This is a genomic window from [Bacillus] enclensis (assembly GCF_001456935.1).
Taxonomy (GTDB): domain Bacteria; phylum Bacillota; class Bacilli; order Bacillales; family Bacillaceae_B; genus Rossellomorea; species Rossellomorea enclensis.
The window spans coordinates 283,957-341,627 of record NZ_KQ758485.1 but is presented as its reverse complement, the minus strand read 5'-3'; the positions used below and the strand labels follow the sequence as shown (position 1 = coordinate 341,627).

The following is a 57,671-nucleotide window of genomic DNA, read 5'->3' as shown; positions in this document are numbered from 1 at the left end:
GCCGAGGAGGCTCACGAGCAACCCGCGGAAAGCGAAGCCTTCCACGGAAATCAACTGCGGTATACAGCGGCCCACACCCATTTTAACCTCCCTGTAACAAAAAACACCAAACCAACATCCTTTTTCAAATAAATAACAATATTAATACATTTTTTTGACAAAGAATACGTACTTTCGACATATTTGTGGTAAAATAATATATTGGGTGAAAGTTTTACCTTATCGTTATAACGTAATTACATACAACAAATTAACTGCACGTATAAATGACTGGAATCGTAGAAGGGAGTAACACGAAATGTTTGCGAAAGATATCGGTATTGACCTTGGGACGGCGAATGTCCTGATTCATGTTAAGGGAAAAGGGATCGTTCTGAATGAGCCATCGGTTGTGGCGCTTGATAAGAATACGAATAAAGTATTGGCGGTAGGAGAAGAGGCACGCCGCATGGTTGGGCGTACTCCGGGGAACATCGTGGCGATTCGTCCGTTGAAGGATGGTGTCATCGCAGATTTCGATGTAACGGAAGCGATGCTGAAGCATTTCATAAACAAACTGAATGTTAAAGGCTTTTTATCAAAGCCCAGGATTCTCATCTGCTGCCCGACGAATATCACAAGTGTTGAGCAGAAGGCGATCAGGGAAGCGGCCGAGAAGAGCGGCGGCAAGAAGATTTATCTTGAAGAAGAGCCTAAGGTGGCTGCGATCGGCGCAGGTATGGATATCTTCAATCCGACAGGTAACATGGTTGTCGATATCGGCGGCGGCACGACGGATGTTGCGGTCCTTTCAATGGGAGACATCGTGACGGCACAGTCGATCAAGATGGCCGGGGATAAATTTGACCATGAAATCCTGAACTACATTAAAAAAGAGTACAAGCTTCTGATCGGTGAGCGTACGGCGGAAGACATTAAAATCAATATTGGAACAGTTTTCTCCGACAATCGCGAGGACGGGGAAGAAGTGCAGAGTGAAATGGACATCCGTGGACGTGATATGGTTTCAGGCCTCCCACGTACGATTACGGTTACTTCCAAGGAGATTGAAGGAGCACTTAAGGAATCAGTCGCTGTCATTGTGCAGGCGGCTAAAAATGTTCTTGAGAAGACTCCGCCTGAGCTTTCTGCGGATATTATCGACCGAGGTGTTATCATCACTGGCGGCGGTGCTTTATTGCACGGTATGGATCAGCTTCTTGCAGAGGAATTGAAGGTACCTGTCTTTAAAGCGGAGAATCCGATGGACTGTGTGGCAGTCGGCACTGGCATGATGCTTGAGAACATTGATAAAATTGCCCGCAGAAAAATCGGCTGACAGGAACTTTTTGGAACTGACAAAATTATAGTTAAAGTCGATCCAGATCATCCGATAACAGGATGGAAGAGTGAAATCGTAAAGAGGTGGAAGTATGTTTCGAGGTTTTTATAGTGCTGCAACCGGTATGCTTGCCCAGCAGCGAAAAACAGAAATGCTGACCAATAATATGGCAAATGCGAATACTCCCGGTTACAAGGCTGACCAGGCATCCTTGCGCGCTTTTCCCGAAATGCTGTTGGAGCGTTTGGACTCGGCTCAGGTTCCTACGGAGAAGGGATTATCAATTCCTTTCAACCAGAGGGTGGGTAAGTTGAATACGGGCGTTTATATGCAGGAGACGACCCCGAACTTTTTGCAGGGTGACCTTCAGGAAACAGGCAGGAATGCTGATATTGCCCTTATAAACGGGACGATGCCGATTGATGGGGATACAGGGGTTCAAGGATCTGTGTTTTTGACTGTGGAAGGCGCAGACGGTCCCCGTTACACACGCAACGGGAATCTGACGGTGAATGGAAACGGCTTTTTGACAACGAACAGCGGCTTTTTTGTGCTCGATGAGAATGGCAACAGGATTCAGCTTCAATCGGATGATTTCAAGATTGGTGATAACGGGGAAATCCTTGTCGACGAAGCAGAGGCCGCTCGATTGGGTATCGGGTTTTCTGAAAATCCGAACACTATGATCAAGCAGGGAGATGGTCTGTTTGCAATGGAAGGCAATGCTGCTCTTCCAAACGCATTTGAAGCAGAAGGCGTCATTTTTTCAACAAAGCAGGGGTTCCTTGAACGCTCGAACGTTGACGCATCCAGGACCATGACCGACATGATGACCGCTTACCGTTCGTTCGAGGCGAACCAGAAAGTCCTTCAGGCTTACGACCGCAGCATGGAAAAAGCAGCAAATGAAATCGGCCGGGTAAACGGATAGTCATCCTTTTGAAATAGAAAATTCACGTGAAATACCTTATAATAAAGGGGAATTGACATGAACCGGACCATGATCACAGCGACGAATACGCTGGGACAATTGCAGAAACAAATGGATATGATCGGTCATAATTTGTCGAACGCAGAGACGAACGGCTACAAACGCCGAGAAGCTTCATTTTCCGAAATGATGGTGCAGAACGTCCGAAACCAGGAAAGAACCAAAGATGAGACAGGCAGGCTCACTCCATTCGGGATCCGGTCAGGCGTCGGTGCAAAGTTGGGACAGGCCCAGCTTATCCTATCACAGGGGTCGCTCAGATCCACTGGACGCTCACTGGATTTTGTGTTGACGAATGAAAGACAGTATTTCAAGGTGCTGGCTCAAGACGGTGACACGAACTCCGTGCGTTATACAAGGGACGGTGCGTTCTTCGTCAGTCCGATGGGGAACGGTGACTCGATGCTGGTGAATGCTGCCGGCCAGCCTGTCTTGGATGAGAACGATAATTACATAACGTTTTCTGAGGATGCTTCACAGTTTGATTTGGGAGACAACGGGGTTCTCACGATTTCCGGGCCGAACGGACAGCAGGAGCAAGTGAATTTAGGAATAGTTTCCATTGAAAAACCTCAGTTTCTCAGTCAATATGGAAGTAACTTAGTAGGTCTTCCCGAGAATATGGCCGGACTCGACGTCGATATGGATGAGGTGCTCACCAATGTGACAGGCGGAGAGAGAGCGGGTATTTCCATGGTTCAGAATTCTCTTGAAGCCTCAAACGTGGATATAGGAAAAGAAATGACCGATATGCTGAATGTTCAACGATCCTATCAGTTCCAGGCGCGTTCAATCTCGCTTGCCGACCAGATGATGGGTCTCGTTAATGGTATACGCTAAAAGGAGTCTTAAGCTATGAGTGAAAAAGAACTGGTACAAGAAGCGAAAACAAGGGAAACAGTAAAAGCCGAGAAAAAGGTGAAGCAAAAGGAAGAAGCAAAACCGCAGCGCTGGGTGCGCGTACGGATGCTTCCGATCTGGCTGCGGATCCTACTCGTCATCGTCCTTCTTGCTGCCAGTCTTGCATTTGGGGCAATGGTCGGTTACGGCGTCATCGGTGACGGCAATCCGGCCGACGTCTTCAAAAAAGAAACCTGGCAGCATATCATTGATATCGTTGTGAAAAAATAAGTAGAAGGCCCGTCCCTCAGCGCTTTAACGCATTGAGGGACGGGCCTTATGTCTTCTATGCGGGCTATTCCATTCTCCCCGCGATTTATGTACAATGAAGGAAGGTTGTATATAACAGGAGGTACATAATCAATGCTCGATATCAATGAAATCAAAGACATCATCCCGCACCGTTATCCATTCTTGCTCGTGGACCGTATCACAGAGGTCGAAGAAGGCAAGAAAGCGGTGGGTATCAAAAATGTAACCGCCAATGAAGAATTCTTCAACGGGCACTTCCCAGATTACCCGGTTATGCCCGGCGTTCTCATCGTTGAGGCCCTTGCACAGGTCGGAGCGGTTGCCATGCTTAAAAAAGAAGAAAACCGCGGCCGCCTCGCATTCTTCACAGGCATCGACAAATGCCGCTTCAAACGCCAGGTCAAACCAGGCGACCAGCTCAAACTCGAAGTAGAAATGATCCGCTTCAAAGGAGCAATAGGCAAAGGGAAAGGCTTAGCCACAGTAGACGGCGAAGTAGCATGCGAACTTGAAATGATGTTCGCACTTGGTGCAAAAGAAGAATAAGTGGATGGAACCAGTTCTGAAGTGATTTTTGGATCACTGAGGGGCTGGTTTTTTGTTTTGTTTCTATAATAACTTCAAGTTGGTTGGTTTGTAACTATCCCAATTTTTAACCGGATCCAGCAGTTGATTGGAGTGCAAGACGAAGACTCCTGCGGGAAAAGCGAGACAGGTGAGACCCCGCAGGAGCGCAGCGACGAGGAGGCTCACCGGCCGCCCGCGGAAAGCGAAGTCTTGCACGGAAATCAACTGCGTTATTGCAGGAGAATTTTTAATAAACAAATCCAAAAATCCATGCAAAAAAACCAAACTTCAGGGAAAGCTAACCACGAAAGACCACATTCCGCGGTCTTACACAAAAACAACCCACAACAGAAAGGAGCCAACATCATGAGCAAAAAATTACTCTCAATCCTAAGCGGATCAGCACTTGCAGCTATGCTGCTTGTAGGATGTAATGCAAACGACCAGGAGCCTCCTCCGGAAGACAATAATGTAGAGGACAACGGAAATGTCGACGAAGATGGCGATATCGATGATAACGACATGAATGACAACGACATGAATGGCGAGCACTACCCAGAGTCAGAAGACAAGAACACACCGAATGACAAGGATCCAGCTAAAGACAACAACACACCTGAAGAAGATGCTGTTGAAGACGATATCGATATGAACGATAAGGATAACAAGGACGAGTAAAAACAAGCGTAGAGGCTGTATGCTTCTACGCTTAGTTTATTCTTCTTGCATTGATGATATATCGATCTTCAGTGCTCGACAGGTATTCGAAGGGGTAGCAGGTTGAAAGGGTCAGGATCTCATCAGGTGAGGTAGGTTGTAATACGGATAGGTCATCTTCTTTGATAACGAAACTTTCAAAGACTTCATATTCGTGGATTCCTGAAGCCATTTTGATACTTAATATATCCCCGTTTTCGATTTCTCCCATGCTTTTGAAAACCGTATCTCTGTGTCCAGCGAGAAAGATGCGATCCCTCTCTCCAGGCAGTTTGGTATCAGAATAATGGCCAACCCCCTTTTCAAGCTCTTCTTCTTCTGTCCCTTCAATAATGGGCAGTTCCTTCTTTAACTTAGGTATTTTCAAAATACCCAGTACCTCCCCTTGAGAATATGAATCCGGCATCTCATTTTGAAGTTCATTGTTAACTTTATCCTGAGCGTTTACTACATTTATTGCCTCTTCCAACGCTTTTTTTTCTTGAAGCTTTATGTCTGTTAAATGGTATCCGGATACTCCTAATAACATTACTCCCGCTGTCAATAAGACCATACTTAATAATTTTATAAAGATCCTCAAATGCGGTTCTCCTTTTTAAATTTGAAGAATTGAATATATTCGAGAAAATCTTTTTTTGTAAGACCTTCTTCCATCGCTTTGTTGACTAAATGCAGCCACTCTTCATCAATTGAGATGCTCTCCGTAGTAAATTCAAGCAACTGACTGAGGGAAATATCCAATGTGTCGGCCAGCCTTTGAAGTACCTTGATGCTGGGGTTTTTTTGCAAGCCTCTTTCAATGGAGCTTATGTATGATTTTGAGATGCCAGCTAAATGGGAGAGCTCATTGATGGTCATCCCCCTTTCTTCCCTATACAATTTTAAAGCTTCACCGACCAATTTGCTCAATCCCTTCTCTGATTTTATATTCATTATATAGAACAAATTGTAATATATAAAAAACGAAATAAAGAGTTACGGGGAGTTAATTCTATATAACGAACGAAAAACATAGAAATGACCGTGAAATTGAAGAAATTCTATCCTTTTAAAAGATTGGTTGGTTTTATATACTGAAAACATAAGTTCTCAAAAGAGAACAAATGGTTATACAGGAGCATAAATCACTTTAAAGGGGAATTTATATGAATAAAATACGATTTGGTATTAGCATTCTAATTATTATAATGGTTTTGTTTGCTCCTGGTACTTTACAAGCTGAAGAAAACAACAATGAACAAAAAGATATAGATATTTCTGTCAGCCCTTCACCGGTTTTGTTTAACCTTACAAATGTTAAGCCGGGAGATTCAATGACAAGAAAGATCACGGTTGAAAATAAAGGTAATCAAGATTTCCAATATCTATTTACCAATACTTTCTTGAGTGGATCGGAAAAATTCTATAATGAGCTACTCCTTGTAATCAGCAAGGGTAAAGAGAGCTTGGTAGAAGGTAAGGTTAAGGATTTCAAAAAGATGGATCTTCGTACTTTGGAGAGCGGTTCATCAGAAATTTTTGAAATAACTGTAGAAATACCGTATGAGCTTGGTAATGAGTTCCAAGGATTATCGACAGAATTTCAGTTCAACTTCCTAGTAGAGGGATCTGATGGTGCAGTTTCACCGGTGGGTGGGGGAAGGGTATTACCAGATACCGGAACTGATTATTACATGTATTTAGTTCTTGGTAGTGTACTATTTATAGCTGGGATTAGCTTATATATAATCACTAGAAGAAAATTTGCATCAAAGGAACTGAAGCTGACTGAATTTCAGCTAAAAGAAAGAAAAGAGGTGTAGTATATGTATAAAAAGATTTGTACAAGATGCACGCGAGCATCATTCAGCAGTTCGGAAACAGGTAAATGGCTCTGTCCCTCGTGCGGAAAAGACTTGTCTGAACACCCTTTTTATGACTCCAAAACCTTCCAGAATGTTAATGACAAAGTCCTTTCGTTAAAGAAGAAACTGGAAAATTATCGAGTTCAATTCAGTAAAGAATATCCGTAGTAAATCGACACAAGTTTCGTTTGTTCTTATAAGAAATCCATCATATTCATGGTGTTGAAAAAACTTATGTCAAAAAAGGAAAGAATCTGTAGGAAAAAAGTGTAAAAATAATTGTCAGAAAAGACAAAAAACAACAGTTTTGAAGGTTATTCATTAGTATAATGGGTATAGTTCCAAGGAGCTAGTCAGACAAAGGCAAACTTATTGAAAAATAGGGACGCAAAGTCACAGATCTAAGGTAGGAAAATGAGTACATCGAATACAGACACGTACATAGGAAAGCAGTACCCATTGGACGACTATGATGGCTGGATTGCCTGAAATACATGCATGTATTTTGGGAGGAATGAAAAGATGAAGCGTGAACTTGATCTTGAATGGATTGAACTAGTGAAACAGGCACTCGATGCAGGAATCTCTAAGAATGAAATCAGGGAGTTTTTACAAAACCACCACAGAAAAGTAGATGAGGGGTTCAAGGTTGTTTAAAATCGAACTTAAAAACATAGAGGTCTTGATAAATGTAAAAAGTCTTGCAGACTCTGCAAGACTTTATTTGTTACCCAGTTTCCATTTATTAAATTCAATAAACTCACGGAATTGTTCCTTCGTAATGCCGGAGTCCATCGCTTCCTCTGCAATTTTGACCCACTCACGGTCAACAGTGTTATTTTCCTGCTGATCATGTAACAACGCGTCCATCGGAATACCTAAAGCGGCAGAGACTTTTTCCAAGAACAGAATGGATGGGTTCTGTTGGATGTTTCGCTCTATGGAGCTCAAATATGACTTGGCAACCCCAGCTTTTTCAGCCAGTTCCGTCATAGACATCCGCTTTTCCTGTCTATATTTTTTGACTCTTTCCCCAATCATGGTGGACACCTGCCTATAAAATCGTTTCGATACTTCTATTATATCAAACAGTAAACAGCTACTCTATAAGAAGTTTACATATTGTCGTAAAAATTAGACGCTTGGTTTTGAAGTAACAGGCAGACGCGGTTTGGATACCATTTTTTCTCGGAATTCCTTCACCAGTTCATCTCCAGTATATCCTTTTTGTAATAGGTCATCCAGTAGTAATTCCGCATATTCATTGCGCTGCTTCTTCAATTTTCCTTCAAATAAAACACTCATCCGGCCGTTCATTTTTTTAATACCGCGTATTGATGTCATGAAAGCAGCAGGGTCGTTTGCCTTGTTTGAAATGACAACCTGGATTTCCAGATCACCCTTTTGCTGTTGAGCCTTCTGGAAAAACTCTAGATAGTTCTGAGACATATACGTTTCCACGAGCCACGTACTTTTCCCATCCTCTTTATTGATGATCAGACCGTCCTCAATATCAAAATCCTGGAGTTCATCATTATCCACTACCTGCAGTGAAATCACTTTAAAGGTTTTCATGAACGAACATCTCCTATGATTAGGGTTTAATTATAAAAATTATATCACAGCGGTAAAAGAATCCCTAATAAGTAAATTGTGCTAAAAAAAGTGGATTTACGATTTTCATACTTATTTTGCTTCAGAAATGGCAAATCTCCCTAGGTGAATTTAGTGAATTTAGCTCTAATTCGGCTATGAATTTATGAAATTCGCGATTTTACACCCGTGGATTGGTGAGTGTATGATGAGATCATTCCAGAAGAGAGGGGGTAGAACAAAAGTGATCAATCAAGTCACCCTGGTGGGCAGGCTGACCAAGGATCCCGAAGCAAGGAAAACGATGGAAGGCCGGTCGGTCCTGAGTGTAACAGTCGCGGTCAACCGCCAGTTTAAAAATCAGCAGGGACAAGTGGAAACGGATTTCGTCATGTGCAAGATATGGAACAAGGCGGCAGATAACACTGAGAAATACTGCCGGAAAGGATCCGTCGTCGGCATCACCGGCCGCATCCAGACGCGTAATTATGAGAATGATCAAGGTAAACGGGTTTATGTTACTGAGGTAGTAGCTGATTCGATCCGGTTCATGGATCCGAGACCTGCGGCTGACCGGGAACAACAGCACTCTGAGAAACAGCCGGAGAAAGAACCGGTCGAACTGCCATTTTAAAAGAAGGGAGGGGACCCATTGGCAACCCTGCAAACGCTGGAACAGCGAATCGATCGACTTGAAAAGTTGAATGAAGAACTGATCAAGAAAGTGGCCCGCACGAATGTCGAAAACTTCTATCTTTCACAACGGGTGACCGCACTGGAACAAGGGTTTGAATATCCGAATCCTGCCCTCAAGACCACATCTTAAGGAACCCCGAATGCATTCCTCATCTTAGAAACCTTCACATAAATTACAACCATTTTTATCCAACCTGTAAGTTTTGTCTCAATGTCCAATTGTCATCATGTCTTCGCGGCATCCCTCTAACATACCTCGTTAGAAATAGAAGATTGTAAGTAGCAGTGAAGTTTTTTGTACGTTCCCCAATATGTCTTCATGTAGGGTCGGTTTCCGTTGGAGCCGGCTATTTTTTTGTGGTTTTAAATAAAATACACCTTGAATCACCGCTGTTGATTTCCGTGGAAGACTTCGCTTTCCGCGGGCGGCCGGTAAGCCTCCTCGTCGCTGCGCTCCTGCGGGGGCTTACCAGTCTCGCTTTTCCCGCAGGAGTCTTCGTCTTCCACTCCAATCAACAGCTGGAACCGACTATATTATCAAAATGGTCGGCTCCCGCTACATAAATTACTATTTCATCCGCATGAAGCAAAACTAAAAACCCCCTCTCTAGGAAAGGGGGCGATTCATATCAAATCAACAAACTAACTACCTACTCCAACACCAACAACGATTCCAAATCCTGATCAGACAATTCAGTAACCCACTGGTCGCTTCGAATGATTTCGTCGTTCAGTGCCTGTTTCTTTTCGAGCATGGCATCGATTTTTTCCTCTAGGGTACCAGAGGAGACCAATTTATGAACATGAACAAATCGTTTCTGTCCAATCCTATAAGCACGGTCTGTGGCTTGGTTTTCTACGGCAGGGTTCCACCAGCGGTCGTAGTGGACGACGTGGTTGGCGGCTGTCAGGTTCAAGCCGGTTCCGCCAGCCTTTAATGATAGAAGGAAGACAGGGAAATCGCCGTTTTGGAAGCGGTCGACGAGGTCGTCGCGCTTGGCTTTTGCCATGCTTCCGTTCAGGAATGGGACGTCGACGCCGAATTCCTTTTTCATGACTTCCTGGATCATCTCACCCATTGAGATATATTGGGTGAAGATCAACGTGCCCTCGCCCGATTCAAGCGCCGCTTCAACGATATCCTTCAGCTTCTGCATTTTCTCGGAACGGGTCAGGATCGACCGTGGATCGGGTTCCTTCAGATATAAAGCGGGGTGATTGCAAAGCTGCTTTAATTGGTTCAGCATCTGCAAAATCAATCCCTTGCGCTCGAACCCGCTCAGCGTTTCGACTTTCGTCAATGTCTCCTGTACGAGCTGTTCATAGAGCGCCGCCTGTTCAGCAGTCAGGCTGCAGTATTCCTTCTGCTCGATTTTCTCGGGAAGGTTAAGCTCGACCTCTGGGTCCTTCTTCGTCCGGCGCAGCAGGAACGGCTTTATTTTTGCCTGAAGCTCACGGACTTTTTCCTGGGATTCATCTTTTTCTATCGGCGCGATATAGTTCTTCTGATACTGCGCAAATCCTCCGAGATAGCCATGGTTCAAGAAATCGAAGATCGACCAAAGTTCGGACAGGCGGTTTTCCATCGGCGTTCCAGTCAGAGCGATATGATGCTTTCCGTTCAGTTTGCGTATCGCACGGGACTGCTTCGTGTTCGCATTCTTGATATTCTGCGCTTCATCCAGTGAAATGGAGCTCCATTCCACATCAGACAGCTCGTCAAAATCAATATGCGACAGCCCGTAGGAGGTCAGTACGATATCCATTCCGGAAATTCGCTCGGAAAAATTCTCATCTTTCGCGCGGGACGATCCGTAATGCAGGTGGACCTTCAAATCGGTGGCGAACTTCTCGATTTCACGCTGCCAGTTTCCGAGCACTGACGTCGGCGCGATTATCAACGAAGGGGTCTCCGGCTTTTCTACAGCCTTCACATGAAGGAGGTACGTGATGAGCTGCACTGTTTTCCCTAGACCCATATCATCGGCAAGGCATGCCCCGAAACCGAACTTCCGCAGGAACAGCATCCAGCTCATACCAAGCTGCTGATAAGGCCGGAGTTCCCCATGAAAGGCATCCGGCGTTTCCACCAGTGGAATCGACGATACATTCGTCAGCTGACTCACCAGTTTTTTCAATGAGCGGTTCAGTTCCAGCTGGATACGTGCGTATTTATACGGATCATACTCGTCATCAGCTTCAAGCCCATCACCGTCTTCTTCATCCCGCGGAACAAGCTCCTGCTCAAGCATATCCTGGATCGAAATGCCTTCCTGCTTCGCCTTGGTCATCATCTGCTGGATGCGGCGAATCATCGCAGGATCGAGCTTCATCCACTGACCGCGGATCTTCACGAGTCTTCTCTGGTCATCTACGAGCTTATTAAAATCATCCTCCGATAGATTGACCCCGTTCATCGACAGACGCCAATCGAAATCGAGCATCGCATTCAAGCCGACAAAAGAAGGGCGGTAGCTCGTATCGGTGTTCTTTAGCTTCGCCTTCACAAGCACCTGCGCATCCTTCATCGCTTCCCACCAGGACGGCAGGAGGATCTCGATATTAAGGTCAATCAACTTTTCACTCAAAACAGATAAGAATTCCCACGCATCGTGTTCGCTGAGTGAATCGGTCAGCGTCCCATCACTCTCACGGAGCATCGGAATCATCTTAAGCCAGCGTTCCTGTTCTTCTTTTACCTGAGGGAGATAGGGCTTCCAACCTGTTGGAACCGTATCTTCCGTCAGCGAAATCACGCGTTTTTCCCTCTTGCGATCGCGAAGAATCGTTTCAAGCTGCCATGTTTCATCTTCATCAAGCGGCTCCGAAATCCGCAGTCCGATGGAAAAGGGCAGTTCTTCATCCTCTTCACCGCGGATCCACTCGCTCCAGCGCTTCTCGTCAAAATAAGCATGCAGTTCCTCGGAGGTGAGCGTACTCTCCTTCAGCTTCTGAATCCTCTTCATCGCTTCCGAACCGCCCGCAGCCATCGCTTCATTCAGCGACCCTTCAAACCACTGCTGCGTTAAAGCGGCGAGGGACGGTCCTTCAGGGAGGTCCTGCTGCCAGAAGTCTTCGTTAAAATTTTCCCACACTTCATCAGGGATATGGAACTGCATGCCCGTTTCCTGCCATTCATCAAAGCGGGGGAGCCAGCGTCCGGCTTCGATCGCTTCATAGAGGACGGGGGCAATCGCGTTGCAGGCCTGGCCGGTTTCATCCCAGTCCCACTCGACCATCCCGCTGAAATGCTCCAGCGCGAGTAAGGTGAGGAGTTCCCACTGAGACACGTCAACCCCGCCATCTGCCATCCGGTCTTGAAGCAGCGTCCCGTAATGGGTATCCTCATGCCAAAGGAACAGCTGACTTTTCCACTGGGAAGGATGAAGCTCTTCACCCTCGCCGTTTTCGGCAGTCAGGAAGAATCGGTCGCCATATTTAGTTGCGTCTACATTGATCTTCACGGAAGACAATTTAAGCATCGATCAACTTACCCTTTCTGCACTCTTCTTGGAACGCACGTAATCTCTTATATTTTTCAAGGATGTAAGGGAGGTAGTCATCCCACTTATCCGTTTGCTTCAGCTTCTTATAGATCGTCCGGATCTTCTTCATATAGCGGACCGCATACTTGTAACTGTCGCGGTTCTTCTGCTCGATCATATCGATGACACCGTTATAGTAGACCGGCAGTGCAAGCTCAGGGGACTCCTTATACACCTGGCTGAGGCCCATATTTTCCATCTCGCCTACGGAGTAGCCCATATACTTCTGCAGCTCCACCCATTCGCGGTGGGATCTTGAACTCAGCAGGAACTCCGAGTAGCTGTAATAGCTGAAAGGCAGCATCGCCAGGAGAAGTTCCCTCAAGAAAACAGGGTCCCGCTCCATCAGCCACTCCGTCGGCAGCTTGCGCACAAACCAGCGCACGAAGCTTGATGCCTCATAATGACTCTTTTCTTCGATATAGGAAGGGAGCCTCACCAAAATTGCCTTCAACAAGAGTAGCAGCCCCTCATATCGTTTGGAAAGAACAAACTTAACCAGCCAGAATTCGGAATAAGCGACGAGCTCCGTCCCGATCCTTTCCACGGTTTCTTCAGCTTTATCCAAATCTTCAAGCAGCAGATATTGATGAAGCAGGGCGATCTTGATGAACGAATCGTCCTGGGAAGGAGAGCTTTCCAAACGCTCTACCTCTTGTCGGCGCCAAGCTTTTTGTTTGAACAAGTAATACCAGATGAATCGGTAAACCTCTGCTTTTATTTCCGTGCTGTGCTCCGGATCCTCACTCATCTCCGCTGATTTTTCTTTCAAGTAGGCAATGAACGGATCGAAGCTGAAAGGCATCGCATGCACCGAAAGCTTCTCGACGGCATCCTCCATCTCATCCAGCAGGAAATCGAACAGGGCATACTGCTCGCGACTCAATTCGATCTCTCTTTCCTGTAAAAAAACATCCACTTCGAGCGTCAGGAAGAAAGTAGCGAAAAGCTGATAGAGAGGCTTCCACTCACGCTCAAATGGTGCTTCTTTATTAAATCGCTTATAGATATTCTGTATGATTACGTCCATCAAATAAGGCTGTCTCTCAAGAAGCTGTAAATCTTCCTTTTTCAGAAGCGACTCAAAAAACTGCCACCACTCATCGGGCGTGTTTCCCCGGGTTTTACGCTCCTCCAACAGCTCACTGGCCTTTCGAAGGGCACCGGAGTTGGTGTGTTTCTTCAATAATTCATCAAGTGATGAGGGTTTATTTTCATCCGTATCGGGAGAGCTTTCCTGGCTGCGCCAATCCTGGATCCATTCGCTGACGCGGGCAACCTTGTTGTAAATCATGAAAAAGGTAGCCATCTGATGGCGGCACCATCCGGAATACGGGCAGGAACATTTGCTTAGAAGCGGGAACTGCAGATCAAGCCGCACCGAAACAGGCGTCACATCCTGAACATCGGCACTCGCCTCTTCATCCCGGACCTTCACATTCGACACCAGGTTCTGGCGAAACAAAAGAAGCCCTTTTGAGACAATATTTCTTCCTTCGTCGGTACCCGGGTTCAACTCACCCTGTATCGCCCGACTCATCGGAATTAATTTATCCTTCAACTCTTCGATCCGAATCGCCATCGAACAATCTCTCCCATCTATAAAATCGCATTCTTTTATTATAACGCATCTGGGGGTGGGAATGGAATAAAAGAGGGAAAACTGCGGGGATTGGAGAAGGATGGGGGAGATATTTCTCGGGAAATGTCGAACGGTGGCGGGTGCTTATTAGATTAGATGCGATAAAGGGAATTTTAAGCAAAGTTTGAGCCGGGCTCAATTCCCCGGGTCTGAGCCAGGCTCAAATCAGCACGTTTGAACCAGGCTCGACATTTTCTATTGTTCCAGGCACAATCGGCCCGATTTGTTCCAGGCACAATATCCCCAAAACGTGCCAGGCACAGATCGCCTATATTGTGCCTGGCACCCTGAGTACACCGGACTCGACTGAAACAACTACCTCTCCCAATGCACATAAAACCTCCCACCACTATAAACATTCACACTCCGCAGCTCAACACGCTCCCCATTCCTCAAATAATAATTCTTATTCTCCGGAAACCGGAGCCCTTCTTCGCCACGCGACACAACTAATTCAGGGTTATCACGATCCCGCTTATCAATTATCACCTTATATCCTTTCTCCTTGAAAAACTTCTCCCCATCCACATACCAATCAGAAAAGCTCTCCAAAGAAAACTCAAGATAGCGGGCAAACACCCTTGGCAATTCAATATTCTCAATCAGCCCGGAAGGCTTCCCCGGACCGAATCCATATAAGAAAACATCTTCACCGGTATGCCCGTGGGTGGAAAACCCCAGATTTGCGCGCTTCGCCATCAGCTTAACCATTTCATCCTCTAGGTCACTAACATCTTTGGCATCTTTCATCACACAATACTCTTTCTTATTCAAATCACCCAACCCGTACGAACTCAACACTTCCTTCAAATTAGAACGGTCATCCTTCAACAAAGAAGTAGCACCCTTAACCGTATATTCAGCTTTCTTCAGCGGCCCTACAAAATGATCCCTCGGCTGATTCTTATAGTTCTTATCAGTATCCACATTTCCAAGCGTCAACCCGCTGTTCCCGTGATCGGTGACAGCCACCACCATCGTATTTCCATCACGTTCGGCAAATTCCAATGCTTCACCAACGGCTTTATCAAAGCTAAGAACCTCGCTGATCATCCCGACCGGATCATTCTTATGTGCGGCCCAGTCCACCTTGCTGCCTTCCACCATCAAAAAGAATCCTTTCTTGCTGGCGGATAATCGTTCAATCGCAGCCTTCGTCATCTCTGCAAGCGTCGGTTCATTCGGCTTCAACGCTTTACGGTCAATATCGTATGCCAGATCTTCTTCCGCAAAGGCTCCCCAAAGCTTCCCATCACCGCGGCTATTTGAAAGGCCCTCCCTCGATGCGGTAAAGGAGTAAAGCGATTTAGATGACTTAATTATTGAGAGAAGATTTTCACCATCTTCACGGGATATTTGCTTCGTCTTTAGCATTCCATCATCATTTTTGACCTTGTTTTTAGACTTGGGCTTCAGCCAGGCCGCACCGCCCCCGAGGATGACGTCGAGGTTCTGGTACACCTGCTGTTCTCCGATATCCCCGAATTCATCTCGGTCAATTACATGGGAAGTGAAGGCGGCGGGGGTGGCATGCTGGACAGGAGAAGTCGACACGATCCCCGTTGCGTAACCGGACAGCTTGGCGGCCTCCAACACTGTCAACACCGGCTTACCCTCCTTAGACATCCCAATATGATCAGCACGGGTTTTCACCCCGGTCGCCATAGCCGTTCCTGCAGCTGCCGAGTCTGTGATGGCAGATTCTCCTGAATAGGTGCGGACCCCTCCGACAAGGATCTTATCGAGGTTAAGCCCGGCACCCTTATACCATCTTGAAAGAGTAACTATGTCTGAATTTGTTCCGTCCATGATCATGAAAATGACATTTTTCTTCGCAGGATTAGCGGCAAACCCGCAGCCCGATGGGAAAGAGAATGCAAGCAGGGATAGAAGGATGAGGATAATGAGTACAGGTTTGATTCTTTTCATAAAAAAATCGTCTCCTTTAAAAAGTTTCAGATACCCTTAGTATCATCACTCCAAAAGAGACTATGTATGAAAAAGACCCGCTCAAATTCAGAGCGGGTCCTCTCAAAACACTATTTTCTTTCCAATATCCCAAGAAGAAGGTTTTCGATTACTGTCGGACGTTTCATCTTCTTCAAGTCTCTCAGCTTGATCTTGTCCCAATCAAGGGCGGTAATGAATGCCGCACCGTTTGACAGTGCAGGAACTTCATCAGGGTTCATGATATAGTATTCCCCGGCTTTCACGCCTGATTTGATCTGGACCTTTCCGTCAACTTCCAGTCCGGTTTCGACGGTTTTCTTTTTCACGGTACCTTTATCAGTGAGTACCCAGATAACTTTTTTCGTCCCTGACTTTTCAACAGCTGTAAAAGGGACCACTAATGCATTCTTGACTTCATCTGTGATCACCGAGACAAACACATGATGGCCGGGAAGCAGCTTATAGTCCTCATCCTGCAGCGTAATCTCAATCGGATACATGCTGTCAGTTTCGATATGCGGATCCCGTTTAGGGAGAGTGGAAACATCCGATACGAGTCCCTTCAGGGTTTTCTTTTCAACCTCTGACTGAACCTTCGCGTCCATGTTTTCTTCCACGTCCATGATTTCCTTTTCCGTCAGGTCTGCCGTCACTACCACAGCTTCAGATGCAATCGTGATTAATGGATTCTGGACAGAGTGGGAGAGTTCTTTAACTGTACCTTCCCCGCTGCTTTCGACTGTCAACGTGGTTTCATATGATTCCAGATCGGAAATTTGACGCTCAAGGCTGTCGATTTGATTTTCCAGGCGGTCTATTTCGAGTTCCCGAGAGGCAATTTCCTTCTTTATATCATATTCTGTCTCAAGGGCACTTGCTTCGAGGGGCATCTCTTCATCATCATAAGAAGAAGGGAGTGAGTTCTCTAAGCGTTCGAGGTCGGATATATTGTCATCGATACTGTCGATTTCATCTTCGAGCTGATCGACTTCAGATTCCAGAACGTCTTTTTGCCCTGTGAAGTCGGTAACTTCATATTCGTACAGCGGCGTGCCTGCTTTCACTTCATCGCCTTCTTTGACAAGAAACTTTTTGAAAGAGCCGAATTCATCGTTAAAATATAGATAAGTTTCTTCAGCGGAAGTGACAACACCGGATTTAGGAAGTTCTTCCTGAAGATCGTCATTATTAAGTGCCTCCCAATGTTCGACCCGGACTTCCCGGTCGACTTTGCTCTTTGCCTTTTCGATCAGGTAACCATTCGTCCCCGCAAACAGGAGAGACAAAGCGAGTACGGTATATAATACCTTCCGTTTATTCATAAATGATCCCAGCCTTTGAACGTTAGATTAATGTTGAAAAATCGATATAGGCTAATAATGCGGTGATGGCCCAGAAAAAGAGATTGGTAAGAAGAATGACCAGCCAGATCAGCCAGTTCTTTTGTTCGGTGAGCCTTTTCAGCCCTTTGTATTGTATGTAAAAAATCCAGACCTTGAATAGGGAGAAACACCCCAGGAAATAGATGACCCAAGATTTCTCGGTTATGTATTGGGCAGCGACTCCGAGAGACAGGGGAGACGAGAACCAATCGAGTGAGAAGAATAAAGATAATGGGATGTAGGTTAATTTCTCGATAAGCAGGACCAATAAAACCAATCCTTGAATGATAACATGCTTACGGTATTCTCCCTTCTCAGAAATCGTCCAGAAAAGGATGCTTGGAATAAACAGAATGATGATAGAATAGAAAATCCCGCTTAAGGTCCTTCCCAAGAAAAACAGGAACTTCTCTAATTCATATGCTGTAGCGGGGAGGTTGTTTAGTTCTTTAGAAAGAGGATCCATTCCTATACCGAAAGAGGCAATCAAACCGAATGTAAAAACAGATAATAAAATTAAACGAAAGATATTTTTCCAGTAACCTTTAATGTCTTCAGTTGTCGAAAGATCGTAGAAAAAGAAAGAAGGGTTTTTAAGTCCCTTGAATAAATTTAATTCTTTTTTCATGGCGGTTTCCTCCAAGTAGTATAGGCTCAACTCATATTCTATCGAAAAACCGAGAACTTTTCCATATATTGTAGAATAATAGAAGAAACCAATAAAAAAAAGCGTCAAAAGACGCCTTTTTTAGAAACCATATGTGAGAAGCGTGGTTCCTGCAACCACGATGCCTGTTGCAGAAAATATCCCAACATACATCATAGTTTTTCTCTTTTGTTTTTTGATCATGATTTCTTCTGGTGTTAAAAACGACAAATCGATCACTCCTTGGTTTTGGTAGCTGGCTGGCGTTGGATAGCCCCTTTAGCTTTGCGTCATCACCTTTCGATGATTTTGCCATTATTCACAACCCTACTGTAATATTGTAACATCTTACCCGTTTCTTATCGGTAATAAACGTAAGAAGAATATAGTAAAAAAGTCACTATTTTTTGAAGTATTTCTTTATGCATGTGTATATTTATGGTAAAATAACAATTAATTAGTGTTTGAACGCTTGATAAATTGTGTAATAAAGTAATATAAATTGTCATTTAGTGTAGGAGGTTGTCTTTTGGGGAAAAAATTGAGCAAGGAGCAACTTGTTCTTTCAGTCATGCAGCAAGCTTTCGATGAAGGTAAAAAAGACAATATGGATGCAATAAAGATGTTAGATTGGCTAAAACAAGAACTTCAAACTGAATACACATTACAAAACGAAAAAGCACTCTGATCAGAGTGCTTTTTCGTTTCCTAATTTAATCTCTACCAGTCCTGCGCAAAATGATAGAGTGAGCTTATCTGGCTTGCGAATTTTTCTTTCCTTTTCTCTGGTTGTTGGGTAAGGGAAGCAAGCGTACGCTTTAATTTTGGGTTGGCGTTCAGCATCTCGATAATGGAAGATGTTTCTTCATCCTCGAATGACTCCCTGAGAACCATAGGGTCAGTTGTATATCCTTCTGATTCTTCACCATAAAGGATACGGTTCATTTCTTGCGTCGGGATTTTATAGACTTCTTTAAATCTTATCAGCATTTCCAGTGAGATCTCTCTTTTACCGCGTTCGTAATTTGATAGACTTCCTGATTTTATCTTTAGCCGTTCCGCAGCTTCAATCTGCGTTAATTCAAGCACTTCTTCACGATACCATTTTAATTCCTCATGCAGCTTAAGTTTCATTTATCTCACCGACTATCCCTTTTCCTTCAAGATAATCCTTTTAATTACTCTAATCGGTTTAATCGACGAATTGAAAAGTCTATTAACTATTCAATTTGATAAAAATAAAATCGCCTATACCAAGTTACGTTAATCAGTAGTATGATAATAAAGTAAAATATTGTCATTTGTTGTTGTAAAAGAATGAAGGGTGGCGGTTAGATTGAATTCAAATAGACAAGAGAATAGAAAGACAGAAAGTGCAAATGAGATCAAGAAGTGGGACAACAACAAAGACTTTTCGTCGATGAAGATCAGTTTTAAAGTAACAAAGAAAAACAGTAGCTACTACAGGGCGGGGAATTATGGCAAAAAGCGGATCCACTTCTTTTCCAACCACAAAGAAAACGACAAAAATCACTACGAATTATATCACTTCCACATCCAGCCCAGCACAACCCACAGCAATAAGCTTACCTGCTTTATAAAAGAGAACGAACGGATTATCTATTCAGGAAAGAACTTTCAATAGAAAACCTTTCTTACAAATATATTTGTAGGAAAAACAAAAATTTTACAGGGAAACGGAAAAACGTGTCGAATGGTAATTTATAGGAAAATATTCCTAGATAGTTTTATCGAAAAACACAGTTCAAAGAGGAGGAAGTAATGAACAAAGAATTCATTTTAGTATTTGAAGGTTTCCACGTATCAAGGAAAATCGAAACAACATCAAAAAAACACCTCGTAGTATTCCAAGGCCAGCAGTATAAAAAAAGACTGGTGGTGGTCAGCAGGCCACCGGGTTTCTCCCACGCATTGGAAGGAATCCTATACTCCGACAAAATCCGAGAAACAGTTGGATTCAGCACGTTGTTTGCCGTGCCGATCGATGCAAAGCATTCGATTCCCTTTAAATTTGTTCGGGTAGATGACAGGGAACAAAAACCCCTGGACTGTAAAATCGTGTTGGAAACTCACAACGGGGAAGAAACACTGAATGTACGTGCCCGTTTTCCCATGAAAGATACGTTGAGAGAAGGAGACAGGGTCGATATTCTCTCTTATCTCAGTCACAACTGCGATGATGGAAGATTCATGCTTTATGAAAAATCTTGAATTTGCAAATGTCAGGAAAAAAACAATATATAAACAATGAGCCACCAAGGCGAACCTGTAAGCTGGGGACGTCTATTTTCTGTGCAGTAAGCCAAAAACCCCTTTACCACGCTACCAAACTACCTCTCTAAGTTTCTAAAATCACGACATTTTCCGTTGACCTATAAGGATGTTCACCATACAATATAAGTAGTTATTAGTATTTTTAGAATTTTCTAGTTAAGGTAGGAATGCCATTTGGAGAAATTGGATCATACCAAAATTGGAAAGAACGCCATGCTGCTCCTGCTTCTGGATAAGGAAGAAGACGAGTGGAACCGGCATTTCAATGAGCTGGACTGGAGCTATTGCACAGGCAGGATCGGCTCCATGGACAGTCAGAAGATCGTTGCTGCCATCGAAACGGCAGCAAAACGAAGTGATCTTGTACGAGAAGATCTTTATCGTGAAATGCATGCGCTGTATCATGCGACCATGGAAGCCCTGACCGGGGTGACCAGGGGACACACCCAGATTGGGGAAGTCCTCCGAACGGTCGGCCTCCGCTTCTCCATCGTAAGGGGAACCCCTTATGAAAGCGAAGAGGAAGGCGAATGGATCGCAGTCGCACTGTATGGAACGATTGGCGCGCCCATCAAAGGATTGGAACACGAAACAATCGGTTTAGGCATCAATCATATCTAAATTATGCTCTTTTCGGATACTATGCTTTATTACACACTAGAAAATACCGAGGTTTTGGTATTTTCGAGAACTCTGCCGTTTACAGGTTTACGCTTGTCGGCGAAAAGAGCACGTGTCAGTACTGTAATTAGCAGTCTAGATGGAATCGAAATGCATGTATTTTTTTAAGAAATCAATTTAATGTAGAAAGAGCCTATAGAAACCAGTCAAAAGGAGGCTCGACCCGAGGCAGAACTCTGTCCTCGGGTCGGGCCTCTTTTTCTGTTTATAAAAAATCTATCTTTAGAGGTGAATATACATGGTCGTTTTAACGGGGTGTTCGTTGAGTCTGGAAGACGCAAGAAAGATCATTTATGAAGGGGAGGAGGTTGTCATCTCTCCAGAGAGTATGGAGCGGGTGAAGAAGAGCCGGGAAGCGGTTGAGAAAATCGTAAAGGAAAAGCGTGTGGTATACGGGATCACGACCGGGTTCGGGAAATTCAGCGACGTCCTGATCGATTCGGATGATGTGGAGGAGCTGCAGCTCAATCTTATCCATTCCCATGCGTGCGGAGTGGGAGATCCATTCCCGGAAACTGTTTCGAGGGCGATGCTTCTCCTTAGGGCCAATGCCCTCCTGAAAGGATATTCCGGTGTCAGACCGGTCATTGTTGAAAGATTGGTAGAGTTCCTGAATAAAGAAATCCACCCGGTGATTCCGCAGCAGGGCTCGCTCGGGGCGAGCGGCGACCTTGCACCGCTTTCCCATCTGGCACTGGCGCTCATGGGCGAAGGAGAGGTTCATTATAAAGGCGAGGTCCATCAGACACTGCCGGTACTCTCAAAAGAAAACATCTTCCCGATCCAGCTTCAGGCAAAAGAAGGGCTGGCCCTCATCAACGGAACGCAGGCGATGACGGCGATGGGTGTCGTCGGCTACCTGGAAGCGGAGGAGCTCGCTTTTCAAAGTGAAATGATCGCCAGTCTGACAATGGAAGGCCTGCAAGGAATTATGGATGCATTTGACGAAGATATACATGTAGTAAGGGGCTATCCTCAGCAGGTCGCAACGGCGAAGCGGATCAGAGAATATCTGCAAGACAGTAAACTGACAACAAAGCAGGGAGACATACGCGTTCAGGACGCCTACTCCCTGAGATGCATCCCGCAGGTACACGGTGCTTCCTGGCAGGCACTAGATTACGTAAAAGAAAAGCTCGAAATCGAAATGAACGCAGCGACGGATAACCCGCTGATCTTTGAAAACGGGGAGAAGGTCATCTCCGGAGGTAACTTCCACGGCCAGCCGATCGCATTTGCCATGGACTTCATGAAAATCGCCGTCGCTGAACTGGCGAACATCTCGGAACGCCGGATCGAGCGGCTCGTCAATCCGCAGCTTAACGATCTGCCGGCATTCCTGAGCCCGCAGCCGGGACTCCAGTCGGGCGCGATGATTATGCAATACTGTGCGGCATCGCTCGTTTCTGAAAATAAAACACTGGCCCATCCGGCAAGTGTCGACTCGATTCCGTCATCAGCGAACCAGGAGGACCACGTAAGCATGGGTACAATCGGTTCCCGCCACGCATATCAAATTTTACAAAACACAAGAAGGGTCCTCGCAGTCGAATTGATCTGCAATCTGCAGGCAGTCGAGCATCGCGGGACGGACCTGCTCGCAAGCACGACCCGTAAATTTTATGAAAAAGCGAGAAAAATCGTCCCTTCGATCACGAAGGACCGGATCTTCTCGAAAGATATAGAAAAAGCAGCAAGCTGGCTGAAACAATTCCAACTAAAATCGATTACGAAAACAAAGGAGGAAACGACGAATGGTTAATGCAAACAAACGAATCGTACAGGTTAAAAAAGGAACGGAAATCGAGTGTAAGGGATGGGAGCAGGAAGCGGTCCTCCGCATGCTGTACAACAACTTGGACCCTGAAGTGGCTGAAATTCCGGAAGAGCTTGTGGTATACGGCGGCATCGGGAAAGCGGCGCGTAACTGGGAGTCGTTTGATGCAATCGTCAACACATTAAGAAACCTGGAAAACGATGAAACGATGCTAGTCCAATCCGGTAAGCCTGTCGGCGTCTTCAAAACGCATAAAGCGGCTCCGAGGGTTCTTCTTTCAAACTCCGTACTCGTACCGAAATGGGCAAATTGGGAGCATTTCCACGAGCTCGATCAGAAGGGCCTCATGATGTACGGCCAGATGACGGCGGGAAGCTGGATCTACATCGGCACCCAGGGCATCCTGCAGGGAACTTATGAGACGTTTGCGGCATTAGCCAAAAAGCATTTCAATAACTCTTTAAAAGGGACCATCACACTAACAGCGGGACTAGGAGGAATGGGCGGTGCGCAGCCATTGGCGGTCACGATGAACGGCGGGGTCGTCATAGCGGTCGATGTCGATGAAGAGCGCATCCAGAAGCGTCTCGATACAAAATATTGTGACGTCAAGACGGACTCGTTGGAAGAAGCAGTTGCAATGGCTTACGAAGCAAGAGACAAGGGGAAAGCATTGTCCATTGCGCTATTAGGCAACGCAGCTGAAGTCCATCACGAGCTGTTAAAAAGAGGCGTGAAAATCGACATCGTAACCGATCAGACGTCGGCGCACGATCCTCTCAACGGCTATGTCCCTGAAGGATACTCTATAGAAGAAGCAGCGCGTCTAAGAAAAGAAAACCCACCCCAATATACACAGCTGTCCCAAAAAAGCATGGCCAAACATGTGGAAGCAATGCTTGAATTCCAAAAGAGCGGCTCAATCGTATTCGACTACGGAAACAATATCCGCCAGGTAGCGAAGGATGAAGGAGTTGAAAATGCCTTTGATTTCCCAGGATTCGTACCTGCTTATATCCGTCCATTGTTCTGTGAAGGGAAGGGGCCTTTCCGCTGGGCAGCACTTTCAGGAGACCCTGAAGACATTTACAGAACAGACCGCCTGATCAAAGAGCTCTTCCCTGAAAATGAAGCACTCAACCGCTGGATCGACATGGCGCAGGAGCAGGTATCGTTCCAGGGACTGCCTTCACGGATCTGCTGGCTTGGCTACGGCGAGCGCGTGAAGATGGGTCTTGCCATCAATGAGCTGGTTAAAAAAGGAGAACTCAAAGCGCCGATCGTCATCGGCCGTGACCACCTCGACTGCGGATCTGTCGCATCGCCGAACCGTGAAACCGAAAGCATGAAGGACGGAAGCGACGCAGTAGGGGATTGGGCGATCCTGAACGCGCTGATCAACACAGCGGCAGGCGGCTCATGGATATCATTCCACCACGGCGGCGGAGTGGGTATGGGTTACTCCCTGCACGCAGGGATGGTAGTCGTAGCGGATGGTACGGACCTCGCTCAGGAGCGCTTGGAACGCGTGCTTACGACAGACCCAGGAATGGGTGTCATCCGCCACGCAGACGCAGGTTATGATATCGCAGAAAAAACAGCCGAAAAACACAACATTCAAATCCCAATGAAAAAAGGAGGAGAATAATCTATGACAAAACAATTCGATACAATCATAGAAAACATCGGACAGCTGCTTACGATGAACCATGGGGACGGACCGCTTAAAGGGAAAGAGATGAGCGAACTCCCTGTTCTGACAAATGCAGCCATCGGAATCAACGAAGGGCTCATCGACTGGATCGGCACACATGAGGAAGCACAGTCACACAAAGCAACCGAGCGCATCGATGCGGAAGGTAAGCTCGTGACGCCTGGTCTCGTCGACCCGCACACCCATCTTGTGTTCGGCGGCTCGCGCGAACATGAAATGGCACTGAAGCAGCAGGGAGTCCCATACTTAGAAATCCTCAAAAGAGGAGGGGGCATCCTGTCGACAGTGGGGGCGACTCGAGAAGCATCAGAGGAAGAGCTTCTTAAAAAAGCCCGCTTCCACCTGGACCGGATGATCTCATACGGTGTCACCACCGTCGAAGCGAAAAGCGGCTACGGCCTCGATAAAGAAACGGAGCTAAAGCAGCTCAGAGTAGCCAAGAAACTTAACGATGAACACGCTGCGGACCTTGTATCGACATTCCTGGGGGCACACGCGATCCCGCCGGGGTACAAAGAACGCTCAGACGAGTTCTTACAAGAAATGCTTGACATGCTCTCAGACATCGAAAAAGAAAACCTCGCCGAATTCGTCGACATCTTCTGTGAAACCGGCGTCTTCACGGTCGAACAGTCACGCAGGTTCCTGAAAGCGGCCAAAGATAAAGGTTTCTCCGTGAAAATCCACGCCGACGAAATCGACCCGCTCGGCGGAACGGAAATGGCCACGGAAATCGGAGCAACAAGCGGAGACCACTTGGTAGGTGCTTCCGATAAAGGCATCCAGGCACTGGGCGAAACAGACACCATCGCCGTCCTCCTGCCCGGTACATCCTTCTACCTGAACAAAGGGAAGTTTGCCAACGCAAGGGGAATGCTCGAAGCAGGAGCGGCCGTCGCACTCTCCACCGACTTCAACCCTGGCAGCTCACCGACAGAGAACCTTCAGTTCATCATGAGCCTGGCATCGCTTCAGCTCAAGATGACACCTGAAGAAATCTGGAATGCGGTCACGGTCAACTCCGCTTATGCGATCAAGAGGGGAGAACAGGCAGGCAAGCTCAAAGAAGGGCGGAAAGCAGACATCATCCTGTGGGATGCACCGAACTATCATTACATTCCGTATCACTACGGAGTGAACCATACAAACACCGTCATGAAAAACGGACGAATCATCTACCGCAAGGAGAAGCTTCATGAGCAACTTTCAACACATTAAGCCGGCAGGGAAAGCACAGTTCAAGGACCGGTACACAACGAAGGCTGCAGAGCTGCTGACACCATATACAGATGGGGCGAAAGGGGACATCGCCATCCTGGGCGCACCCCTTTCCAAGCCGTCCATTTCCCATTCGGGGGCAAGCTTTGCACCGGATGCGATCAGAAGATGCCTGAACTCCTTCACAACATACAATATTGAAGAAGACACGGATATCAGCGGTAAAATCATCATCGATTTCGGCGACATCGCGATGCATCCGACATCAATCGAAGAGTGCCACCAGCGAATCTATCAATCGACCAAAGAAATCGTACAAACCGAAGCGGCACCATTTACGATCATCCTGGGGGGCGATCACTCCATCACCACCTCAACCGTGAAAGCGATCAAAGAAAAGAAGGGAACGATGGGCATCATCCAGCTCGATGCCCACCATGACCTTAGGAACACAGAAGATGGGGGTCCGACCAACGGCACGCCGTTCAGGAGATTGATAGAAGAAGGGCATCTTAAAGGTGAGCATCTTATCCAGATCGGCATCCGGAACTACGCTAACGCCAAAGCGTATCATGATTACGCCATTGAAAACGGTGTGACCATCTACACGATGAAGGATATCAAACAACATCCAATTCAAGAACTGATCCATTCGGCACTGACCCGGCTTGAAGGCAAAGTGGATACCATTTATCTATCTGTCGACATGGACGTACTCGATCAGGCTTATGCTCCAGGCTGCCCGGCAATTGGTCCGGGAGGGATGGATCCCGACACGCTGTCGGAAGCGGTCCAGACAGCGATTCATCATCCTAAAGTTCAAACGATGGATATTGTGGAAATCGACCCGACACTGGATATAAGGGACATGACAAGTCGAATCGCAAGTTTGTTGATTGTTAATTCCTTAATTAAATAATAGAAACCCGTCCCTCATCTTGATAAGCACAGAGGGACGGGCTTTCTATTTTTTTAGGGGGCTGAAAAGGATTTTCAATATTGCTATCGATTATAATAAAAGCCCCAGTTTGTGAATGGGAATGAGGATGGTCAATTCGTATGTTATGTTCTAAAAACGTAGAAAATAAGGTAAAGGCCATCTCTCGCAGCGCAAGGGATGACCTCCAATATACTTATGCTTCTTGATATAAATCGTACCCTGAGTGAATTTCCCTCATGCCGATCACCTGCAGGAAATGGTGGAGTTTATTCATACACAACTTTTCAGTTTCATTGATGACTTCGAACCGGTCGATCACCGCGCATTTTGAAGTCTTTCTGTAGCTGATGCCTTTGTTGTAGGGAGGCATTTCTGAATTGTCCTGGATGGCGTACGTGGAAACCAATGCTTCCCCAATCTTGCTTTCACCTAGGACAAATTCAAAGTGAAACTGAATCGACAAATCTACCTCGGAATATAGAGGATTTACTTTCATGTTGAGTTCTTTCATCATGAAGCCCCCTTTCTGATATTGTACTTTTATACTATCACTTTTTTAATTTCAGTGTATTTAGGCTCATTCTTGCTTATAAAGCAAAAAAAACAGTTAGGAATGCCGAAACCCATCCTTATCTGTTTTTTCATAACTCTAAGCATATTCCTCAAAGAATATTTTAATTAAAAAAAGCTCCCTTTATATGGAGCTTTTAAATGGAATATTAATATGGGTTGTCGGGTAATTCAACTGATTGGATTTGAACTTTTGCTGTTTCCACTGAGTTATTAGCGAATCCCGTAACACCTAGAAGAATGATGGAAGCGGTAAGGATTGTAAGAAAACGTCTTTTCATAGGACTTTCCTCCCTTTCTTGTTCGAGTGAATATTCGATAAAATAAAAATATATCTGTTATAATTATTAAAACATATTTTAATAAAAGAGCGAATCGGGGTATGATGCCAAATTACCTAATTTTAAAGCATTTTAATAGTTTTTTCATCTATTTTCTTCATAAAATATAACTCTAGGCATATTTAGGAGAGATTTAATATGGATTTTACAGCAGTGGGGAAAAAAATAAAAGAGTTAAGAAAAAACAGCGGACTTTCTCAGGAAGAACTGGCAATGGGCGTCTGTACCCAAGCACAAATAAGTAAAATTGAAAAAGGGGATGTCTTTCCTTACGCCTCTACATTATATCAGATTTCTCAGAAGCTTGGTGTGGATGTTAATTATTTTTTTAATATTGGGACAACTCCGCGTCTGGATTATGTACAAGAAGTATTTCAACAACTTCAGATCCTCAGGCGAAGTGTTAGGTATGAAGAAATGATGGATATTGTAAGAGCTGAATTAAATAATCCCTTATTTATTCAAAATAACAAAAACTTGCAGCTTTTATTGTGGCATAAAGGGATTTACTTATATGAAGTGAATAAGGAATTAACTAAATCAATCCAAACACTTCATGAAGCAATCAATCTCACCCATTATAAAGGCAAGATCATGCTGGAACGAGAAATAGAAATATTATTAACGATCGGGGCAATTTACTTCAAAGAGGACTTAAATAAGGCACTGGAGGTATTTGAGGAAATTAAAGAACACCTTCAACTCCTTCCGCATTTAAATGATTATACAATAAAAACTAGACTTTACTATAACTTAGCAAGGGTATTAACACGTATGAATCGGATTCAAGACTCAAACAAATACTGTGAAGATGCAATTAAATGGTGTCTCCACAAAGACAGCCTATACCTTCTCGGAGAACTCCATTACCACACCGGCTATAACCTGGAACTCCTTAACAAGCCTCATATGGCAAAGAGTTATATGGAGAAGGCGGTCATCGTCTTTGAACTTCAGCAGGATGATAAATATATTCAGTTTATCAAAAACAGGATAAATGAATTGAACGCTCTGACATGAAAAATCAGGTACTCTCCATAAAGAGAGTACCTGATTCTTTTATTTGCTATTGAACCTTGGTTACTTTGGCTGTACTGACATTACCTGATTTGTCTTTTGCCCTTACATAAAGGTTGGTTCCCTTTTTTTGATTCTTGATCTTTACTGTAAAATTTCCTTTCTTATCAGCCTTTGCAGTCCCGATCGTTTTATTTTTGGCTCTCACCGTGATCGCAGCGCCTGCTTCCGACTTCCCTTTAACCATTTTGTCCTTACTCGTCACTTTATTGACCTTCGGGGCAGGGGGAGGAGTCTTGTCGCTGACTTTGAGGTTTGTTCCTTTGCTGACATTTCCAGCTTTGTCTTTTGCTGTGACCGTGATCGTCGCACCGGCTTTTTGTTTCTTGATTTTTAACGTGAAGCTGCCTTTCGAATTTGCTTTGGCAGAGGCAATCTGTCTACCTTTTACCTTTGCTGTAATGACGGCGTATGCTTCGCTTGTTCCAGATATTACCGTGCTCTTGTCGCTTACCGCCTTCACTTTAGGGGCACCTGGAGGAATGGCATCTGCAACCGTTAATTTTACTTCGGTGCTTTCTTTATAACCATCGACTGCACTTGCATAAAGGACGGTGCCGGCTTTTTGCACCGGAATCTTTATTTTGAAAGAACCTTCATCATTTACTTTCCCTGAGGCAATCACTTTTTTGGAAGAGTTCTTGATCGTTACTTTCAATCCAGGGGAAGCGTTTCCTGAAACGTATGAATCCTTATTGGTGACGCGTTTCACTTTCGGTTTATCCGGGGCCTTTTCGACCACTTTGCGGATGGACGCTTCTGCAGAGCCGCTGGTAATCGTCACATTTAGAATCTGATCTGTTTTCTGGACCGGAATCGTCACAGAGAATGCACCTGACTTCGAGGCAGCGGTTCCCAGCACTTTATTTCCATTCCTTACTTTAACCGTTGACCCTGTCTTCGCTTTTCCGGTTACCCTTGTCTGGTTGTTCAGTACTGGATTTACGTTTACCTGAAGCTCGCCGATACTGTAGGCACTTAAAGCATTCAAGCTTCCCCAGCCGGAAACCATGTCGTAGCCCGGAAGCAGCTCCTCTTCAGGGTACGGATACTCTTCTTCATACTGATATGGATCTTCCTCATATTGATTCATCGGGTTGTCCAGTTCCTCAAAAGCGATATCCCTGGTCGTCTCAGTGAGCAGTTTTTCAACTTCTCCGGCAGATAACCCCGGATTTTGGGATAGAAGCAGTCCGGCAGAGGCCGAGACGTGAGGGGCCGCCATGGAAGTCCCGCTCATAAAGGATACATTACCGTCAGGGAGTAAAGCAGGGATTTCTGACCCAGGCGCCACAAGATCAAGTCCTTTACCGTAATTGGAGAAATCCGAAACGATATTCAATTTATTTGTTGATCCTACCGAAATGGCATATTTGGAAGAGGCAGGGTAAGATACTTCTTCAAACCCGTCATTTCCGCTTGCTGCCACGATCACAGCGCCTTTTTTGGAAGCATATTGAAGTGCATACTCGATGGTCCGGCTGTAAGGACCGCCTAAACTGAGATTAATGACTTTTGCTCCCTGGTCGGCCGCGTACATGATACCGTAAGCGATCTGTTCGGTGTCTCCGCTACCTGAAGCATCAAGAACTTTTACCGGCAGGATTGTAGCGAAGGGGTTGATTCCGGCAATCGAGTAGTGGTTATTGGCTTTTGCTGCAATGATGGAGGCGACATGGGTTCCGTGCCCGTTATCATCGATTGCATCTGCTGTTTTGTCCACAAAGTTTTTCCCTTTGTCAGAAACAACCTGGTCAGAAAGATCTGCCAGGGTATGATCAACACCTGTATCTACTACAGCAATCATAGTGGAAGGGAGCTGCTTTCCTTGCAGGAGACTCTCCAGTGCATCATATCCAATATCCCCGGATTCGATCTCAGGGTTCTTTAAAGACCATTGATAAGGATAGCTAGTATCTGTCGATAGAGCTCTGTATGTCTGAACCGGTTCGACAAACTCGACTTCCGGCAGCTTTTCAATTTGTTTCTCTGTTGAAGCGGCAGTTGCATGATAACCTTTTTCTTCATCCTTCAGGTCGACAACAAGAAGCTGGCTAGTTTGAGAAGAAAGCGTGCTGACTGATTGCGTCCCGTAGGATCTGACCTTTGAGATGACTTTGTTTGCAGATTGGTTGTCTTTTACTTTTACGATCAGCTTCTGTTCTGCGGCTGCCGAGGCTTCAATCAGGCCAGTTCTCCCCAGCATCACGGCAACGGTGGAGCCTGACATCTTTTCCAGGTCAATCCCGTTCAGTGCTTTGTCCATTTGTCTCTGGAGCGCTGCAGGTACCGCATCATATGCTAGTTTGTTCAATGACTGAATAGCTTTCTGTTCTGCAGGTGAAATCGTATAGCTGCTGTTCTTCCCGTTTTCTGCTGCATCGGAAAGCAGATTCTTTAAGGTATCAAGATTTGTATATACTTCCTCACGTGTAATTTTATTAAATAGTATTTTTGCCGAAATGAATGGTGCTGCTTTATAGTAAAGGGATGTCCATTCTTTGCCCATAGTGTTTTCTGAAAGAAGCGTATCGCGGATTGTGCGCATATCCTGCAGGATCGCTTTTCCGTTCTCTTTCTCTTTCGTACTTAATTCCGCAGGACATTCTTCACTTGTACCGCCTTGAGAAGGCGGCAGTGCCACTCCTTCATATGCAAGCGAATAGGCCCCGTGCCCACCGCTTTCTTCAGCTTCCTCTCCCATTAGAAAAGATTCTACCTTTATGTAATAAGGGCCGGTCCAGGCAAGAGGGAAGTCGATGGATGCCGCTTCTTCTGAATATGAATACCCTCTGTAGCGGTCAAAGGCTTCATTGGCCATTGCCTTATCAAGACTTGCATATACGGTTATTGTCACTTCTTCCTGTGATTGAAGATTCACCCTGAAATGCGTGAAATTCCAAATATCTTCTGCAGAGGGAGTAACTTTATACCAATGAACGGTTTCTTCCCTCTCAAAATCGTCCTCGGCCGTAATGGATTGCTCGAGTGTTTCGGCATCCACCCCTGGCATTTCTTCTCCGGCTGCATTCACCATTGGAATGTCTGAAATGCTGTAACTGAAAAACAACATGAAAACTAGTAAACTGCTGAACCATTTTTTCCCCATGGACTGATCCTCCATCAATTGAATTAATAAAATCAATTAATTAAACCATAAATTAACAATAAGTGGAATATAGTTTTTGGGGGTCGAGGAACAAAAATTTTTCTTCAAAAATCGACAAATGGCAATGGATTTGGAACCCCAAAAACAAAAAAAGAGCAAAACCCCAAAGGAGTTCTGCTCTCTAGCAAATTACAATTCATAAAATCTCTTAAATCCGTCAAACTTTGATTTCCAATAGGAATTATCCAGGCTTGTTATTTCCACACCATTATCACCTGCGTGGATGAATTTATTATCGCCTACGTAGATACCGAGGTGTGAAATGCCTTTTTTGTATGTATTTTCAAAAAAGACCAGGTCGCCCACCACTGGTTTGTTCACATAAAAAGATCGATTATAATAACCCTCGCTTGAAGTACGGGTGACTTTCACCCCGGCTTTGTTAAATGCATAATAGATAAATCCGCTGCAGTCGAATCCGGAAGTAGTTGAGCCGCCCCATACATATGGTGTGCCCAGCTGTGCTTTAGCGAGCGAAATGAGCTGATCTGCATTGAAAGCAGTGCCGTCCTCTTGAGGAGCCGGTTTTGCAGGTTTTGAAGGCTGCTCGGGCTGTATAGCTTGAGACGTTCCAAGCTTCAGCACCTGTCCAACATAGATCATATCACTTTTCAGGTTATTTGCTTTTTTGATGGCGGCCACGCTGACATTATAGTTGATACTGATGTGGGACAGTGTATCACCGGATTTTACGGTATAAGAACCGGTCGCAGGCTCTGTCGGCTTTTTACTTGGAGCAGGTTTAGGAGCAGACGGTTCAGCCGGAGCCGGAGAGCTGCTTTTTGAAATAGTCAATTTCTGCCCCGGATAAATCAAATGAGTTTTGATATTATTCAAGCTTTGCAGTTCACCCAAGGTGATAGAGTGAGCGTTTGCAATGGCAATAAGTGTATCACCTGACTTTACCGTGTAAGACTTGGCCGGTTCAGTCTTCTGAGGAACAGCCGGGGAAGAAGGGACAGATGGGCTCTTATCTGCGCCGGCAGCTACTTTTAAGACCTGATTCGGATAAATCAAGTCTGAATTTAACTTGTTGACCTGTTTTAGATTGGCAACAGTCAAATCATACTTCCTGGCAATCGACCAAAGAGAGTCACCCGACTCGACCTTATGGGTGTTCGCGGCAGCGGTTGAGACGAAAGTGGTGGACAGGACAGCAGTGGCTGCAAAAGACACAATTGTTTTTTTCACGAATCTTTCTCCTTTTATGTACTAGTTTGGTATATTTTTCTGTCATTTTACCATATATTAAGAGGAATAGGGGAATATTTTCGCGAATTCTAGTATGATTTATAGTTCTTTATACACATAAGAGCCGCTTTGAAATATTAGTGTAATATTTGGCGCGAAAACGTAACAAAATGAGCATAAAAAAAGAAACCTGCAGTACCACAGGTTTCTTTCAGTCTTCTAGTTCTTCCGGCTTGGCTGGAAAACTTCCTCAACCACACGCTTACTCGATTGTCCGCACTCAAGATAACAGAACTTCTCATAAAAAGCTTCATAATCAGATTGAATAAGGGATTCCTTGTTACGTATTTGATCAATTACTTCTTCTGTCGTTTTTACAAGGGGGCCGGGTGCTTGCTCCTCGAAGTCAAAATAAAATCCTCTCAACGTATCACGATAGTTATCAATGTCATAGACATAAAAAATCATCGGACGCTTCAGATTCGCATAATCGAAGAACACAGAAGAGTAATCGGTGATCAACAGATCGGATATGACATACAATTCACTGATATCCGTGTGATGGGAAACATCATAAGCGAATCCGGAATAATTATTCAAATCGAGGTTTTCAGCGATAAGATAATGCATCCTTAAAAGGATAATATAATCATTGCCGAGCTCCTTCTGCATCTTATCCAGATCAAGTTTAAGATTGAACTTATATTTTCCGACCGAATAAAATTCATTATCCCTCCAAGTGGGGGCATATAGGATGACCTGCTTGTCCTTTGGAAGATTCAAACGGTTTTTTATTTCTGAAATCGTTTCAGCATCATCATGATTATGCAGATAATCATTTCTTGGATAGCCGGATTCAATCATATTCTTGTTGAATCCGAACGCCCTCGCGAATATTTTAGAGGAGTAGCGGTTAGGCGAAATCAGATAATCCCATCTGCTCGATTCATTTAAGAAATTTCGTTTATACTTCTCTGTATCCGTTCCAGGCATGTGAACTTCATCCATATCGGCTGCAAGCCTCTTTAAGGGGGTTCCGTGCCAGGTTTGAAGATAAACGGTGTGGGCAGGCTTTGGAATCCATAAGGGCAGCCTGCTGTTGGACACCCAATATTTCGCACGTGCCATTTTGAACAGCCAGGGTATCGAGAATCTGGGAAGTGTGTTCAGCCCTTTGTCTTTAAAAACATGTGAATGCCGGGGATCAATACTCCAATACATGTCATATTCAGGATGGTTTCTTTTCATATATTCATAAATGGCCCTCGGGTTGCAGCTGTACTGCTTGCCGAGGAAACTTTCAAATACCACTAAATTCTTTTTTGCGGGCAATTTCCCCACCATGATAAAGGCCAATTTATACAATCGCTTAATGGTATTGCCTCTTTTAATGCGCAGAAGAAGGTTTTTCAAGCGTTTATCTCACTCCCTTGTTCGAGTATATAGGAAAAGAAGAACCATGATATGCGGTTCTTCTTTTTGATCATTGAGTAATGGGCTCAAGCCCGCTTTGCTTACGCAATGCTTCTTCCCTGAACTTTTTCTTTTCGGCTTTGGACATCGCTTTATAGTCTTTAAAGAATTTCTCGTATTGAGGAATGACTTCATCGACCAGTCCGAACGCTTTTACTTCACCGTACTCCAGCCAGAGAATCTTCTCACAGAATTTCTTCATCTGGCCGATGGAATGGCTGACAAAGAACATTGTTTTTCCGCGTTCCTTGAATTCATTCATCTTCTCAAGACTTTTTTCAGCGAACGCTTTATCCCCTACAGATAGTGCTTCATCGATTATCAGTATATCCGGATCGATATGGACGGAAATAGCAAACCCGAGCCTTGACTTCATACCGCTGGAGTATGACTTGACAGGCTGGTCGATAAATTTGCCGAGCTCTGAAAACTCGATGATATCAGGTTCCACTTCTTTGATTTCTTTTTTATTAAAACCAAGCATCAAACATTTTAGTTCAATGTTCTCGCGGCCTGTCAGTTGATTGTTCAAACCGGCAGCGACCGCTATCAATGCGGTTTTGCCGTGAACCTCGACCTTCCCGGAAGTTTCAGGGATGATACCTGCGAGGATGTTGGCCAAAGTGGATTTACCGGAACCGTTAACCCCGACAAACCCAATGATATCCCCTTTATCAGCCTCAAAGCTGACATTGCGAAGTCCATAGAAATCTTCACCGAAGCTTTTGGGGGAAATAAGGTCAAGGATTCGCTCGGAAGGCTTATTATACAGCTTGTATTTTTTTGAGACATTTTCTACGATTACAGATTTGGTCATAGTATCCTCTTCTTTCCTTATAGAAAATCAACGAAATGTCTTCTGAATTTCAGATGGATGAATGAACCGAAAGCGAATAATACCAGTACAAGGGCCCAGAAGTAGAGCGTATACTGCATGTGCTCGATAAAGTACCAGCCCTGACCGAGCAGAGCACTTCTATAGCCTTCTACAATATAATAAAAAGGGTTGATTTTCATGATTGTCACTAACTTTTCACTCAGCAGTTCTTCCATGTTCCATAGAATAGGCGAGAGATATAACAGCATCCTCACCACGGATTGTACCACCATCTGCACATCCCTGATAATGGTAGAAAGTGTAGAAGTGATCAGGGAGATGGCAACGATCACCGCGATGACCGCAAACATATAGTACGGCAGCTGCAAGTAATAGATACTGATAGGATATCCCATAAATTGAAACATCAAAATCGATATTCCCGTCAGATACAAATGAGGGTAAAACTTCGACATGATCACATAAGAAGGGATCGCACTCAGTGGAAAGCTCATTTTTGAAAGCATCTTGATTCTGGTATAGATCGACTTGGATGCTTGTACGATTGCGGGGTTTATGAAGAACCAGACAACCATCCCCGCAAGCAGCCATGGGAAGAAGGGAACTCCATCGATATCTCCCCGGCCTTCTCCGCCGCTTTTAAGCCCGTAGCCGAATACGAACCAGTAGATTGCAATTTGTATGCCGGGATTCAATACTTCCCAAAGCATCCCGAGATAATTATTTTTATTGGCGCTTTTAAGTTCATAGAGTGAAAGTCGTTGTATCAAATAAAAACTGCTAATTTGTTCTTTAAACACTGTGACAGCTGATTTCATAATGATTCCTTTCCTTCAGAACGGGCTGAATTGAGCCCGGTTTATGGACAAACCTGAATGACATTCTGCCGATTTGGTTGTCATAGTCTTAAACTATTCTGCAATAAATCTCTATTTTCTTCAATTACTTTTTCATGGAAGAAGGAAAAGGACGAAAGCTCGTCCTTTTCTCAATCTTCAAAGATCTGATCGACAATGCGTTTTGAAGCCTGTCCATCTTCAAGATAACAGTATTTTTCAAGGAATGCCTGGTATTTGTCATGGTAATTATGCTTTACCTGTTCAATGTTTTCAACAGCATCAATAATTTCTTCGGTATTATAAACAAATGGACCGGGTGCTTCTTCCTCGAAGTCCATATAGAACCCGCGGATATTGTTTTTATATTCCTCAAAATCATACGTGAAGTACAAAATAGGCTGTCCTGTATTTGCAAAATCAAACATGACAGAAGAGTAGTCGGTGATAAGAATATCCGTAATCAGGCTGAGTTCCTGAATTTCAGGATAACTGGAAACATTATAGACAAAGGACCTGAGTTCTTCCGGGATGGTCAGCTTGTTGCTGATGACAACGTGCATCCGTAGCAGAACGATGTACTCATCACCAAGTCGTTCTTTCATTTTCTGCAGATCCATCTTGATATCGAATACGAATTTATTTTTGCCGGTAGTTTCGTTATCCCTGAAAGTCGGTGCATACAGAATGACTTTTTTTTCTTCAGGGATGCCCAGTCTTTTCTTCACTTTTCTGGCAGATTCCATTCGATTTGCCTTATAGAATAAATCATTGCGCGGATAACCGGCTTCCAATATGTTTCCATTGTACTTGAAAGCACTTCTAAACGAATTTGTCGCATATGAGCTCGGTGATACCAGATAATCCCACTGTTGAGTTGCACTGTGTACGCGTTCCAGATAGTCATCAGAACGGCCCTGGATGTTCTCGATGTCAAAGAGCATCTTTTTTAACGGTGTACCGTGCCAGGTTTGCAGGTAGGTAATCCCTTTACGTTTTTTAATATGGGTAGGGAAGTTTTGGTTGTTTACCCAATACCCTGATTTAGCAAGGTAATAGAAATATTGCGGGCTCAGCCGTTTGATTTGTATGGTTTGTTCATCACGAACTGGCATCGTTTGATTGTATACCCAGATTTTTTTATAAGGAAGCTTTCTTTTTACGATTTCTTCATAAATATAGCGGGGACTGTCTGCATATTGCTTTCCAATGCCGCTTTCAAACAGAATCATATTTCTGTCAATAGGTACTACCCGTTTTGCTGCTGCATAAAACCACTTCATTGACGGGTGGTACCATTTGTTCCGGCGGTATCGATTAAAGAGTCCGATTGCCAATGGGTTTTCCATGATTTTTTCCTTTAGGGGCTTTTTGACCTCGACAGAATCAATTACATTGTAAATGCGTTCAGAAGATTTCAAGTCTCTATATTTAAGGAATTTACGGGACCTTTCCTGATGTTCAGGAATCATGGTGAACTCACGGTTTTCGTACTCCTTGAGTGAATTCAGTAATTGATCAACATCTTTTACAATCGACCCAGGCAAATCATTATCCAGATCCAGATGTGAAGGGCGTTTTCCGATAAACCGCTCACGGTCGAATTGATAATAGATAATCGGCTTGTTCAAAAAGCTGAAATCAAATCCCACGCTTGAATAATCGGTGATCATCATGGTACTTTCTTTCAATAATCTTTGTACATCTACTTCGCCCTGGTTTATTATGGTAACAGGCGCATCTGAGAAATATTTGGTGAATGCCTGCATATTCGGGTGCAGACAGAATACAATTTTCAATCCATTTTCATTGGCGAAGGCATGAATGCCAGGATGATAAACAAGCTCCCTGTAGCGCTCAAAATATTCACTTTCAAGGAAGTCCTCTTCATTGGCAATCCAGTCGCGCCATGTAGGAATGATCAGCAGTTGATCTTTTTTGGGAATATCATCCGCCAGCAGCGTATCGAATCTTGATAAACCGGTGACGAAGACATCTTTAGGGTTGTAGCCGAAATCATTTACGATCATATCCTTTTCGAAATCGGAACTAACAAGGAAGAGATCCGTGTCGAAACCGGCGGCTCTTTTACCGTAATTGGCAACCATGTTTTTCGTTCCCATTACCCCATGCTGAAGGAAGACCTTCGTCCCTTTCACAATCCGCTTATAACGGGGAGTCCGGACCGGGTAAAGATAGTCAGGATGGTGGGAAGAAATGATTTTCGTCGCAATCAGGGAGTACCATATATGTTCTTTTGATTTGAAAGTAATGATATTCCCATAAGGTTCAACATTTTGTCTTTCGGGAGAATCCTTTTCAATGACATAATAAATATTTTTTTCCGGGTGATTTTCTCTCATGTACTTAAAGAAGTGATAGCCTGTATCCTGTGCTTTATAGGGCCGTTCACCGACCAGCCATACATCCTTGTTCTTATTCATGACCCGGTGATATAAGGCGAATTTTTGTTTAGCGGCAAGGAAGGAAAAGGTATCTTTATCGTATTCATATACTTCAAGCGATAAGTTGGATGCTTTGAATGTATAATAAGGATTGATAATTGAAACGGTATCTTTAGCTGTATAGTGGGTTTCCTTTATAAAATATCTTGATCTGAATGTCGGCCGTCCAACCCGTATGCGCTTTTCTTCCTGTCTATCATGAAGTTTAAGATTCAGGAAAAGGTCATAAATATCTTCTTTCAGGACTTCGCCGCCGCAGACTTTGGCAAAATCGACAACTGCCGTATATTCATATCGGTTCAACCCATACTTCGCTGTTGTTTCTTCGTTCCATTGAACGGAAGCCGGGCTGGTGAATTCCAAATTTGTTCGGCGCCCTTTCAAAGTCACATATGAATCCAGGACTTTTGAATTCCTAGTAAACAATTTCCCTGATAGATCAAGACTGCCGTTTTTTACTGAGACACGATCAATTTGAATTTTGGTAGGGGTGTCCGGTTCGCCGTTTAATAGGAATGAAAGATTCCCTTTCGTTGTTAAATAGCAGATTCCTTTCTGATCTTGGTATTCTACAAAAGAAAGACCGCTGCGAGAAGTATGCATAAAGCGTCCGAGACGGATCATATAGGTTGCAAATTTTTCATCATCTTTTTCCGTAAAGGTTGCTTTCGGTTCAATTGTCTTAAAGGCTTTCTCACTTAATTGACTAACCGGGACCGTAAGTTTTACATACCAGTCGAAAGCATGTTCCTCATCGATGTATCGGGAGCTTAATTTTTTTATGAGGTCCTTGATAGAAAAGCGATATTGAAAATGATGTTTCACGGGTGATTGGTTTGCGCAGACATTGAACCAATCATCGCGATTCGAACGGGAGACAAGCCAGAGCTCTTCTACCACGTAACAGTCCAAAGAAAGTTTTCCATTGAAGGACAGAAGATCATCGTCTTGAGAAATGACCATTTCATGTTTAAGCTTTGTCTTTTTAGTACTTCCATTGCCGTTCATTTGTTTGATCTTATTTAAAAGTTTCGTGAGCATATATCAGACCACCATTATCGTGAATTTTTTCTGAAAAGTAAATATAGACCAATTCAATGATAAATGTTTTTTTAATTTTCGACAAGGTTTGATAATACCTGTGCGTATGGTTAGTTTCCGCTGTACAATAGAAATTATTATAGCTTATTCATTAAGGAAGAAGGAGTAAAAGCAGCCAAGGTTAAGAAATTGTAAATCGTTCGTCACGCATGTAATAAATATAGGATGCCTTTGTGTTTAGTGTGATAGCAGCAGAGGTATAATCAACTAAAGATTTTAGTTAGTAGGAGGATTTTAAATGACCCAATTGTCAGGGGATTTTGGTAATAAAGCAAGGCAGATAATAGGTTCCAAGAAGTTCACTGTGATGAATCACCCCCGCAGCTTGATGAAGAAGATGCTGAATAAAGGGAAGAAAATCACGGTGGTCACGGCTGCTTACAATGCAGAGAAATTCATCGGTAAAACGATTGAATCAGTACTCAATCAGTCTTTGGGGACTGATCAGATTGAATACATCATCGTGGATGACTGTTCCACGGATCAAACGGCTGAAGTTGCTGCATCTTACGCTTCCCAGCATAAAAATGTAACGCTCATCACCTTGCATGAGAATACTGGATCCCCCGGTACCCCAAGAAATATAGGTATTGAATTGGCCACAACGAAATATATTACGTTTCTGGACGCTGATGACTGGCTCCATCCTCAAGGCCTCGAAGAACTGTATACGATTCTCGAGGAAACAAACGATGATTATGTGGTAGGTAAGACCATAAAAGTAGAAAAGAATGGTGAGAGCGTCATAGGGGAATTTGCATCAATAAAGGAAAGGCGAAGCATCACTCCGTTTGATGTCCCGCATTTCTTCTATCATATGGGTCCAACTGCAAGAATGGTGAAGAGGGAACTTCTCATGGAGCATGACATCCGTTTTCCAGAGATGAGGTTCGGAGAGGATAAAGTCTTCTTCTCTGATATTTTCTTTAATGCAGATGCTGTTTCAACGACTGTCCAGCCTGTCTATTTTGTAAACAGGCTGGAAGAAAACCAGGGTTCATTGACAAGGACGACCGATGTCCTGGACAAAAGAAGGAATGACCTTGAAATCATCCGCTATATCAAAGCGAAGGAACTGCCGCTTCATATGGAAAAAACGGCACTGACAAGATTATATGAATATGATTTTCTCCGGACATTCGACAGCAATCTTTTTGTGAATTCGAAACACAAAGAAGATTTCTTTCAGTTGTTCAGGGAAGTGCTCGAGACAACGAATGATTTAAGATATCCTTTTTTGGAAGAATTCAAGACACCGCTATTTAAAGCGGCAGCAGAGCTTTTCATAAACGGGAAGCTTGACGATTTCACCAAGCTATTCAAATGGCACAAAAAAGAAAAAAACAAACGTTATATCATTCAAGATGGGATGCCGTTCTTTGAGATTCCATTCTTGGAAGATGAATATAAACAGATCAGGATTCCAATGCTTGCAATATCAGGGGAACAGCAACAGGAAGGCGAAAATGAATATAAGCAGACATTTCACGTTTATGGAGACTATATTAATGAAATAAATGAGGTTGTCATCAGAGATCGCACCAGGTTTAATAATGAATTGAAATGTGAGGTGAACCTGAAGGGGAATGAAGCAACGTTCCTTGTGGATGTTGAAAAACTGGATGGGCTGCACGACTCATTATATACTGTTTTTCTTCGCTATAACGAGTACCAATTGGCTAATATCAAGGTTATACCTAAAAATCATATCACCTATAAGGGCAGGCACTTCATTTTTTACACGACTAAGGCGGACAACCTCGGGCTTTCCATCAAGCCTGTGATGCGATGATTAAAGAAAGCAAAGCGAACCTTTCACCGGGTTCGCTTTTTTCATGGAAATGTAACGTGCATTTAATGTCGAATCCGTACGAATCATGTTACATTTACACGAAAGTAAAATTGAGGTGAGTAATAATATGGAACGAAACTATGCAATTGATTATCTGAAATTTTTTGCGATTTGCGCTGTTATCTTGATTCATGCTGGTCCTTTTGAAGAAGTCACTCTTCTTGGACTTGATGGGTATTATATAGATTTCACGATTGATACGCTTTCCCGTTTTGCCGTTCCGTTCTTTTTTATGGCATCCGGATATTTGTTTACAAAGAAAATGAATTCTGATAATAAAAACAGTGTTTATTTCAGCAGATATATATCAAAGCTTACCCAATTATTTGCAAGCTGGTACATCTTTTATCTGATTTATGAATGGTTTAGTAATGTGATTGTGACTCGGAACCTGACTTCTGTTTCTGAAACACTCGGGTATATTAAAGAAAACATCCGACTGGAAGTGTTCATCTATGGGGCCGGTCCAGGTTACCAGCTCTGGTATCTTGCTGCACTTATCTGGAGTATAGTCATCCTCTATATATTCATTCACTTAAATAAGTTGAATCTGCTCTTAGTAATCAGTTTTGGATTGAATGTGGCCGGGCTGTTCGGCCAGTCTTATTCCGGATTGATCAGCCTCCCATTCGACACAAGGGACGCTGTATTCTTTGGGCTATTGTACACGGCAATGGGGGCATATGCAGCACAAAACGAGTACGCCGTTAAAACCAAGATTGGAAGCGTACACCCAAGGACCTGGCTGTCTCTATCAATTATATTTTCTATTCTGCTAGTAATTGAAAGAGGGGTGACAGTCTTTCTGTTCGAAGGAAAGATTGGGGATTACTTCCTTCTCAGCATACCTGTTGTCATCACGCTGTTTCTATATGCATTATCCAACCCTGAATTAGGAAAAAACACGCGCATCTCTAAAATTGGAAAAGATTCCGTAGGCATCTATGTCATTCATGTATTCTTTATTAAATTCATCCATCTGGTAACTGATCTGTCAGGGTATTCTTATATGGAAGAAAAAATCATTTGGCACATCTTATTCAGCCCTTTCGTCTTGATTCTCTCTTATGTATCCTATGAATTACTGCAAAAACTTAAAAAACAGGTTATTAAGCCGATGAAAAGGGAAAAGGGAATATCGCTGGCTGAGTGGAAACAATAGAAAAAATTTCAATTGTAAATGTAGTGTAAATCTATTATGTTATGGGTATTAAGTATGTAGTTCACTAAATATTCATTCAAGGTCTCTTGCGATAAGAACTTCCCTCGTTTAAAATGAGGTAAGATGATAGAATGGCATTATTCGACAGTATTATTACGCAATTGTAAATTGCCTATAAACTCTATGTAAAGATTGTCTAGTATACTTGCTTAGTGAAATGCTTGAATTATAATTTACCAGTTTACTATAACCATAAGTCACTCGGATTAATTGTATAAAAAATTGTAGAATTTTGTTGAAGTTACAATTACAGGAGGAGAACATATAATGAAAAAAGTAATCACTTACGGAACGTTCGATTTACTTCATTGGGGTCATATTAATCTATTAAAAAGGGCAAAAGAATTGGGAGATCATCTGACAGTGGCCATCTCTTCAGATGAATTCAATGCCATTAAAAATAAAAAGTCTTATCACAGCTTCGATAATAGAAAGATGATTCTTGAATCCATTAGATATGTTGATGAAGTCATTGCAGAGGAAAACTGGGAACAAAAGGTCACCGATGTAGTGAATAGGGATATTGATGTGTTTGTAATGGGTGACGATTGGAAAGGCGAGTTCGATTTCCTCAAGGAATACTGCGACGTCGTATACCTGCCAAGAACAATCGGAATTTCTACAAGTAAAATCAAAAAAGATCTGCTGCATGTAAAATAATGATAAGGGAGATTCTTGTCACCTTCTATCTGTTTGTTTTCAGCGCTGTTTTTAATATCTGCAAACTTTTCCCATTGCAGAATAAAGTGACCTTTGTGGTCTCTTTCAGTGAAAATAACAAAAGTATTTATAAAGAGATGATACGACAAGATTTTTCTTGTCGTACTCTTTTTTTAACCACAGAAAAAATGTATGGAGTCTTCTCCAAGTTTGAAAAAGCAACCACCTTGCTTTTCGAAATGAAGAAACCATTGGATTTCATGCGTTCGATTTACCATCTTGCCACATCTAAAGTGATTTTGGTGGATAACTACTACGGGTTCCTTGCCAAATCGGAATTTAAGCCGGGAGTCGATTGCATTCAATTATGGCATGCCAATGGAGCGATAAAAAAGTTCGGATTGAAAGATCCATCCGTTGAATCCCGGAGCAGTCGTGCAAAGGGACGCTTCAAGGCAGTCTATGACAGGTTCACCAGAGTGGTCGTCGGTTCCGAAGCGATGGCAGAGATCTTCAGGGGGGCATTCGGCGTGACCGAAGACAGGCTGCTCCGTACGGGCATTCCCAGAACCGATGTGTTCTTTGATCAAACGGCTCAGCTGCGGGCCAAATCGAAATTGTATAAGAAATTTCCATTTTTGAAAGAGAAAAAAGTCCTGTTATATGCACCGACCTATCGGGAAAATCAATTATCAAGCGCCGAGATCAAGCTGAATCTGAAAAAACTGGCTTTGCAATTCGAAGATGAATATATCCTGCTTCTTAAACTTCATCCGGCAGTTAAAAATGATCTCTGCATCCCGGCTGAACTTTCCCATTTTGCATATGATTTTTCCGGCTGGCACCAGCTGAATGAATTACTCTTTATTTCGGATATGCTTATAACCGACTATTCTTCCGTCCCGTTTGAATATTCTCTGTTGAATCGTCCTATTATATTCTTCTGGTATGACTTGGGGCAATATGAAAAGGAACGGGGGATTTGGGAAAACTTCATGTCCCTCCTGCCTGGACCGGTTGCTCATACTTCAGAGGAGGTTGCAGCCTATATCAGCCGTATGAAAGCTGATCATGAGAGTACGCATTTGTTTTCTTCTAAATGGAACGAGTATTCAAAAGGGGAATCAAGTAGGAATATCTTGGATTATATAAGAAAAAAGATTGATTGAACTCATAAAAAAGCTGAAGCGATTCTTTTGGGAATCGCTTCAGCTTTTTTGATTACTTCACTTCATAATATGGCTGGTCAAAGTATAAAGTATAGTTATCCAATAAAGAGTAAAGGTTAAAAATACTTGAAACCTGTTTCGCAGCCCAGCCGATATCTGTTGCATATTGGTGGTATCCTTCAGGATTCCATCTCATTTTATAAAGAGTATCCTGCTGGAATCCGTCCCTGTAAATATACCCGCTGCTGATCAGCTCGGCTCCTCCGATGATGGCTTGCTCGGGAGTGAACCAGCCTTCTTCATAGGCGGTTTGAGCTCCGCAGGTCAGTGGGCAGCTGTCATATGCACCGTAGCCGTACATATTGTATACTTTCACTCCGTTGTAAACAACACCATTCGCAAGGTCGGATGTCCCGTTACCCGTTTCAAGCAGAGCGTGTGAAATCAAGTAGACTTCATTTACCTTGTACTTGCTGGCGGCATCGATGAACGACTGGCCTTTTCCGTCCAGTATCCCCTTGCCTGCCAACACCTTCTCATTCACTTCTTGTACGCTTAAATTTGCAGGTAAAGAAAGTTTCAGGAACTGATAGTACTCTTTGCTTCCAAATGTGAAGTTAGAAGGGTCTAAGTAGTATGCTACATCGTCTCTTTTCGCATTTTTCCAAGTGAGGCGCACCTCTACCCAATCACCATGCGTTGCGACGACATTTACCCATCCGCCTTCCTTTACCATGGATACGATATTATCTCTGTTAGCTGTGGACATACTGGAGCGCACGTTAACATTAGCGGTAGCTGTCCATGTATCCAAATCTACATATTTTGCATAGATATAGGCAGGTTCATTCCGATATAGATCAGTCTGCGGGTTGTTGCTCATTTGCAGATCCAGCATTTCTTCAAATGTCATTCCATAACTGGTATACTCCTGGATGACATCGGTCCCGAGAGTTTGGATGTCGTCCTTATGAACGTATCCGATTTTGGGTTGACCATTTACATAGACCCTTGCCTCATACCAGCTGGCGGAGAACGTTTTGAATACCAAGATCTTACCTTTTGGATAACTCTTGATCACAGAAGAGCTTCTTGACGCATACGTATAAACATTCGTTGAATCTTTAAGGGAAATCCCTTCAAGCTCATCTTGCTGATCAAGGATATTTTCGACGTGGCTTGCATCGAGGTAAGCCGTTTTCTTTTTCCCGTCTACATAAAATCCTGTTTCATACCAGCCGCTTACAAATGAATTATAGTACAGGATCTTCCCTTGCGGATAACTCTTTAATACAGGGGAGTCAGTACTAGCATCTTCATAAAGGTTGGTTGGCGACTGCAGTCCGATCCCTCTGAGGGATTTTTGATCCTGGACGCTGTTCTCAACATCTGCAGCATTGATGTATCCCGTTCTCCAGGCCCCGTTTGCATACATCCTTGCTGAATACCATCCGTCAATGAAAGTATCGTAGACAAGTACGCTTCCTGTCGGATAGCTTTTCCATACAGGCGAAGTGGTTGTCGCATCGTGGTAAACCGGAGTGGTTTTTTTGGCGACCCCTTTCAGCCTGACCGGGTTTTCAGTTGCATTTTGTACGTCGGCTGCATTGATGTAACCGATTCTCCAGGCCCCATTTGCATACATCCGTGCAGAATACCATCCGTCGATGAACGTATTATAAACCAGTACACTCCCTGTCGGATAGCTTTTCCAAACAGCGGAGGAAGTGGAAGCTGTGTGATAAACCGGAGTGGTCTTATTGGCAACACCCTTCAGTGTGACAGGATCTTCGGTTACATTCTGTACATCGGCTGCATTGATGTAACCGATTCTCCAAGCCCCATTTGCATACATCCTTGCTTCATACCAACCGTCTATGAATGTATCATAGACAAGGACACTCCCTGCAGGATAACTTTTCCATACAGGCGATGAGGTCGTCGCATCATGGTAAACCGGAGTGGTCTGTAAAGCGACGCCCTTTAATCTGACCTTTTCGTCTGTTGCATTTTGCACATGGGAAGCATCGATATAGCCGATTCTCCAAGCCCCTTGAGCATAAACTCTTGCTTCATACCATCCGTTAATGAATGTATCGTAAACAAGTACACTTCCAGCAGGATAACTCTTCCAAGTGCCTGAGGATGCCGATGCTTTACGGTAGATAGGAGTAGTCTGTTTCGCTACACCTTTTAGCCTTGTCTGTTCCTTTGGAAGTCCCTCGACATCTTTTACAGAAATATAACCTGTATGGGCGGCGCCGTTTAGATACACTCTCGTAATATACCAATTCGAATTCAACGCATAGTACTTCAGTGTGCTCCCTTGATCATAGCTTTTAAGCTTCTTGGAAGTAGTTGATTGAGCCTCGTATACGGAAGTAGGGCTTTTCAGGGCGATACCGCTGAAAATTTCACCGCTGAACTCCTGTACGGAAGCAGAGAACGTAGAGAAGGTCCTTGTTTCTGTAGATTTTTTCTCCACATCGGCCTTTTCAACGATTTGTGAAGTCTCTTTCTCAACTGTTTCTTCAGTCACACCTTCAGAAGATTCAACTTCCTCTGCCGTATCGATCTCATTTTCTGAAACCGTTTCGTCTTCGGAGACGGCATCATCAGCAGGTTCAGTGGTTTCTTCTTCAGAAACGACCTCTTCCTGGGATGCTTCTTCCGAAACAGGTGGTTGTTCGCTATCCGCTGGGTCCTGGGTTTGCTCCTCTTCAGGTTCCCCTTGGATGGCTATGTATTTACTTAATACATACCCCTCAACATCTTCTTCCGATTCGCTGTCGTAATAGCTTACTAATGAATACGGAGAATCATCCACACTTTCGGCAAGAAGGGAGACAGTGGCTTCACTTGGAAGTTCAAGAAGAATTTCACTCTCCCCGGAAGGTTCCTTGTATAAGCTGATCACTTCTTCAGTATCCGCTGATACAGTAACATCACTGACATTTGCTGCTTTACTCGTTTCTGCCTGTGCAAGTCCTCCGAAATTAGAGAAAATCAGTAAAGCGGCCAACAAAGAAAAACTAATCTTTCTGAATGACTTCATGATAGATTCCTTAATCCCTCCATATAATATAATGATTAAGCAATTTACAAATAAATTACTTATATGACAAAATAATTCTATCATATGTCGAAATATAAAAGAATACTATTCTAAAAGTGTTATATTTTGTTAAATAGTTAGAAAGAACTAGAAATTTACCCAAATGTAATATAAGGTATATTGCAAAAAGAGAAAGATTTGTTCAATTATGTAATCTCGTTGAAATATAAAAAGAAAAGCCGGCATCCGGCTTTTCTTTTATAGGGGAATATTTATGATTGGTAATAGGCGGTGTTATTTTTCACCAAAGTAGTTCCCTTTAATGATCAGGTTTGATAGTTCCAAGAGTCTCAGCTGTTCTTCTGTTAATCCCTGTGAGACTGATTGGGCAGTGATGGAGAGGGGCTTTTCCACATATCCTCCGCTTGGGATCAGAACGCTTCCTGACCCAGACCTCAGGAGGTTTGTTCCCAACATAGTATTGGGTCCATTAACACGGACGTCCATGATCGATTCAAGGGTCGGCAAAACATCGATCTGTCCACCGATTGTTTGACTGATCTCCCCATTGATGGATGGGTGATAAATCATGAACGGGACGGTTGCAAATTCCCTGTACCACTCTTCGTCTGTAATATCCTTCTGCATCCATTTTTCCACCTGCTGCTTATCACGGTGGAATATACCATTATGGTCGCCGTACAGCACGATGATTGAATCCTCCAGCAGTTTCTTTTCTTTTAATGACTCCATAAACAACCCGAGTGCTTCATCGGTATATTTTACGGTCTGAAAATAATTCCCCAGCAGCGAATTGTCCTGATCCGGCGGCAGTGCCAGTGATTGTTTTTCTTTTTCTATTTCATAAGGCATATGATTGGTAAGCGTCACAAGGAAAGAGTAAAAAGGTTGTTTTTGATCTGCAAGTATCCTGGCAGTTTCGGTGAACATCTCTTTATCACCGACTCCCATTCCGACCATTTCCTTTTGGGGAAATTGTTCTATGGTCACGTATTTTTCGAAGCCGAGAGAAGGGTACATCTCATGGCGGTTCCAGAATGTTTTCTCGTCAGCATGTACGGCAAGGGTCCCGTATCCATTTTCCTTGAGGGTCTGCCCGAGAGAGTGGTACGTATTGGAAGGATAGCGGAAGAATACAGATCCGGAGTTGATGGGAAAGAGGGAAGTCTGTGTCAGAAATTCAGCATCCGAGCTGTTCCCGCCGATGGTCTGGGCATAAAAGTTTGGAAACGTGATGGCATGATCTTTCATCTTATTCAGTGTCGGGGTTATTTCCTGCTCGTTCACCTTCTTATTCAGAACAAATTGCTGCAAGGATTCCACCTGAATCAGGATTAGATTCTTCCCTTTGCCGATTCCTTCATATTTTGTTTCTTTCGTGTTTTCTTCCTTTTTATACAGCTGCTCCTTAATCAACTCCTTGTCTTTAGAAGAGAGAGTGAAGTTCGCATCCCTGACATGGAAATACGTATCGAGGGCGTGGTGGCCCATGATCCCGTACTGAACCGTCTGATCGAGTGAATCATAGGCCTGGACAGGGTTCTCCAGCTTATCAATCAGCATCAATTTTACAGGCTTCATGAAAAGTCCCATCACTCCGAATACGGCAAACGGAAGGACCCCTTTCACGATTGTAGTGCGTTTTTTATAGACAAATGACCTTCTGAAAATAAGGAATGGCAGTACGAGCAGGTCAAGGAAATACACAGCATATTCAGGCTGGAACAAGTACAGGATGCTGTCCCCGAGACCGGACAAATTCGACGTCTGATAAAAGGTGGCGATGGTGACAGGCGAGCTGTAATAATCCAGATAGAGAGTATTGCTTAATAACAGCAGACTTATGAAAAAACTGACAGCATATGAGAAAATCAACCTTCCCTTATTCCGGAAAAAATAAGACAGGGCATAGAAAATGAACAGAAATCCCAGCGATGTCGAGTAAACCCCGCTGGACACCGGGGTATCGGTCAATAGATGAAAAAGAATGATTTTAATGAAGAGAAAAAAATAGACCAGTTCATTGCAGTAACGGACAAATAACTCTTTTGGTGCTTTCAACCCTTGCATCAAACCCTCACATCCTGCTTAAGTATATAGATAATAGTGTATGACAGCCTTGTCCCGACTATTCGTACCAGGGAGTATTTCTCATTCAGAAGGGAATACAAAAAAAGACGTCATTTTTGTGATAAAATAAGAAAAATTTCAATTGAACTCAGGCGGTGAAGAATTTATGGATAAAAAAGCAGCAGTCATCGGAACAGGCAGCTGGGGAACGGCGCTTGCCATTGTCCTTGCTGATAACGGTTACAACGTAGAGATGTGGGGAAGAAGCGAAGAAGCGGTAAAAGAAATCAACGAATCCCATACGAATGAAAAGTACTTGAAGGGGTGCAGACTCCCTGATAACATCACAGCAGCATCAAATCTGCAAGATGTAATAGGCGGGACCAATACCATCGTATTGGCTGTTCCCACCAAAGCCATCAGGCAGGTGCTCGATGATATACAGAAGGTTCAAAGCGAGCCGATCACCATTGTCCATGTCAGCAAGGGAATTGAACCTGATTCCTTATTGAGGATATCCCAAATCATTGAACAGGCGATGGAACCAGAAAATCTTAAAGATATCGTGGTCTTATCAGGACCAAGCCATGCAGAAGAAGTGAGTCTGAGGCATCCGACCACCGTGGTTGCATCGTCCGGGAACCTTGAAGCAGCGGTAAAGGTCCAGAATATGTTTATGAACAATCAATTCAGGGTGTATACCAATACGGATATGGTCGGCGTCGAAATAGGAGGGGCCCTCAAGAACATCATCGCCCTCGCAGCCGGAGTGGGGGACGGCCTCGGATACGGGGACAATGCTAAAGCAGCCCTCATCACCCGCGGACTGGTTGAAATCTCAAGGCTCGGGGTGAAAATGGGAGCAAATCCATTAACGTTCTCCGGACTGTCCGGTATCGGTGATCTAATCGTGACCTGTACAAGCGTCCACTCCCGTAACTGGAGAGCTGGGAATATGCTCGGTAAAGGAATGAATCTCGACGAAGTGCTCGACAATATGGGCATGGTCGTCGAAGGAGTGAGAACGACGAAAGCGGCAAAGCAGCTTGCGGCGGAATATGGGGTAAGCATGCCGATTACGGATGCGCTCTATGATATTCTCTTCAACGGCGTGGACGCAAGGGAAGCGGTCGATCAGCTGATGCAGCGGAATAAGACGCATGAGATGGAAGATTTGGTCGTTTTGCTTGGGGATGCGTTGGAAGAAGAGTGAGAGAGAAGTTAGTTGGGGACCGCCTGGGGGCGGTCTTTTTGTTTGGGATGATGGAGTCGGATAGGAGGTTGTGCCAGGAACAGAATGTCGGGATTGTGCCAGGAACGAAGTAATCATTTTGTGCCAGGAACAAAGTAGCGGTTTTGTGCCTGGCACAGCAGGGGGTTGACCCAGGCACAAAAGGCAGGGATTGAGCCTGGGTCAAATAACTAAAATTGAACCTGGCTCAAAAACCCGTAAATGACCCTGGCTCAAATTGCGGGAATTGTACCTGGTACAAATCAACACAAATGTACCAGGTACAATCCAACCTCGATGTACCTGGTACAAAACGCGGCCAATGTACCAGGTACAACAAACCCAACACTCAACAGTAACTACTCCACCCTCACCCGCTCATCATTAATCGCCTCATGATAAATCTGCTCATATTTCTCCGCCGCAAACAAATGGGAATACTCCCGTTCAATCTTCCTGCGGGCTTTGCGGGCAAGCTGATCACCGAGCTCAGGTGAATCCAACACCTCAATGATGGCATTTGATAAAGCGTCCGTATCCCGTTCTTGTACCAATATCCCGTCTTCATGATCTGCGATGATTTCCTTCAGGCCGCCGACTGCCCCTGCAATGACAGGGGATGAAGAGCCCATCGCCTCCAAAGCAGAGATAGAAGTCGCTTCTTCGACACCGTACGAATGGATGCTCGGGACGAGTACAACGTCTGCGACCCCGTACAGATACTTCATTTTTTCATGTGCGACGGTGCCCAGCAACATGACGTTGTCCCCGAGGCCATGGGCGGCAACTTTTTCTTTGATGGCCGACATCTGCTCGCCAGTTCCTGCATAGACAAGGATAGTATCCGGATGTTTATCCAGGACCTTGCGAAGAGCAAGAGTCGGATAAATGACTCCGTTCTTCTCTGTCATCCTACGGGGGACGAACAGCATCTTCTTATCTTCGGGAATGCCAAATTCTTTACGGATGCCCGACAAGTCCAGCTTGAGAGGGTTGAAGTCTTCCACATCGATGAAATTCCTGATGGCTGTGGCGTTCACTCCGGCCATTTTATATACATAGTCCTTGATCCGCTGGTCCACTGTCACGACCCGGGATGCCAGGGTGTAGGCTTTCTTTTCCCGCTCCCTGATCACCTGGTCTTCTTTACTGCCTTCTTTGATCGCACCTCTGCTGATCGCTTCATAGGAGTAGTAGCCATGGACGGTTTCAACGACAGGCAGACCTGTGGATTCCGCTGCCAGGGTGGCGTAGACATCCTGTGAGTTGATGACATCGTACTCGTTCTTCAACCGTTCGAGCTGTTTGCGGATCAATGTCATCCGGTTTTCGTCGTTCATAAGCTGGCCGGACCCCGGCTTGAATTTGCTTGCGATGAATCCCGGCGCCTGTGCGTACGCCTTTCTGAGGAGGGGATTCAGCTGGGTGAAGGACAGCACGTCCACTTTATGGCCCCTTGCCTCCAGTCCGTTCTTAAGTGTCGCTACATGGGTGGAGAGCCCGCCTTCATGCGGATAATCAAAGATGGTCGTGATCAATATGTTCATATTAAAAACTCCTTTTTGTAAGCTTTTGGACCAATGGCTTCATGGTATGTACCTTAAATGCAAGTGACAGGGCCAGGTAGAGGCCGAAGATAAGCAAGGTGAGAACAATAGTCTGGATCAGAACGTTCCATCCTCCGGGCATCATATTCTCTGCGAGGATGGCACCGCAGGAAACCAACAAAGCGATGGACAGAATCTTAGCAGTCTCTTTCACAAACCCATTCCGGTACCCCTCATCAGCTTTATGCTGGCGCAGCAGATAGCCGAATAATACCACGCACTGGATGAGCATCGAAATGCTTGAAGCCAGCGCAATCCCGCCAACCGCCATCACCCTGGAGAGCAGAACGCTTAAAACAATGTTAACCACCACTGCCCCCAGGCATGAATACATCGCGAATTTCGTTTTCTTCAACGCATAAAACCCGTTCATCAAAAAATCCCTTAGAGCAAAAAAGACAAGGCCTGCTGAGTAAAACAGTAATGCCTGATTCGTGATATCGGTCGCCTCACTGCTGAAGGCACCGCGCTGAAAGGCGAGTTCGATCAGGTTGTCCCCTGAAATGACCATCAGAATCATAAACGGGATGCTTGCGAAAATAATGAGTGACGCACCGCGCTGGATGATACTGAAAAACTTCTTATAGCTCTCCAAAGCGCCTTCCACGATCGACGGATAGAGGACGGTGATCAGCGGCGTCAGGATGACGCTGAGCGGCAGCCACAGCAGGCGGTTGGCATAGTTCAATGCAGACACGCTTCCTGTTTCGAGCCCTGTCGATACCATGCGGTCGACAAGGCTGTTCAGCTGGACGCTGATGGCTGCGATGATGATCGGGTAGAACAGCACCATGATCCTGACGATTTTGTCTTTATTTCTCCTGAATTGAAAATTGAAGCCGATATCCGACTTTTTAAAAGAAGGATATTGAATCAGGAATTGTCCCAGAGCGCCGATCAGAACTCCTACTGACAATCCATATACTCCGTAGGTCGATGCCAGCAGCACGGTCGCCAGGATGATGACGATGTTCTGGACGGTGGCGGAAAATGCCGGCAGGACGAATTGTTTATTGGCGTTCAATACCCCGGTCGAGATCGACGTCAGCGTAAGGAACACCATGCTCGGGATCATGATCCGGGTGATTTCCACCGCCAGTGCCGACTGTTCGGCATTGAAACCGGGAGCCATCACGGCAATCAGCGGTTCGGTGAAAAGGAGTGCAACTCCGATGAACAGGACAGAGACGACGAGCAGGAAGGTTCCCAACAGGCTCATCAAACCTCTGGCATGTTCGTTGCTTTTGCTCCGCTCCTCCATGAAGAGCGGGATGATCCCCGCCTGGATGGCCGTGCCGATGGCGGTAAAAAGAAGCGTTGGGACAAGGCTTGCCACGAAAAAGACGTCGGCGGCATCGGACGTTCCGAAATAGGCCGCGATGATGCTTTCCCGGGCGAAGCCCAGGAGCTTCCCGATACCCGATATGATGGTGACTAAACCGACTGATTTGATCAGGGTGGATGCTTTCATGTAATTCCTCATTTTTAAAACTTATTTATTATGTCAGACGCTATCCAAGTCTTTCGTTTGAGTCAAGTTTTTTCACTGCACCTTCCCGTAAAAAGTACCCCAGAGCAGCATGAAAATAAAGGGTCAATATCTTTTCCTCCAGCACATTATAAAAGAGTGCCATCGCCAGGATCGCGATAAGGAATGAAAAGAGGACGGGGGTGAGCGGGTGCTTCCTGTCTTTCCAGCATCTTCTGATGATGGACACCACGAATGCCAATACAAGAATGGTCCCGATCGTCCCGGTCTCGACCAGGAGCTGGATGTATTGATTATCTGAGTACATCCTGGCCGGAAGCTTGTATTCTTCCGCGATCGGCGAGCCGTAGCTTAATGTGGCCGAATCCCCGTAGGTTCCGAATCCGGTCCCGATGACAGGCTGTTCCATATAGATTTCCAGTCCCTTAAAGACCACATACAGCCTTCCCCACTCGGAACTTTTCTGGATGATTTCATCAGAGAACATTTCCTTGAAACGTTTTGAAAAAGTGGAAGAGGTCCTGCTTTCCTGCTTAGGTTTCTTTTCTTTTTCAACCGTCTTGTCCGGTGAATCTTGAGTTTTAGTCGATTGATCCTCGATTCCTGCTGCCGCATAATCCCTTGCCATATTGGCCGGATAATAAATGATGGCAAGCCCTACTACAGCCGTGATGATCAGCTTTACGGCCAGCCTCCAATTTCTTGTCAGTAAAAAGTAAAGGACATAAGCGATACCGAATGCAAGGATCGACCCGCGTGAGAAGGTCAGGCATAAGACACCAAGCATCAGGATGGAAGCAGAGATCAGCCAAGCTTTATACTTCTCTGAAGTCTGCCACAAATAAAGGGAGGCAAACAGGCAAATCGAAAGGTACGTACCGAGAACATTCGGGTTCGCGGTCAGGCCGTACACCCTCATTTCATTGACAGACGAAAGATTCCACTCTTCCCAAGCCTGGGGTACCAGCACGGTACGATGCCCGATGAATTCAAACAGTCCATGAACAGATAAGACAATTCCCGTAATGATCGTGATCCAAAGGAATCGCCGAACATCTTCCCTGGAAATTTCAAGTTCAGCAGCAATGAATATCAAAAGGAACGTAATGATGAATGCCCTGTTCTGAAAAATGATGGCTGGCAGCCCGACCCCTGTCGCGAAGGCAGCGATGGTACCGGTCAAACAGAACCCTATGAAAGCCAGGGTGAACGCATATTTTCTTACAATCGCTCCCGGTTTTTTAAACATATGTACGAATGTCAATAGAAAGAGAAGCAGGATGACGATGTCCCCGGTAAGCTTAAGCCCGCCATTCACTTCTATTAAAAATGGCCGTATTGGGAAGTATACAAATAAGAAAAGAACACCGCTCACTTTATCTTTTAAAATTAGTGCGAGAACGGCAAGTGTACAAAGGTACGCGGCGATCGGATGTTGAATGAGCAGCGGAACCAACACCCCGATGACGAGGAGAAGAAGGATCCTCCGGTTTCTGGTCAGCAAAAAAATACCACCTTCCTGATGATGCTTTCGTGAAAAGGTTAACTCTAGTATTAGCTTAATGAAGAAATTTATAGTTATATTTAAGGTTTTGTAAAGATTCCTAAAGAAACGATGAAGAATCGATGACAACGATTGAAGGCCATCTTTTTTATTTTATTATAGATGTCGAACGGAAATTCCTCTAAAAATGATCAAATGATGGATGTCATTGTACTGTAAACATTTTTAACCGAATAGCTATTTCAGTATGGGCGCGTCTGAGATAGAATGGAAAATAAAGTTTATTGCTGAAAGGTAGTAGAAGAGATGAAGAATCAATATGTACAAATTCTGGATATCCCTTTTTTAAATAAAACAAAAAATGATGTGGTAAATGACGTCTTTCATCAATATCTTAAAGAGGGGAAAAAAGGATTCATCGTGACGGCCAATCCGGAGATCGTGATGCAGGCACATAAGGATCGGGATTTTTTATATACGCTGAGCAAGGCAGACTTCATCGTACCGGACGGGATCGGGGTCGTCATTGCTTCCAAGATGAAGAGGGAGCCGCTTAAGGAGAGAGTGCCCGGGTTTGAATTAATGGAGGACTTTCTCGCACTAAGCAATCTTCATCACTTGAAAGTCTACATAGTGGGGGCAAAGAATGAAATCCTTGAAAGTGCGGTGAAAAATATTAGGTCGAAGTATCCCGATTTGAATCTCGCGGGTTACCATCACGGTTATTTCGATGACGACGATGACACGGTGATTGAAGAAATACAGCGGGTGAAACCGGATCTGGTCCTGGTGGCGCTTGGATGTCCCCGTCAGGAGAATTGGATCAAACAAAATATGCCCAAAGTGGAAAAAGGTGTGTTTATCGGAGTCGGAGGCAGTATCGATATTCTAGCCGGCCACTTGAAGAGGGCACCGGTATTCTGGCAGAAGATTCATTTGGAATGGTTTTACCGCCTGCTTCAGCAGCCTTCCAGATGGAAGAGGATGCTCGTAATCCCCAGGTTCCTGATCCGGGTCCTGACATCCAGGGCTTAGTGGTTTACTGATTATTTAAAAGAAAGGATGGTTCAAATGAAGGTCTTACATCTGAATGCCGGCAACGAAACCGGCGGCGGCATGTTTCATATCCTTTCTTTATTAAATGAGCTTAATCACTCTGAGTTTTATTTAGGTGTGTTCGAACAAGGGGAAATGTACGAGCGGGCAATGGATTCAGATATTCAAACCGTCCTTTTTCTCCAGCGAACCAAATTCGATTTTTCCATTATTAAAAAAATAACACGGTTCATCCGTGAAAATGAGATCGATCTTATTCATACGCACGGAGCCCGTGCCAATTGTTACGGGATGCTGATCCGGACGTTGACAGATGTGAAATGGCTGGCGACAGTACACAGTGACCCGAGAGATGATTTCATGGGTAAGGGCGCCCTTGGCCTTGTGTATACCTTGGCGAATAAAAGAGCCCTGAGAAAGGCTGATCACTTGTTAGCCATCTCAGACCGGTTTAAAGAAATTTTAACGGCAGGTTTCAATATTCCATCGGAAAGGGTATCTGTCATGTTAAATGGGATCGACTTTGAAAAAAATCTGCCGAAGCCATACAGAAGGGAAGAGCTTGGGCTTTCAGAGGAAGACTTTGTCCTCATCATGGTCGCAAGGCTTGAACCGGTAAAAGGTCATAAGGTTGCATTGAAGGCACTGCAAAATGTGAACGGGACTCATAATGGGAAAGTGAAGCTTCTCATTGTCGGGGATGGACAGCAAAGAGAAGAACTAAAAAAATGCACGGTCGAACTTGGACTGGGGAATGTTGTGAATTTCCTGGGACACCGGAATGATGTCGAAAAGATCTACCCGGCTGCCGATGCAGCGATCCTCACTTCATACAGCGAAAGCTTCCCCCTCGTCCTGCTGGAGGCTGCAAGAGCAGGGGTACCGGTCATCACCACGGATGTGGGTGGGGTAAATAAGCTCATACCTGATGATCGTTACGGGTGGATCATACCTGTCGAAAATCCTGAAGCCTTGGCAGCCAGAATAGAGCTGGCAATAGATT

The 57,671-nt window shown here is 44.4% G+C and carries 49 protein-coding genes, 2 pseudogenes and 2 riboswitches (1 of these 53 running past the window's edge); of the genes and pseudogenes, 26 read left to right on the top strand and 25 right to left on the bottom strand.

The window, feature by feature from the left end:
* Window positions 1-298 precede the first annotated feature (298 nt).
* From mreB to AS034_RS16640, 6 genes are all read left to right on the top strand, one after another.
* A complete protein-coding gene (gene mreB / locus AS034_RS16665) occupies window positions 299-1,318 on the top strand; it encodes a rod shape-determining protein (RefSeq protein ID WP_058299420.1) in 1,020 nt (339 codons plus the stop codon).
* Between the two features lie 94 nt (window positions 1,319-1,412).
* The gene (locus AS034_RS16660) at window positions 1,413-2,252 is read left to right on the top strand and encodes a flagellar hook-basal body protein (protein WP_058299419.1); all 840 of its coding nucleotides are present in this window, start codon (window positions 1,413-1,415) and stop codon (window positions 2,250-2,252) included.
* 57 nt (window positions 2,253-2,309) lie between these two features.
* On the top strand, window positions 2,310-3,152 hold the full coding sequence (locus tag AS034_RS16655) for a flagellar hook-basal body protein (protein WP_058299418.1): 843 nt from the start codon (window positions 2,310-2,312) through the stop codon (window positions 3,150-3,152).
* Between the two features lie 15 nt (window positions 3,153-3,167).
* Window positions 3,168-3,443: a DNA-directed RNA polymerase subunit beta gene (locus AS034_RS16650; protein ID WP_058299417.1), complete on the top strand. Its 276-nt coding sequence runs from the start codon at window positions 3,168-3,170 to the stop codon at window positions 3,441-3,443.
* Window positions 3,444-3,575: 132 nt separating this feature from the next.
* Window positions 3,576-4,010, top strand: coding sequence for a 3-hydroxyacyl-ACP dehydratase FabZ (gene fabZ / locus AS034_RS16645; RefSeq protein ID WP_032086900.1), 435 nt, complete (start codon window positions 3,576-3,578; stop codon window positions 4,008-4,010).
* 387 nt (window positions 4,011-4,397) lie between these two features.
* The gene (locus AS034_RS16640; protein WP_058299527.1) at window positions 4,398-4,709 is read left to right on the top strand and encodes a hypothetical protein; all 312 of its coding nucleotides are present in this window, start codon (window positions 4,398-4,400) and stop codon (window positions 4,707-4,709) included.
* A 31-nt stretch (window positions 4,710-4,740) separates the two neighbouring features.
* Here AS034_RS16640 and AS034_RS16635 read toward each other — a convergent pair whose 3' ends face one another.
* The gene (locus AS034_RS16635) at window positions 4,741-5,328 is read right to left on the bottom strand and encodes a class D sortase (protein WP_058299416.1); all 588 of its coding nucleotides are present in this window, start codon (window positions 5,326-5,328) and stop codon (window positions 4,741-4,743) included.
* Window positions 5,325-5,681, bottom strand: coding sequence for a helix-turn-helix domain-containing protein (locus tag AS034_RS16630; RefSeq protein WP_272867409.1), 357 nt, complete (start codon window positions 5,679-5,681; stop codon window positions 5,325-5,327). Before AS034_RS16630 ends, AS034_RS16635 begins: the two co-directional genes overlap by 4 nt.
* Window positions 5,682-5,893: 212 nt before the next feature.
* Here AS034_RS16630 and AS034_RS16625 point away from each other — a divergent pair, with 212 nt between their 5' ends.
* Complete coding sequence (locus AS034_RS16625) at window positions 5,894-6,550, top strand: TasA family protein (protein WP_058299414.1); 657 nt, start codon at window positions 5,894-5,896, stop codon at window positions 6,548-6,550.
* 394 nt (window positions 6,551-6,944) lie between these two features.
* Window positions 6,945-7,081: riboswitch (cyclic di-GMP riboswitch) on the top strand.
* A 33-nt stretch (window positions 7,082-7,114) separates the two neighbouring features.
* Window positions 7,115-7,249 (top strand): anti-repressor SinI family protein, encoded by a 135-nt coding sequence (locus AS034_RS22440; protein ID WP_141687748.1) that lies wholly within the window; start codon window positions 7,115-7,117, stop codon window positions 7,247-7,249.
* Between the two features lie 63 nt (window positions 7,250-7,312).
* On the opposite strand, the gene AS034_RS16615 is transcribed toward AS034_RS22440, so the two are convergent.
* A complete protein-coding gene (locus tag AS034_RS16615; protein ID WP_058299412.1) occupies window positions 7,313-7,633 on the bottom strand; it encodes a helix-turn-helix domain-containing protein in 321 nt (106 codons plus the stop codon).
* 93 nt (window positions 7,634-7,726) lie between these two features.
* Window positions 7,727-8,167 carry a YwpF-like family protein gene (locus tag AS034_RS16610; RefSeq protein ID WP_058299411.1) on the bottom strand — a complete coding sequence of 147 codons (441 nt, stop codon included), beginning with the start codon at window positions 8,165-8,167 and terminating at the stop codon, window positions 7,727-7,729.
* Between the two features lie 262 nt (window positions 8,168-8,429).
* On the opposite strand from AS034_RS16610, the gene AS034_RS16605 reads away from it, so the two are divergent.
* Together AS034_RS16605 and AS034_RS22810 are read left to right on the top strand one after the other, a co-directional pair.
* Entirely contained in the window at window positions 8,430-8,819 is a 390-nt protein-coding gene (locus AS034_RS16605; protein WP_058299410.1) for a single-stranded DNA-binding protein, read from the top strand.
* An 18-nt stretch (window positions 8,820-8,837) separates the two neighbouring features.
* Window positions 8,838-9,011 carry a hypothetical protein gene (locus AS034_RS22810; RefSeq protein WP_156416151.1) on the top strand — a complete coding sequence of 58 codons (174 nt, stop codon included), beginning with the start codon at window positions 8,838-8,840 and terminating at the stop codon, window positions 9,009-9,011.
* A 129-nt stretch (window positions 9,012-9,140) separates the two neighbouring features.
* On the opposite strand, the pseudogene AS034_RS23210 reads toward AS034_RS22810, so the two are convergent.
* The 7 genes and pseudogenes from AS034_RS23210 to AS034_RS23360 form a co-directional block, all read right to left on the bottom strand.
* Window positions 9,141-9,397: pseudogene (locus AS034_RS23210) on the bottom strand (hypothetical protein).
* A gap of 134 nt (window positions 9,398-9,531) precedes the next feature.
* Window positions 9,532-12,363, bottom strand: coding sequence for a DEAD/DEAH box helicase (locus AS034_RS16600; RefSeq protein WP_058299409.1), 2,832 nt, complete (start codon window positions 12,361-12,363; stop codon window positions 9,532-9,534).
* Window positions 12,356-14,008: an SWIM zinc finger family protein gene (locus AS034_RS16595; protein WP_058299408.1), complete on the bottom strand. Its 1,653-nt coding sequence runs from the start codon at window positions 14,006-14,008 to the stop codon at window positions 12,356-12,358. Before AS034_RS16595 ends, AS034_RS16600 begins: the two co-directional genes overlap by 8 nt.
* A 375-nt stretch (window positions 14,009-14,383) precedes the next feature.
* Window positions 14,384-15,997: an alkaline phosphatase gene (locus AS034_RS16590; RefSeq protein ID WP_058299407.1), complete on the bottom strand. Its 1,614-nt coding sequence runs from the start codon at window positions 15,995-15,997 to the stop codon at window positions 14,384-14,386.
* 110 nt (window positions 15,998-16,107) lie between these two features.
* Complete coding sequence (locus tag AS034_RS16585; RefSeq protein ID WP_058299406.1) at window positions 16,108-17,340, bottom strand: efflux RND transporter periplasmic adaptor subunit; 1,233 nt, start codon at window positions 17,338-17,340, stop codon at window positions 16,108-16,110.
* 22 nt (window positions 17,341-17,362) lie between these two features.
* Entirely contained in the window at window positions 17,363-18,028 is a 666-nt protein-coding gene (locus AS034_RS16580; RefSeq protein WP_058299405.1) for a hypothetical protein, read from the bottom strand.
* A 120-nt stretch (window positions 18,029-18,148) separates the two neighbouring features.
* Window positions 18,149-18,277, bottom strand: coding sequence for a hypothetical protein (locus tag AS034_RS23360; protein ID WP_268876478.1), 129 nt, complete (start codon window positions 18,275-18,277; stop codon window positions 18,149-18,151).
* Window positions 18,278-18,294: 17 nt separating this feature from the next.
* Window positions 18,295-18,370: riboswitch (cyclic di-GMP riboswitch) on the bottom strand.
* Between the two features lie 205 nt (window positions 18,371-18,575).
* On the opposite strand from AS034_RS23360, the gene AS034_RS22800 reads away from it, so the two are divergent.
* Window positions 18,576-18,734: a hypothetical protein gene (locus AS034_RS22800; RefSeq protein WP_156416149.1), complete on the top strand. Its 159-nt coding sequence runs from the start codon at window positions 18,576-18,578 to the stop codon at window positions 18,732-18,734.
* A gap of 32 nt (window positions 18,735-18,766) precedes the next feature.
* On the opposite strand, the gene AS034_RS16575 is transcribed toward AS034_RS22800, so the two are convergent.
* Window positions 18,767-19,180, bottom strand: coding sequence for a helix-turn-helix domain-containing protein (locus tag AS034_RS16575; protein WP_058299404.1), 414 nt, complete (start codon window positions 19,178-19,180; stop codon window positions 18,767-18,769).
* A 202-nt stretch (window positions 19,181-19,382) separates the two neighbouring features.
* Here AS034_RS16575 and AS034_RS16570 point away from each other — a divergent pair, with 202 nt between their 5' ends.
* From AS034_RS16570 to hutG, 7 genes are all read left to right on the top strand, one after another.
* Window positions 19,383-19,691 (top strand): hypothetical protein, encoded by a 309-nt coding sequence (locus tag AS034_RS16570; RefSeq protein ID WP_058299403.1) that lies wholly within the window; start codon window positions 19,383-19,385, stop codon window positions 19,689-19,691.
* Between the two features lie 137 nt (window positions 19,692-19,828).
* Window positions 19,829-20,278 carry a hypothetical protein gene (locus AS034_RS16565; protein WP_058299402.1) on the top strand — a complete coding sequence of 150 codons (450 nt, stop codon included), beginning with the start codon at window positions 19,829-19,831 and terminating at the stop codon, window positions 20,276-20,278.
* A gap of 237 nt (window positions 20,279-20,515) precedes the next feature.
* A complete protein-coding gene (gene hutP, locus AS034_RS16560; RefSeq protein WP_269751526.1) occupies window positions 20,516-20,962 on the top strand; it encodes a hut operon transcriptional regulator HutP in 447 nt (148 codons plus the stop codon).
* A gap of 298 nt (window positions 20,963-21,260) precedes the next feature.
* Entirely contained in the window at window positions 21,261-22,784 is a 1,524-nt protein-coding gene (gene hutH, locus AS034_RS16555; protein ID WP_058299401.1) for a histidine ammonia-lyase, read from the top strand.
* The gene (gene hutU / locus AS034_RS16550) at window positions 22,777-24,447 is read left to right on the top strand and encodes a urocanate hydratase (RefSeq protein WP_058299400.1); all 1,671 of its coding nucleotides are present in this window, start codon (window positions 22,777-22,779) and stop codon (window positions 24,445-24,447) included. Before hutH ends, hutU begins: the two co-directional genes overlap by 8 nt.
* Before the next feature lie 3 nt (window positions 24,448-24,450).
* Window positions 24,451-25,731, top strand: coding sequence for an imidazolonepropionase (gene hutI / locus AS034_RS16545; protein WP_058299399.1), 1,281 nt, complete (start codon window positions 24,451-24,453; stop codon window positions 25,729-25,731).
* A complete protein-coding gene (gene hutG / locus AS034_RS16540; RefSeq protein WP_058299398.1) occupies window positions 25,709-26,650 on the top strand; it encodes a formimidoylglutamase in 942 nt (313 codons plus the stop codon). The genes hutI and hutG overlap by 23 nt, the downstream gene beginning before the upstream one ends.
* 214 nt (window positions 26,651-26,864) lie before the next feature.
* Here the strand turns inward: hutG and AS034_RS16535 are convergent, their stop codons facing one another.
* Together AS034_RS16535 and AS034_RS23355 are read right to left on the bottom strand one after the other, a co-directional pair.
* On the bottom strand, window positions 26,865-27,182 hold the full coding sequence (locus AS034_RS16535; RefSeq protein WP_058299397.1) for a hypothetical protein: 318 nt from the start codon (window positions 27,180-27,182) through the stop codon (window positions 26,865-26,867).
* A gap of 208 nt (window positions 27,183-27,390) precedes the next feature.
* A complete protein-coding gene (locus tag AS034_RS23355) occupies window positions 27,391-27,522 on the bottom strand; it encodes a hypothetical protein (protein WP_272867408.1) in 132 nt (43 codons plus the stop codon).
* Window positions 27,523-27,720: 198 nt separating this feature from the next.
* Here AS034_RS23355 and AS034_RS16530 point away from each other — a divergent pair, with 198 nt between their 5' ends.
* Window positions 27,721-28,602, top strand: coding sequence for a helix-turn-helix domain-containing protein (locus AS034_RS16530; protein ID WP_058299396.1), 882 nt, complete (start codon window positions 27,721-27,723; stop codon window positions 28,600-28,602).
* A 46-nt stretch (window positions 28,603-28,648) separates the two neighbouring features.
* Here the strand turns inward: AS034_RS16530 and AS034_RS16525 are convergent, their stop codons facing one another.
* The 6 genes and pseudogenes from AS034_RS16525 to AS034_RS16500 all read right to left on the bottom strand — a co-directional run bounded on the left by AS034_RS16525 (window position 28,649) and on the right by AS034_RS16500 (window position 39,672).
* A complete protein-coding gene (locus AS034_RS16525; RefSeq protein ID WP_058299395.1) occupies window positions 28,649-31,768 on the bottom strand; it encodes a S8 family peptidase in 3,120 nt (1,039 codons plus the stop codon).
* A 189-nt stretch (window positions 31,769-31,957) separates the two neighbouring features.
* Window positions 31,958-33,019: a C40 family peptidase gene (locus AS034_RS16520; protein ID WP_058299394.1), complete on the bottom strand. Its 1,062-nt coding sequence runs from the start codon at window positions 33,017-33,019 to the stop codon at window positions 31,958-31,960.
* 219 nt (window positions 33,020-33,238) lie between these two features.
* Window positions 33,239-34,429, bottom strand: a pseudogene (locus AS034_RS16515) (CDP-glycerol glycerophosphotransferase family protein); the annotation flags it as partial.
* Window positions 34,430-34,502: 73 nt separating this feature from the next.
* Window positions 34,503-35,309: a teichoic acids export ABC transporter ATP-binding subunit TagH gene (tagH, locus tag AS034_RS16510; protein WP_058299392.1), complete on the bottom strand. Its 807-nt coding sequence runs from the start codon at window positions 35,307-35,309 to the stop codon at window positions 34,503-34,505.
* Between the two features lie 17 nt (window positions 35,310-35,326).
* The gene (locus tag AS034_RS16505) at window positions 35,327-36,148 is read right to left on the bottom strand and encodes an ABC transporter permease (RefSeq protein ID WP_058299391.1); all 822 of its coding nucleotides are present in this window, start codon (window positions 36,146-36,148) and stop codon (window positions 35,327-35,329) included.
* A 170-nt stretch (window positions 36,149-36,318) separates the two neighbouring features.
* Window positions 36,319-39,672: a CDP-glycerol glycerophosphotransferase family protein gene (locus AS034_RS16500; RefSeq protein WP_058299390.1), complete on the bottom strand. Its 3,354-nt coding sequence runs from the start codon at window positions 39,670-39,672 to the stop codon at window positions 36,319-36,321.
* 298 nt (window positions 39,673-39,970) lie between these two features.
* Between AS034_RS16500 and AS034_RS16495 the strand changes: the two genes are divergently transcribed.
* The 4 genes from AS034_RS16495 to AS034_RS16480 all read left to right on the top strand — a co-directional run bounded on the left by AS034_RS16495 (window position 39,971) and on the right by AS034_RS16480 (window position 44,635).
* The gene (locus tag AS034_RS16495; RefSeq protein ID WP_058299389.1) at window positions 39,971-41,524 is read left to right on the top strand and encodes a glycosyltransferase family 2 protein; all 1,554 of its coding nucleotides are present in this window, start codon (window positions 39,971-39,973) and stop codon (window positions 41,522-41,524) included.
* 127 nt (window positions 41,525-41,651) lie between these two features.
* Window positions 41,652-42,746: an acyltransferase gene (locus AS034_RS16490; RefSeq protein WP_058299388.1), complete on the top strand. Its 1,095-nt coding sequence runs from the start codon at window positions 41,652-41,654 to the stop codon at window positions 42,744-42,746.
* Between the two features lie 327 nt (window positions 42,747-43,073).
* Window positions 43,074-43,466, top strand: coding sequence for a glycerol-3-phosphate cytidylyltransferase (gene tagD / locus AS034_RS16485; protein ID WP_058299387.1), 393 nt, complete (start codon window positions 43,074-43,076; stop codon window positions 43,464-43,466).
* On the top strand, window positions 43,466-44,635 hold the full coding sequence (locus AS034_RS16480; protein ID WP_058299386.1) for a CDP-glycerol glycerophosphotransferase family protein: 1,170 nt from the start codon (window positions 43,466-43,468) through the stop codon (window positions 44,633-44,635). Before tagD ends, AS034_RS16480 begins: the two co-directional genes overlap by 1 nt.
* Before the next feature lie 52 nt (window positions 44,636-44,687).
* Here the strand turns inward: AS034_RS16480 and AS034_RS23205 are convergent, their stop codons facing one another.
* The gene (locus AS034_RS23205) at window positions 44,688-47,690 is read right to left on the bottom strand and encodes a glucosaminidase domain-containing protein (RefSeq protein ID WP_058299385.1); all 3,003 of its coding nucleotides are present in this window, start codon (window positions 47,688-47,690) and stop codon (window positions 44,688-44,690) included.
* Window positions 47,691-47,984: 294 nt separating this feature from the next.
* On the bottom strand, window positions 47,985-49,781 hold the full coding sequence (locus AS034_RS16470) for an LTA synthase family protein (RefSeq protein WP_058299384.1): 1,797 nt from the start codon (window positions 49,779-49,781) through the stop codon (window positions 47,985-47,987).
* A gap of 166 nt (window positions 49,782-49,947) precedes the next feature.
* Here AS034_RS16470 and AS034_RS16465 point away from each other — a divergent pair, with 166 nt between their 5' ends.
* Entirely contained in the window at window positions 49,948-50,994 is a 1,047-nt protein-coding gene (locus AS034_RS16465; RefSeq protein WP_058299525.1) for an NAD(P)H-dependent glycerol-3-phosphate dehydrogenase, read from the top strand.
* Window positions 50,995-51,371: 377 nt separating this feature from the next.
* On the opposite strand, the gene AS034_RS16460 is transcribed toward AS034_RS16465, so the two are convergent.
* Genes AS034_RS16460 through AS034_RS16450 form a run of 3 tightly spaced genes read right to left on the bottom strand, consistent with a single transcriptional unit; the run spans window position 51,372 to window position 55,612 of the window.
* The gene (locus tag AS034_RS16460) at window positions 51,372-52,559 is read right to left on the bottom strand and encodes a glycosyltransferase family 4 protein (RefSeq protein WP_058299383.1); all 1,188 of its coding nucleotides are present in this window, start codon (window positions 52,557-52,559) and stop codon (window positions 51,372-51,374) included.
* A gap of 1 nt (window position 52,560) precedes the next feature.
* Window positions 52,561-54,090 (bottom strand): murein biosynthesis integral membrane protein MurJ, encoded by a 1,530-nt coding sequence (gene murJ, locus AS034_RS16455; RefSeq protein WP_058299382.1) that lies wholly within the window; start codon window positions 54,088-54,090, stop codon window positions 52,561-52,563.
* A 40-nt stretch (window positions 54,091-54,130) separates the two neighbouring features.
* The gene (locus AS034_RS16450) at window positions 54,131-55,612 is read right to left on the bottom strand and encodes an O-antigen ligase family protein (protein ID WP_058299381.1); all 1,482 of its coding nucleotides are present in this window, start codon (window positions 55,610-55,612) and stop codon (window positions 54,131-54,133) included.
* Window positions 55,613-55,918: 306 nt separating this feature from the next.
* On the opposite strand from AS034_RS16450, the gene AS034_RS16445 reads away from it, so the two are divergent.
* Window positions 55,919-56,647 (top strand): WecB/TagA/CpsF family glycosyltransferase, encoded by a 729-nt coding sequence (locus tag AS034_RS16445; RefSeq protein ID WP_058299380.1) that lies wholly within the window; start codon window positions 55,919-55,921, stop codon window positions 56,645-56,647.
* 36 nt (window positions 56,648-56,683) lie between these two features.
* Window positions 56,684-57,671, top strand: the 5' portion of a protein-coding gene (locus AS034_RS16440; protein ID WP_058299379.1) for a glycosyltransferase family 4 protein. It continues 122 nt past the right edge of the window; only the first 988 of its 1,110 coding nucleotides appear in the window; it begins with the start codon at window positions 56,684-56,686; the stop codon falls past the right edge of the window.

What these genes read in the sequence shown, in the direction of transcription:
- mreB (WP_058299420.1), top strand. Translation starts at nt 299, where the DNA reads ATGTTTGCGAAAGATATCGGTATTGACCTTGGGACGGCGAATGTCCTG.
- AS034_RS16660 (WP_058299419.1), top strand. Translation starts at nt 1,413, where the DNA reads ATGTTTCGAGGTTTTTATAGTGCTGCAACCGGTATGCTTGCCCAGCAG.
- AS034_RS16655 (WP_058299418.1), top strand. Translation starts at nt 2,310, where the DNA reads ATGAACCGGACCATGATCACAGCGACGAATACGCTGGGACAATTGCAG.
- AS034_RS16650 (WP_058299417.1), top strand. Translation starts at nt 3,168, where the DNA reads ATGAGTGAAAAAGAACTGGTACAAGAAGCGAAAACAAGGGAAACAGTA.
- fabZ (WP_032086900.1), top strand. Translation starts at nt 3,576, where the DNA reads ATGCTCGATATCAATGAAATCAAAGACATCATCCCGCACCGTTATCCA.
- AS034_RS16640 (WP_058299527.1), top strand. Translation starts at nt 4,398, where the DNA reads ATGAGCAAAAAATTACTCTCAATCCTAAGCGGATCAGCACTTGCAGCT.
- AS034_RS16630 (WP_272867409.1), bottom strand. Translation starts at nt 5,681, where the DNA reads ATGAATATAAAATCAGAGAAGGGATTGAGCAAATTGGTCGGTGAAGCT.
- AS034_RS16625 (WP_058299414.1), top strand. Translation starts at nt 5,894, where the DNA reads ATGAATAAAATACGATTTGGTATTAGCATTCTAATTATTATAATGGTT.
- AS034_RS22440 (WP_141687748.1), top strand. Translation starts at nt 7,115, where the DNA reads ATGAAGCGTGAACTTGATCTTGAATGGATTGAACTAGTGAAACAGGCA.
- AS034_RS16615 (WP_058299412.1), bottom strand. Translation starts at nt 7,633, where the DNA reads ATGATTGGGGAAAGAGTCAAAAAATATAGACAGGAAAAGCGGATGTCT.
- AS034_RS16610 (WP_058299411.1), bottom strand. Translation starts at nt 8,167, where the DNA reads ATGAAAACCTTTAAAGTGATTTCACTGCAGGTAGTGGATAATGATGAA.
- AS034_RS16600 (WP_058299409.1), bottom strand. Translation starts at nt 12,363, where the DNA reads ATGCTTAAATTGTCTTCCGTGAAGATCAATGTAGACGCAACTAAATAT.
- AS034_RS16595 (WP_058299408.1), bottom strand. Translation starts at nt 14,008, where the DNA reads ATGGCGATTCGGATCGAAGAGTTGAAGGATAAATTAATTCCGATGAGT.
- AS034_RS16590 (WP_058299407.1), bottom strand. Translation starts at nt 15,997, where the DNA reads ATGAAAAGAATCAAACCTGTACTCATTATCCTCATCCTTCTATCCCTG.
- AS034_RS16585 (WP_058299406.1), bottom strand. Translation starts at nt 17,340, where the DNA reads ATGAATAAACGGAAGGTATTATATACCGTACTCGCTTTGTCTCTCCTG.
- AS034_RS16580 (WP_058299405.1), bottom strand. Translation starts at nt 18,028, where the DNA reads ATGAAAAAAGAATTAAATTTATTCAAGGGACTTAAAAACCCTTCTTTC.
- AS034_RS16575 (WP_058299404.1), bottom strand. Translation starts at nt 19,180, where the DNA reads ATGAAACTTAAGCTGCATGAGGAATTAAAATGGTATCGTGAAGAAGTG.
- AS034_RS16565 (WP_058299402.1), top strand. Translation starts at nt 19,829, where the DNA reads ATGAACAAAGAATTCATTTTAGTATTTGAAGGTTTCCACGTATCAAGG.
- hutH (WP_058299401.1), top strand. Translation starts at nt 21,261, where the DNA reads ATGGTCGTTTTAACGGGGTGTTCGTTGAGTCTGGAAGACGCAAGAAAG.
- hutU (WP_058299400.1), top strand. Translation starts at nt 22,777, where the DNA reads ATGGTTAATGCAAACAAACGAATCGTACAGGTTAAAAAAGGAACGGAA.
- hutI (WP_058299399.1), top strand. Translation starts at nt 24,451, where the DNA reads ATGACAAAACAATTCGATACAATCATAGAAAACATCGGACAGCTGCTT.
- hutG (WP_058299398.1), top strand. Translation starts at nt 25,709, where the DNA reads ATGAGCAACTTTCAACACATTAAGCCGGCAGGGAAAGCACAGTTCAAG.
- AS034_RS16535 (WP_058299397.1), bottom strand. Translation starts at nt 27,182, where the DNA reads ATGAAAGAACTCAACATGAAAGTAAATCCTCTATATTCCGAGGTAGAT.
- AS034_RS23355 (WP_272867408.1), bottom strand. Translation starts at nt 27,522, where the DNA reads ATGAAAAGACGTTTTCTTACAATCCTTACCGCTTCCATCATTCTTCTA.
- AS034_RS16530 (WP_058299396.1), top strand. Translation starts at nt 27,721, where the DNA reads ATGGATTTTACAGCAGTGGGGAAAAAAATAAAAGAGTTAAGAAAAAAC.
- AS034_RS16525 (WP_058299395.1), bottom strand. Translation starts at nt 31,768, where the DNA reads ATGGGGAAAAAATGGTTCAGCAGTTTACTAGTTTTCATGTTGTTTTTC.
- tagH (WP_058299392.1), bottom strand. Translation starts at nt 35,309, where the DNA reads ATGACCAAATCTGTAATCGTAGAAAATGTCTCAAAAAAATACAAGCTG.
- AS034_RS16505 (WP_058299391.1), bottom strand. Translation starts at nt 36,148, where the DNA reads ATGAAATCAGCTGTCACAGTGTTTAAAGAACAAATTAGCAGTTTTTAT.
- AS034_RS16500 (WP_058299390.1), bottom strand. Translation starts at nt 39,672, where the DNA reads ATGCTCACGAAACTTTTAAATAAGATCAAACAAATGAACGGCAATGGA.
- AS034_RS16495 (WP_058299389.1), top strand. Translation starts at nt 39,971, where the DNA reads ATGACCCAATTGTCAGGGGATTTTGGTAATAAAGCAAGGCAGATAATA.
- AS034_RS16490 (WP_058299388.1), top strand. Translation starts at nt 41,652, where the DNA reads ATGGAACGAAACTATGCAATTGATTATCTGAAATTTTTTGCGATTTGC.
- tagD (WP_058299387.1), top strand. Translation starts at nt 43,074, where the DNA reads ATGAAAAAAGTAATCACTTACGGAACGTTCGATTTACTTCATTGGGGT.
- AS034_RS16480 (WP_058299386.1), top strand. Translation starts at nt 43,466, where the DNA reads ATGATAAGGGAGATTCTTGTCACCTTCTATCTGTTTGTTTTCAGCGCT.
- AS034_RS23205 (WP_058299385.1), bottom strand. Translation starts at nt 47,690, where the DNA reads ATGAAGTCATTCAGAAAGATTAGTTTTTCTTTGTTGGCCGCTTTACTG.
- AS034_RS16470 (WP_058299384.1), bottom strand. Translation starts at nt 49,781, where the DNA reads ATGCAAGGGTTGAAAGCACCAAAAGAGTTATTTGTCCGTTACTGCAAT.
- AS034_RS16465 (WP_058299525.1), top strand. Translation starts at nt 49,948, where the DNA reads ATGGATAAAAAAGCAGCAGTCATCGGAACAGGCAGCTGGGGAACGGCG.
- AS034_RS16460 (WP_058299383.1), bottom strand. Translation starts at nt 52,559, where the DNA reads ATGAACATATTGATCACGACCATCTTTGATTATCCGCATGAAGGCGGG.
- murJ (WP_058299382.1), bottom strand. Translation starts at nt 54,090, where the DNA reads ATGAAAGCATCCACCCTGATCAAATCAGTCGGTTTAGTCACCATCATA.
- AS034_RS16445 (WP_058299380.1), top strand. Translation starts at nt 55,919, where the DNA reads ATGAAGAATCAATATGTACAAATTCTGGATATCCCTTTTTTAAATAAA.